This is a genomic window from Oceanobacillus arenosus (genome assembly GCF_003369575.1).
Taxonomy (GTDB): Bacteria; Bacillota; Bacilli; order Bacillales; family Amphibacillaceae; genus Oceanobacillus; species Oceanobacillus arenosus.
This window is the reverse complement of sequence record NZ_PIOC01000002.1, coordinates 57532-108927: the sequence shown is the minus strand read 5'-3', so window position 1 is coordinate 108927 and position 51396 is coordinate 57532. Positions and strand designations below refer to the sequence as shown.

At 37.8% G+C, this 51396-nt stretch carries 45 protein-coding genes (1 of these 45 only partly in view); 11 read left to right on the top strand and 34 right to left on the bottom strand.

Going from position 1 to position 51396, the window contains the following annotated elements; genetic code table 11:
• Window positions 1–865: 865 nt before the first annotated feature.
• Window positions 866–1087 (bottom strand): hypothetical protein, encoded by a 222-nt coding sequence (locus CWR48_RS02425; RefSeq protein WP_115771453.1) that lies wholly within the window; start codon window positions 1085–1087, stop codon window positions 866–868.
• 416 nt (window positions 1088–1503) lie between these two features.
• Between CWR48_RS02425 and pdaB the strand changes: the two genes are divergently transcribed.
• Complete coding sequence (gene pdaB, locus CWR48_RS02420) at window positions 1504–2262, top strand: polysaccharide deacetylase family sporulation protein PdaB (protein ID WP_115771452.1); 759 nt, start codon at window positions 1504–1506, stop codon at window positions 2260–2262.
• A gap of 156 nt (window positions 2263–2418) precedes the next feature.
• Here pdaB and CWR48_RS02415 read toward each other — a convergent pair whose 3' ends face one another.
• A complete protein-coding gene (locus CWR48_RS02415) occupies window positions 2419–3084 on the bottom strand; it encodes a KinB-signaling pathway activation protein (RefSeq protein WP_115771451.1) in 666 nt (221 codons plus the stop codon).
• A gap of 133 nt (window positions 3085–3217) precedes the next feature.
• On the opposite strand from CWR48_RS02415, the gene gerD reads away from it, so the two are divergent.
• On the top strand, window positions 3218–3877 hold the full coding sequence (gene gerD / locus CWR48_RS02410; protein ID WP_115771450.1) for a spore germination lipoprotein GerD: 660 nt from the start codon (window positions 3218–3220) through the stop codon (window positions 3875–3877).
• Window positions 3878–4012: 135 nt separating this feature from the next.
• Here the strand turns inward: gerD and CWR48_RS02405 are convergent, their stop codons facing one another.
• Together CWR48_RS02405 and cwlD are read right to left on the bottom strand one after the other, a co-directional pair.
• Complete coding sequence (locus CWR48_RS02405; RefSeq protein WP_115771449.1) at window positions 4013–5071, bottom strand: Mrp/NBP35 family ATP-binding protein; 1059 nt, start codon at window positions 5069–5071, stop codon at window positions 4013–4015.
• Window positions 5072–5152: 81 nt separating this feature from the next.
• Window positions 5153–5875: an N-acetylmuramoyl-L-alanine amidase CwlD gene (cwlD, locus tag CWR48_RS02400; RefSeq protein ID WP_115771448.1), complete on the bottom strand. Its 723-nt coding sequence runs from the start codon at window positions 5873–5875 to the stop codon at window positions 5153–5155.
• A gap of 172 nt (window positions 5876–6047) precedes the next feature.
• Here cwlD and CWR48_RS02395 point away from each other — a divergent pair, with 172 nt between their 5' ends.
• Window positions 6048–6464, top strand: a complete 417-nt coding sequence (locus CWR48_RS02395) for a DUF948 domain-containing protein (protein ID WP_115771447.1) — start codon at window positions 6048–6050, stop codon at window positions 6462–6464.
• Between the two features lie 198 nt (window positions 6465–6662).
• On the opposite strand, the gene CWR48_RS02390 is transcribed toward CWR48_RS02395, so the two are convergent.
• The 3 genes from CWR48_RS02390 to CWR48_RS02380 are packed head-to-tail and all read right to left on the bottom strand — an operon-like array spanning window position 6663 to window position 7818.
• The gene (locus tag CWR48_RS02390; RefSeq protein WP_115771446.1) at window positions 6663–6893 is read right to left on the bottom strand and encodes a hypothetical protein; all 231 of its coding nucleotides are present in this window, start codon (window positions 6891–6893) and stop codon (window positions 6663–6665) included.
• Window positions 6880–7335 carry a DUF948 domain-containing protein gene (locus CWR48_RS02385; protein ID WP_115771445.1) on the bottom strand — a complete coding sequence of 152 codons (456 nt, stop codon included), beginning with the start codon at window positions 7333–7335 and terminating at the stop codon, window positions 6880–6882. Before CWR48_RS02385 ends, CWR48_RS02390 begins: the two co-directional genes overlap by 14 nt.
• Window positions 7336–7818, bottom strand: coding sequence for a DUF948 domain-containing protein (locus CWR48_RS02380; RefSeq protein ID WP_115771444.1), 483 nt, complete (start codon window positions 7816–7818; stop codon window positions 7336–7338).
• Window positions 7819–7966: 148 nt separating this feature from the next.
• Here CWR48_RS02380 and CWR48_RS02375 point away from each other — a divergent pair, with 148 nt between their 5' ends.
• Window positions 7967–8827: a YihY/virulence factor BrkB family protein gene (locus CWR48_RS02375; protein WP_342772427.1), complete on the top strand. Its 861-nt coding sequence runs from the start codon at window positions 7967–7969 to the stop codon at window positions 8825–8827.
• A 17-nt stretch (window positions 8828–8844) separates the two neighbouring features.
• On the opposite strand, the gene CWR48_RS02370 is transcribed toward CWR48_RS02375, so the two are convergent.
• The 11 genes from CWR48_RS02370 to CWR48_RS02320 all read right to left on the bottom strand — a co-directional run bounded on the left by CWR48_RS02370 (window position 8845) and on the right by CWR48_RS02320 (window position 24726).
• Window positions 8845–10068, bottom strand: a complete 1224-nt coding sequence (locus tag CWR48_RS02370) for an efflux RND transporter periplasmic adaptor subunit (RefSeq protein ID WP_115771442.1) — start codon at window positions 10066–10068, stop codon at window positions 8845–8847.
• A complete protein-coding gene (locus CWR48_RS02365) occupies window positions 10068–10742 on the bottom strand; it encodes a hypothetical protein (RefSeq protein ID WP_115771441.1) in 675 nt (224 codons plus the stop codon). The genes CWR48_RS02370 and CWR48_RS02365 overlap by 1 nt, the downstream gene beginning before the upstream one ends.
• 223 nt (window positions 10743–10965) lie before the next feature.
• Window positions 10966–12336 (bottom strand): MFS transporter, encoded by a 1371-nt coding sequence (locus CWR48_RS02360; RefSeq protein ID WP_115771440.1) that lies wholly within the window; start codon window positions 12334–12336, stop codon window positions 10966–10968.
• Between the two features lie 628 nt (window positions 12337–12964).
• A complete protein-coding gene (locus CWR48_RS02355) occupies window positions 12965–14302 on the bottom strand; it encodes a gluconate:H+ symporter (protein ID WP_115771439.1) in 1338 nt (445 codons plus the stop codon).
• 390 nt (window positions 14303–14692) lie between these two features.
• Entirely contained in the window at window positions 14693–16180 is a 1488-nt protein-coding gene (locus CWR48_RS02350) for an MFS transporter (protein ID WP_115771438.1), read from the bottom strand.
• Window positions 16181–16544: 364 nt separating this feature from the next.
• Entirely contained in the window at window positions 16545–18023 is a 1479-nt protein-coding gene (locus CWR48_RS02345; RefSeq protein WP_115771437.1) for an MFS transporter, read from the bottom strand.
• Window positions 18024–18303: 280 nt separating this feature from the next.
• Window positions 18304–19668 (bottom strand): MFS transporter, encoded by a 1365-nt coding sequence (locus CWR48_RS02340; protein WP_211316675.1) that lies wholly within the window; start codon window positions 19666–19668, stop codon window positions 18304–18306.
• Window positions 19669–20276: 608 nt separating this feature from the next.
• Window positions 20277–21557: a TRAP transporter large permease gene (locus tag CWR48_RS02335; RefSeq protein ID WP_115771435.1), complete on the bottom strand. Its 1281-nt coding sequence runs from the start codon at window positions 21555–21557 to the stop codon at window positions 20277–20279.
• 4 nt (window positions 21558–21561) lie between these two features.
• The gene (locus CWR48_RS02330) at window positions 21562–22056 is read right to left on the bottom strand and encodes a TRAP transporter small permease (RefSeq protein WP_170140666.1); all 495 of its coding nucleotides are present in this window, start codon (window positions 22054–22056) and stop codon (window positions 21562–21564) included.
• A gap of 71 nt (window positions 22057–22127) precedes the next feature.
• Window positions 22128–23177 (bottom strand): TRAP transporter substrate-binding protein, encoded by a 1050-nt coding sequence (locus tag CWR48_RS02325; protein ID WP_115771433.1) that lies wholly within the window; start codon window positions 23175–23177, stop codon window positions 22128–22130.
• 178 nt (window positions 23178–23355) lie between these two features.
• On the bottom strand, window positions 23356–24726 hold the full coding sequence (locus CWR48_RS02320) for a hypothetical protein (RefSeq protein WP_115771432.1): 1371 nt from the start codon (window positions 24724–24726) through the stop codon (window positions 23356–23358).
• Window positions 24727–25153: 427 nt separating this feature from the next.
• Here CWR48_RS02320 and CWR48_RS02315 point away from each other — a divergent pair, with 427 nt between their 5' ends.
• The gene (locus tag CWR48_RS02315) at window positions 25154–27460 is read left to right on the top strand and encodes a glycoside hydrolase family 3 protein (protein WP_115771431.1); all 2307 of its coding nucleotides are present in this window, start codon (window positions 25154–25156) and stop codon (window positions 27458–27460) included.
• 225 nt (window positions 27461–27685) lie between these two features.
• Here CWR48_RS02315 and CWR48_RS02310 read toward each other — a convergent pair whose 3' ends face one another.
• The 9 genes from CWR48_RS02310 to mgsA form a co-directional block, all read right to left on the bottom strand.
• The gene (locus tag CWR48_RS02310; RefSeq protein WP_115771430.1) at window positions 27686–29161 is read right to left on the bottom strand and encodes a gluconokinase; all 1476 of its coding nucleotides are present in this window, start codon (window positions 29159–29161) and stop codon (window positions 27686–27688) included.
• Between the two features lie 82 nt (window positions 29162–29243).
• Entirely contained in the window at window positions 29244–30014 is a 771-nt protein-coding gene (locus tag CWR48_RS02305) for an SDR family oxidoreductase (RefSeq protein WP_115771429.1), read from the bottom strand.
• Window positions 30015–30062: 48 nt separating this feature from the next.
• Complete coding sequence (locus tag CWR48_RS02300) at window positions 30063–31325, bottom strand: nickel pincer cofactor-dependent isomerase, group 22 (protein ID WP_115771428.1); 1263 nt, start codon at window positions 31323–31325, stop codon at window positions 30063–30065.
• Between the two features lie 364 nt (window positions 31326–31689).
• On the bottom strand, window positions 31690–32766 hold the full coding sequence (locus tag CWR48_RS02295) for a Gfo/Idh/MocA family protein (RefSeq protein WP_115771427.1): 1077 nt from the start codon (window positions 32764–32766) through the stop codon (window positions 31690–31692).
• 259 nt (window positions 32767–33025) lie between these two features.
• Window positions 33026–33886, bottom strand: a complete 861-nt coding sequence (locus tag CWR48_RS02290) for a sugar phosphate isomerase/epimerase family protein (RefSeq protein ID WP_115771426.1) — start codon at window positions 33884–33886, stop codon at window positions 33026–33028.
• A complete protein-coding gene (locus CWR48_RS02285) occupies window positions 33883–34893 on the bottom strand; it encodes a Gfo/Idh/MocA family protein (protein ID WP_115771425.1) in 1011 nt (336 codons plus the stop codon). The genes CWR48_RS02290 and CWR48_RS02285 overlap by 4 nt, the downstream gene beginning before the upstream one ends.
• Window positions 34894–35036: 143 nt before the next feature.
• Complete coding sequence (locus CWR48_RS02280; protein ID WP_115771424.1) at window positions 35037–36200, bottom strand: Gfo/Idh/MocA family protein; 1164 nt, start codon at window positions 36198–36200, stop codon at window positions 35037–35039.
• A gap of 14 nt (window positions 36201–36214) precedes the next feature.
• Window positions 36215–37072, bottom strand: coding sequence for an AraC family transcriptional regulator (locus CWR48_RS02275; protein ID WP_115771423.1), 858 nt, complete (start codon window positions 37070–37072; stop codon window positions 36215–36217).
• A gap of 112 nt (window positions 37073–37184) precedes the next feature.
• Window positions 37185–37586 (bottom strand): methylglyoxal synthase, encoded by a 402-nt coding sequence (mgsA, locus tag CWR48_RS02270; RefSeq protein WP_115771422.1) that lies wholly within the window; start codon window positions 37584–37586, stop codon window positions 37185–37187.
• Window positions 37587–37852: 266 nt separating this feature from the next.
• Between mgsA and CWR48_RS02265 the strand changes: the two genes are divergently transcribed.
• Window positions 37853–39043, top strand: a complete 1191-nt coding sequence (locus CWR48_RS02265) for an ROK family transcriptional regulator (protein WP_115771421.1) — start codon at window positions 37853–37855, stop codon at window positions 39041–39043.
• Window positions 39044–39252: 209 nt separating this feature from the next.
• Here the strand turns inward: CWR48_RS02265 and gndA are convergent, their stop codons facing one another.
• Window positions 39253–40662: an NADP-dependent phosphogluconate dehydrogenase gene (gndA, locus tag CWR48_RS02260; RefSeq protein ID WP_115771420.1), complete on the bottom strand. Its 1410-nt coding sequence runs from the start codon at window positions 40660–40662 to the stop codon at window positions 39253–39255.
• Between the two features lie 139 nt (window positions 40663–40801).
• Window positions 40802–42199 carry a glucuronate isomerase gene (uxaC, locus tag CWR48_RS02255; protein WP_115771419.1) on the bottom strand — a complete coding sequence of 466 codons (1398 nt, stop codon included), beginning with the start codon at window positions 42197–42199 and terminating at the stop codon, window positions 40802–40804.
• A 258-nt stretch (window positions 42200–42457) separates the two neighbouring features.
• On the opposite strand from uxaC, the gene CWR48_RS02250 reads away from it, so the two are divergent.
• Window positions 42458–43642, top strand: coding sequence for an ROK family transcriptional regulator (locus CWR48_RS02250; protein ID WP_115771418.1), 1185 nt, complete (start codon window positions 42458–42460; stop codon window positions 43640–43642).
• A gap of 74 nt (window positions 43643–43716) precedes the next feature.
• Here the strand turns inward: CWR48_RS02250 and sspO are convergent, their stop codons facing one another.
• From sspO to CWR48_RS02235, 3 genes are all read right to left on the bottom strand, one after another.
• The gene (gene sspO, locus CWR48_RS02245) at window positions 43717–43872 is read right to left on the bottom strand and encodes a small acid-soluble spore protein O (RefSeq protein ID WP_115771417.1); all 156 of its coding nucleotides are present in this window, start codon (window positions 43870–43872) and stop codon (window positions 43717–43719) included.
• 315 nt (window positions 43873–44187) lie between these two features.
• Window positions 44188–44349: a hypothetical protein gene (locus tag CWR48_RS20270; protein WP_170140665.1), complete on the bottom strand. Its 162-nt coding sequence runs from the start codon at window positions 44347–44349 to the stop codon at window positions 44188–44190.
• Window positions 44350–44414: 65 nt separating this feature from the next.
• A complete protein-coding gene (locus CWR48_RS02235; protein WP_115771415.1) occupies window positions 44415–44732 on the bottom strand; it encodes a hypothetical protein in 318 nt (105 codons plus the stop codon).
• 270 nt (window positions 44733–45002) lie between these two features.
• On the opposite strand from CWR48_RS02235, the gene CWR48_RS02230 reads away from it, so the two are divergent.
• Window positions 45003–46010 (top strand): AI-2E family transporter, encoded by a 1008-nt coding sequence (locus tag CWR48_RS02230; RefSeq protein ID WP_115771414.1) that lies wholly within the window; start codon window positions 45003–45005, stop codon window positions 46008–46010.
• 436 nt (window positions 46011–46446) lie between these two features.
• Here CWR48_RS02230 and CWR48_RS02225 read toward each other — a convergent pair whose 3' ends face one another.
• Complete coding sequence (locus CWR48_RS02225; RefSeq protein ID WP_245976683.1) at window positions 46447–47745, bottom strand: DUF4179 domain-containing protein; 1299 nt, start codon at window positions 47743–47745, stop codon at window positions 46447–46449.
• Window positions 47732–48277, bottom strand: coding sequence for a sigma-70 family RNA polymerase sigma factor (locus tag CWR48_RS02220; RefSeq protein WP_115771412.1), 546 nt, complete (start codon window positions 48275–48277; stop codon window positions 47732–47734). Before CWR48_RS02220 ends, CWR48_RS02225 begins: the two co-directional genes overlap by 14 nt.
• Window positions 48278–48528: 251 nt before the next feature.
• On the opposite strand from CWR48_RS02220, the gene CWR48_RS02215 reads away from it, so the two are divergent.
• The 3 genes in view from CWR48_RS02215 to CWR48_RS02205 are tightly spaced (at most 29 nt apart) and all read left to right on the top strand, a layout consistent with a single transcriptional unit that may run on beyond the window.
• Complete coding sequence (locus CWR48_RS02215; RefSeq protein WP_115771411.1) at window positions 48529–50151, top strand: response regulator; 1623 nt, start codon at window positions 48529–48531, stop codon at window positions 50149–50151.
• A 29-nt stretch (window positions 50152–50180) separates the two neighbouring features.
• Window positions 50181–50552, top strand: coding sequence for a response regulator transcription factor (locus CWR48_RS02210; protein WP_115771410.1), 372 nt, complete (start codon window positions 50181–50183; stop codon window positions 50550–50552).
• A protein-coding gene (locus CWR48_RS02205) for an ATP-binding protein (protein ID WP_115771409.1) crosses the window boundary here: on the top strand, window positions 50539–51396 show its 5' portion. 2010 nt of this gene lie beyond the right edge of the window; the window shows 858 of its 2868 coding nt (coding positions 1–858); it begins with the start codon at window positions 50539–50541; its stop codon lies beyond the right edge, outside the window. The genes CWR48_RS02210 and CWR48_RS02205 overlap by 14 nt, the downstream gene beginning before the upstream one ends.

Below are 51396 nucleotides of genomic sequence, written 5' to 3'. Positions count from 1 at the left end.
CGCCAGCGTTCGTCCTGAGCCAAGATCAAACTCTCCAATAAAGTGTTTGAAATGAAATTGACACCAATCAATTCCATATAATGTCTTAGCTTTAAGAAGTGTTACCTTCTTGTTTTGTCGAAAAGAAAACATGTTTCTTTTCGTTGACATACTGGTTGTTTCGTTCAGTTTTCAAAGATCAATTATTTCGTTTGTCGTTTTCAGCGACGTATTCAAATTTAACATATCTTACGTTTGCTGTCAACATCTTTTTTGTAAATCTTCTTGTAAGAAAAATTTATATTTCGTAAACGTGACAACAGAAATTAATATACCATAGATAAAATACAAGTTCAATAGCAAAAAATAAAGAGCAATAATTAAAATTAATCTCTATTTTGCAAACAATCGATTAGCAGCTCCATGTGGAACTTCATATTTGAGAGCGACAGTTATGCCCCAGCCCTTCAGTTTAAGTCAGAGGACTAGCCTTGTTGCACTTTCACAGTAGGAATTTCGTATCTGTACTAACGGTTTTCCTTTTAACCTCAATAATTATTGTTGAAACTAATCCCCCTATTACTAGTAGTTCATCGCACCACATTTATTCACCAAAATACATTACCATCAACCGTGGTTAGAAAACTCAAGTTTAGCCAGACCTATCGATGAATACATTAAATACACTTAAGTAATAAGAAAGCTTCTATCGAAAGAGACACCTTCAACAACATACAAAATTTCAATATACATTAATACCCTGTCCAAGCAATTAACTTCTCTACACATATTATCCCAACGCAACTCATTTCAGATTAGAATGACACTTAGGGAAAAATAAAAGCCTCTATTATGAATAGCATTCATCTAGAGGCTCCAACCCGTACTACCAATTTTTCGTTTGCTTCGGCATGTATTTCATACATTCTTGTTCACTCACGACTCTTCTAAGTAATTGAAATAATTTATGATATCGTTCACGCATTGCCGCTTTCACTGTTTGATCAATTCGAGAATCCTCTAAATCAAAAAGTAATTCCTCTAATTCACGTTTCAATAGATATTCAATTTCCTTTTGCTCCATTTCATTAATTAACAGGCCCAACATTCACTACACCTCTAGCTTTCTATACACATCCGATAATTTTCTAAATGAGAAATATCACATTGTTTCCCACTTTTCTTCTTGCCACTAATACTATTCGTGATAAATGGCGACTTTTGCCGGTTATTATTTGGAGAATTGCGTTTAGTCACCTACATTTATCAACCAACGCCTATACTATTCCCCAAATTTCAAGCAATTCATCCTTCTTTTTGCAAATATTTTTCTTCTTATAAATTCGTTCATTCAGTTAGCAACCGGCCTTAAACGATAGCCTTCGTTGTACTAATAAAGTTAGATGCTTTAAAAGCCCTTATATCTGCTAAATAAAACTACTTCTATCGCGGGGGCTTGTTCATATTTAGCTTTTTCCCTTCATAGACTTTATAAAAGCGCGATGTTGAACTGGAGGAAAAAAGATGAATCATTTCTACGTATGGAAATTCAATCGATGGAAACGTTGGCTGCTACTTCCCAGCATTGCATTGCTTACCGCTATCCTTCTTTGGGTGAATGAAAATGGTAGCTTTTCGGTTTTTTCCAAAGAAGAATCGGTTGCACTCACAAAAGGGAGTGAAGAGGAACCAAATATTGGTCTTACCTTTAATATAAGCTGGGGGGAAGAACGTGTATTGGATATTTTGGAACAGTTAAGCGAGCATCAAGTACAAGCCACCTTCTTCGTTAGTGGGGAGTGGGCAGAGCGGCACCCAGATATATTGAAGAAGATTTCAGAAGGGAAGCACGATCTAGGAATGCTCGGCTACCGATATAAAAGCTACCTTGATCAAGAGCTTGAACAAGTAAGAAAGGATTTATATTATGCAAAAGAGGTCTTCAAAAAGCTTGGATATAAGGATGTCACGCTTCTCCGAACACCGAGTGGTCAGTTTAATAAGGAAATATTGGAGCTTGCGGAAGGACTTGGTTTCCAGGTCATCCATTGGAATATCAATCCAAATGACTGGGAAAATCCTGGAACACAAGTAATCGTCGATGCGGTTATGAAGCAAACAGCAAATGGTGACATTCTGTTACTCCATGCATCTGACTCCGCAAAACAAACAGCAGGCGCACTGAAAACGATTCTACCTGGGTTAAAAAACAAAGGATTGGAGTTCGTATCGATAACGGAATTAATCAACCAAGCACACGCAGAGTCTGAACTTGTGGAATAAAATTCATCTCAAAGCAGCAACCGTTCAATTGAAAGAGCAGACTAAAATCGACTGGTTCCATAACGAATCTTGCCTGAATAACAATTTAGAGAGGTAGGCTTACCGCTGTTAAAATGGAAAAAAGATACCCCTAATCATTCTTAGAGGTATCTTCCATTATGCTTTACTCGCCCCTACTTTTTTAGCAGAAGTAGGGGTCTTTTTCTTCTTCGTACTTTCCATCTTCTTCTTTTCATCCACTTTCGTCACGCGGTGTAATGCGAGCAATTGATAGGTATTACATGCGAGTAACGGCGCAATCATCAGCCAGGCATAATCCAAACCATCCGTTTGCAGTCCAGGAACCCATTCAATCGCGGTCATCACAACCATTAAAAACAGAGCAGGAATGAAGGCTCGTTTGTTCGTTTCCTTCGCTTTAATCCGTGCAATAATTAAACCGTATACAAAAAGAATCGCAGCCATCAAAACAAACCAAATAATGGAGGTATTCCCATCCGCAGCTTGATACGGGAAATAGATCAAGTCAAATAGAATAAAGGCGATTAATAATACTTGCACCGCCGGCCAGAAGGAACGAAAGAAGCTGAAACCAAATCGATTAATAAATAAATAAGCAAAAAATCCAGTCATACTAAGTGCACTAAAGGTAAATCCTAAACCAATGTTGAATATTATTAGGCCAATAATTTCCATAAAGTTAAATGGACTTAAATTTACTGCATAGACATCTGCCTCCACAAAGAAACTGATGGCTAATCCAGCAATTCCGCCAATGATCAGCGTTTTAAATAAAAAATTCACCAGTTTGCGACTGTTCAATCGTAATCCTCCTAATTCCATTTGATCGTTATATTACATGTATTTTATCATGAAGGGATACTTTTTTCCTCAAAGAAGTGAATAGTTTATTATTTAGTCACTCATATTAAGGATATGGAAGGAGGAATTCCGAATGAAACGCAACATGGTTATTACCATAATAGGATTATGCCTTATCATATTAGCTGCTTGTTCTGGCGGCCAAGGTTCCTCTAACAGTGAAGGTGACTACGAGAAAACAAAGAAAATGGTTGTCGATATATTACAAACAGAGGAAGGGAAAAAGGCGCTTGGTGAAACGTTGGCAGATGAGAAGATGAAGCAAGAGCTTGTCATTCAATCTGACGTCGTGAAGAAGGCGATTAATGAAACCCTCGTTTCAGATAAAGGTGCCGAAATGTGGGCTACCTTGTTTAAGGATCCAAAATTTGTCGAGGGATATGCGAAATCAATGGAAGAAGAGCAAAAGAAGCTCATGAAAAGTTTGATGAGTGATGCTGAATATCAAAAACTCATGCTAGAGCTATTACAAAATCCAGAAATAACAGAACAAAACTTAACACTTCTGAAAAGCCAACAATTCCGTTCCCATCTCGAAGAAACGATCCAGCAGACATTAGAAACACCACTATTCCAAGCAAAGATTCAAGAAATCTTACTAAAAGCAGCGGAAGAGCAAGCGAAAGGAAAACAAAAAAGCGGTAGTGGACAGTCTAGCGAAAGTGGCGGTAGTAATCAAGGTGGTGGTGGATCAGGTGGTGGTTCAAGTGGCGGTAGTAGTGGTGGGCAATAGTCTTGGCACCACTCTGCTGGGACTTGACTTTTGTCGAATATCGGCGTGGTCACTGATTATATCTCCGTCTTTTCAAATATATCGGTATTTCCCAGCCGTTCAGCAAATAAAGAGCGCCCAACGGACGCTCTTTTCCTATTCTTCCATCTTTGCAATAACTTTAGCAGCTATTTTATGATATTCTTTTCCATTTGGATGATCTTCTTGGTATACAGAAGGTGCAAAGACTTCCTCTTCCATATATGGCTGCTGTAACTGCAATTGGCCAAGCACTTTCGTTTCAAGCACATCTGCTAGCTTCTTGCCGCCACCCTCTCCAAAAACATGTTCTTTTTCGCCAGTTTTTTTGCTGACAAAATAGGACATATTTTCCACAACACCTAGGATCTCATGATTCGTCTTCATTGCCATTTGACCTGCACGTGCTGCAACAAATGCTGCTGTAGGATGTGGAGTTGTAACGATAATTTCCTTACAAGAAGGAAGCAACTCATGTACGTCCATTGCAATATCCCCTGTGCCTGGTGGCAAATCAAGTAGAAGATAATCTAAATCGCCCCATTCTACTTCGGAGAAAAAGCTATTCAGCATCTTCCCAAGCATTGGTCCGCGCCAAATGATTGGTGAGTTATCTTCAACAAAGAAGCCCATGGAAATAACTTGCACGCCAAAACGTTCGACAGGAATGATTTTCTTCCCACGAACTGCAGGACGATTTTCAATTCCCATCATGTCCGGAATACTAAATCCATAAATGTCAGCGTCGATAATTCCTACCTTTTTACCAAGTCGCATTAAAGCCATCGCCAAATTTACAGTTACCGTTGATTTCCCAACGCCACCTTTACCACTAGCTATCGCAATGAATTTCGTTTTCGTGTTACCTCCAACTAGGGAAGCTTCCTTTGCCTGTTCCGCTGCTGGCTGGAATTTACGAATGACCTCGTCCGGTAATTGTTCAAAACGCAAACCAACCGTAGTTGCGCCATTTTTCTTCAAAATAGCAACTATTTCTTGCTGTAATTGCATTTGTTCTGCTGTATTTATTTTAGCAATCGCGATTTTTACACTAATATGCTTCTTTTCTTCTTTAATCGTGATTTGCTTAATGCCTTCTGTTTCTTTAAGCGTTATATGTAAAAACGGGTCGTTTACCGTGTTCAGTAGTTGAACAACTTCTTCTTTCATTAGCATAATAACCGATCCTCCCTATCAACGTTATACATTGTAAGTATAACATAAAATAGGGAATTCTTTAGAAATATGAATCCCTTTTCATTCCTCTTTTTTGATGTTCTCGGTAGCATACCGTAATATTCCCTCGTAAATGCTGGCAGCCATCTGTTCCTGATAGCTGGTGAGCTTCAATAATTCCCGTTCTTCCTCGTTCGACAGAAAGCCGATTTCCACCAATGCACCTGGAACCTCCGCATGCTTCAACAAATAAATCCCATCAATCTTCAGTGGTACACGGGTTGTATTTTCCAAATTACGAATGATTTCCTCTTGAACCATCGTTGCCAAATGTTTATTTTCGTCCTGGCTTGGATAATAGAAGGTTTGTGCACCCCGCCAGCGTTTCGATGGTAATGCATTTAAATGAATCGTTAAAAATAAATCCGCTTCCTTATTTTGAATAAATTGGAGTCGATTGCGAATATCTTCCGCCTTTCTGCGAGAAAGACCTTTCGTACCTTCCGCAGCTAGATCCTTGTCTTCTTCCCTCGTCAAATAGACAATGGCACCTGACTGCTGCAAATAATTCTGGAGTTTTTTTGAAACCTTTAGTGCAATATCGTCTTCTATCGTCCCATCCGCACCAACTGCACCACCATCTGCCCCGCCATGGCCAGGATCAAGAACAATCACTTTCCCTGAAAGTGGCAAAGCGAAATTGGAATTCGAAGCCGAATTATCTTTTTCAATCGGAAAGAAAATGAGAAATGCTAATAATAGAACACCAAGTACCCATAAAACAGGTATATTCATTCGTCTCATATCAATCACCCCTTACTCATGCTCCATTATTTTATGGGACAAGTTCGGCATTTATGACTAAATAAAGAAGACATTCCGCTATTTTTAACGAGAAAAGTTTACTATAATTAAAATAATGGGTAGAATAATACTAATAGAGGTTGTTTACACATAATGGAAAGGGGCCAGCAAAATGACTTGGTTAGGAATTGGCGTACTTGTTATCGGCATTGCACTTTTAATACTTGTTATCGTGTTAATAAAACCACTGCTTAACTTAGCAGGTGTACTTACAAGCGTACAAAAGACGACGGATCAGCTACCACAAACCGTTGCAGATTTAACTTCAAAAACAACAGAGGTAATGGGAACTAGTGTGGAAACATTAAATCAAGTGAACACACGGATTAAGGAATTAAGCCCACTCTTTTACACTGTCGGAAATATTGGTAGGGCAACAAACCGCCTTAGCTCATTGGTAGTCAATGTCGCTGATGAAACAAAGGTAAAAACGGAATCTGCCAATGAATTCACCACAGGCAAGAATCTAGAGGGACTGTACGGTGTATTGACCCTTGGATATTTCTTATTTAAAAGTGGCAAAAAATAATTAGAAAACTAAGGTTTAACCAAGCCTTTCGGTGACAGCCTTAGTTACACTTATTCGTTCAGAAAGTCGTTATACTTTCTTAACTACTTAAAAATAGGATGCTCCCAGTTATCTCCAAGGGACATCCTATTTTTTATAAAAAAATTTATCCTGCATGTAAGAGGGGTCAGTAAAGCCTCTGCTGAATGAATCTTTATTTTATCGTATAATTGTTTGCTCAACTTCCAGCTTTATCTCCTCAATCAGATTTGCACGCTCCATACCATCCAAATAAAGTTGATTTTCCGCCTGCTTTAACCGTTCCATAATCGAAGGTTTTTCTACCTTTAATCGACCGGTTGCTTTATGATCGACCAATGCAAGGGCCGCACCGCCTAGTACACCCGCTAATACTGCCGGTATTGCGAGCACCGAATTACTTGTATTCATTCGAAAATGCCCCTTCTTCCCGCTTCGACTGCTTACGTTTCTTAAACCAGTAGTATCCTAATGCAAATGTGCCGTAAATGCCACCAAGCTTCTTCTTCTCCGTTATTTCATTTCCTTCTTCAGTCTTGGTTTTAATCGAATTGGTAACATCTACTAATGAAGAAGAGAACTTTCTCGTTACATTTCCAACATCACCCATAACATAGAATAAGGGACTTAATTGTTTTAACTTGTCATTTACGTCGACCAATGTATGGTTGCTCTCACTAATCATATTGCCTGTTTCTTTAAAAATGCCATCTAGCTGCTTTGGTAGCTGCTGCACCGTTTTATCCATTCCTTGAAGTACACCCGCTAAATTATTTAATACATGGCCAATAAAAATTGCTAACACAATAAATGCAATCCCAATAAGTAATACACCTATTCCAACTAATGTCATCTAATATCCCTCATTCCCTGTATTTACTGGTACGATATCTGCTTTTTTTCGAATCATCACTTCATTTTTATTAGAAGGTTGTTTCTTCCATTTTGAAAATACTTGAGAAACGACTTCACTCCACTTCAGCATCTCAACGATCGGTTTCAGGCTTTGCTGAAATTGTTCATCATTTAACTTCGCCGTACTTGTCTTATATGCTTCTGTCAGCGTATAAATGGATTTCCCAACATTATCAATCGAATCAAAGATGCTATCGGTTGCTTTCATCTTCTCACCGGTGTCATCTACTAGCTTCGCCGTTTCTTTAATTGAGATACTTAATTGTGGGGTAATCGTTTGAAGCTGTTGCTCTACTTCTTTCAAGGTCGTTCCTAACGTTTTCGTCACATCGGCCACTCGTTTTAAGACAAAGGAAATATAAATAGCTGCTATCGCAAATCCAATGGCACATAGAAGAATCGCTAAGTAAATTATTTCCATATGTAGATACCCTCCCTTATGAACACGCTCTTATAGTTAATATTATACCACTTGTCCCCATAAATAAAACGTTAACGCGCTTTAATTCGGTAGAAAGATTCAATGAAGTGATTTTCGGGTATAGAGATAGCAAATAGCTTTGAGGGGGATGATGATGTCAACGTTGAAATACTATGCTACTGGTTTAATGAAGAAATTTAAAGAAGGAAATGTGCCACTCCTTGCTGCGGCGCAAGCTTATTATTATCTTTTAGCGGTATTTCCGCTGCTAATCGTTTGCTTTGCCATTATTCCTTACTTTAATATCGATGCGCGTGAGGTGGTACAGTTTATTCAATCCTTTGTACCAGTGGAAGTTACTTCGATGTTTGAAGAAAGTATTATCCGTTTTATCGAAACACCACGCGGCGGTCTCTTAACAGTCGGTATAATTGGGGCGATTTGGTCTGCATCGAATGGTGTCAATGCTTTCATTAAATCGTTGAGCGAAGCCTATGATGTGGAGGAGACGCGCTCCTTTATTGTCGTAAGACTGATTGCATTCGGATTAACGATCGGTATGATACTCGCACTTATCGTCGCAATCCTATTACCCGTTTTTGGAAATATTATTGTCGAGTATCTCGGCTCTTATTCAGGAATCACAAACGAGACGACATTGTTATTACAGGTCGGCAGATGGGTGGTTAGTATTATCGTATTATCTGCCTTCTTACTTTGTCTTTATCGTTTTGCACCAAACAAGAAAATGCCGTTTAAACATATTATACTTGGAGCAGTCTCTGCTAGTGTCCTATGGCAACTACTAACAGTCGGCTTTTCCTTTTATGTAAGTAACTTCGGAAACTACTCTGCTACATACGGAAGTATTGGCGGAATTATCGTCTTAATGATCTGGTTCTTCTTAACAGGAATTGTTTTAATGGTCGGGGCATTGCTCAACGTGCTATACCATGAAAGACAGCTGCTTGAAGAAGCTGTCATATACAAAGAGGAGTCGGCACGGTAGCCAACTCCTCCATTATTCTATCTCGATAATATTCCAGTCACAAGACTCTCGGCCCAGTCCGTCTTTAATGATTCTCTCGTAAGCGGAGCTGTTTTTAGTGGCGTGATAAATGTAGCATTCTCTCGAAATTGTCTCGCAGGTTCTTTCGCAATCCATTCACCGGTACTAATACCAGAGGTGATTTCTACCATGTCGTCCATATGAATACCTGTTCCAACCGTTTGTTTCACCAAACTGCCTTCTTCTGACATCTTCCAAACAGAATCGGTAAAAATTTCATCCTGGAAGAGTGTTGTTACTCCTAACGCTTCTTCCATCGTAATCGCTAAATCCGCATGGAAACCAGGAAGTAGGTCTTCAACTTCTGCGTCCTCGTCAAGGGTAACATCGAATGGATAAATACTTTCTCCCTCGATTTCTAACTTCCTCGGAGCTTCACTCACCGTTTCGACTGTACCGGTAATTACAGCAGCATCACTTTCACTTAGCATCACTTCGACAGCTAAGCCCTGTTCGATTTTCATACGTTCACTTTCTGTCAGCTCACCAACCGCATGTAGATCAGCACTTTCAATCGTGATGATTGGATCCTCTAAAGTTGTTGCAATCGACTTAATTCTTCCCTCATAAGGACTCTCAACAGTTATCGTATCTCCAGTTGCTTGCAGTTCTGATAATTGATTCTCAATACTCGTCAATTCCGCATTTTTCTGTGCCAATTCTTTTTCCTTTTCGACGATGAATTGTCCCTTGATTAGCGTTGCGTCAACAGTACTTTCTGGAAATTCAACCTTTAGCTCCTCTTCAGTCAGTGTAAAAGCGCTTGGGGCATTTTGCGCAGTACTAGGAATTTCATAACTTTCCATTTCCTCCATTGCTTGCTCAATCGCAGATACTTCTTCCTCTAATTTACTTTGCTCATTCAACAAACCTGCTTCTGATTTATAATAATTATGCACTTCGTATGTATATAAAGGTGTTCCTGCTGAAACAACTTCTCCTTCACCAATTAAAAAGTCCTTAAAGCTGCCTAGATTTTTGTCGAAGTACAGCTGGCTCTCACTAACCGAAGCTAAAACTCCTGGAGTGTACAGCTTATCCGCTAAATCCGCTGCAAAGCTTTGGGTCCAATCATTAATATATGCCGTTCGCTCGACTTTTCCTTCCTTATCCATATACACGAGCAGGAAGTTTACACCAATAAATAAAATGACGAGTAGCTGTATTATTCTTTTTCGCATCAATTAAACCACCTACTTATCATGTATGAATCGGTAAAGGCAATAACCGCAGCAAGGCACCAACCGATTAGATGTAATAAAATGACGGTTATCCAAATAACGCTTTTCCTTGTTTCCGATAGCTTTCCTAAGTATTTCACCTGCAACCAAATAATACTGAGTTGAAATAGAGAAATTGCTCCTAAGAAATAAATGATCAAAGGTGTTTCCGTTAAATAGGATGCAATGATTCCAAATGACAGTGGCGTGACATACCAATCAAGTCCAAGCAAAACCGCGAGTGGTATCCAGATCAGCCTTTCAATCAGCATGATTACAAGTACGATCTGCTGCAAAATCATAAGTTTCTGATACGGGATATCCGTTAATAAATAAAATAGAAAGCTTGGTAAAAATAGAATGATGATTGAAAATAATAAGCCATATGCTGCCCGACCAATGATAAACCAGAATTTACTTGATTCATATTGTGTCTCTGTCAGACTCACGGCATTTTCTGATATTAAATTCGTACCCATTCCTAAATAAGCCATCCATGCGTAAATCATTACACTACAGAAGAGAAGTAACCCAGTAACCTTCCATAGATGTTTAATCTTCTCCGCCTTTTGAATCCGAAATAAATGATCCTCCATGGATAAGAAGAACTTAAATAAATTTATCTGATAAGTCATTCGCTACATTCCTTTTCTCTATCCAGCTGTATTATTATCATTTTAACGTAGATTTCGATAAAATTCTATCCTTATAGCTGAGAAACATCTAGGTGCCTGGCACTCCCCGAGTTTTGTCTAAATTTGTCAATAATGAGCCAAATCTCACCGAAGCAAAGAAGACGATCATTATTCAACTCGAATAATAATCGTCTCCATAATCAATCGTTATACTAATTAAAAATTATTTCTCTTCATCGATCTTCGCTTGTCTCTTCTCAGCTAAATCTGCTGCAAGCTGAAGTGTACGTTGCTTCGATAATGGATAGCCAAATAATAGAATCAAGAATACGACAAGAAGAATGAGACCAGGAACAAGCGTTGCTAACATATAAATCCCATCAAGTGCTTCTCCTGTTTGTACATTTAATGCTTCGTTATAGCCAACCGCTGTTAGTGCAACACCACCAATACCACCAGCAATCGCTTGTCCAACCTTACGGGAAAATGAGTAAATAGAATAAACGGTACCATCTTCACGTAAGCCTGTTAAATATTCATGGTAATCAATTACATCCGTTACGAATGCCCATACAACTAAATTAAAGAAAGTATAAGCAAACATTGCAATAGTTAATAGAATAATAAATGGAACGAGCGTTAAATGTGGCATAAAGTAAAGTAACAAGTAAACCGCTGCCGCTATCAACATTCCAGCAGATGCTAATTCCTTCTTACCAAATTTAGCTACTAATGGTTTCACCAATGGCATTGCAATAAATGTTGTCACTGATTGCAGTACTCCCACAATACTTAGTGCTGCTGCATTACTAAAGTAATCTTTAAATAGATAGACGTTAACAGCACCAATCAACATTAATCCAATCATAAAAGTTAAGGATGTTATTAGAAGCGCGATTAACGGTCTGTTTTTCACAAGTCCTTTGACTGTTTTGCCCATACCTTTATTTTCTTTACTATTTTCAGGTGCAACAACTCGTTCTGTTGTCATCGAGACACATGCCATATAACAAGCAATTGAGAGTACCCCGAAGATAATAGCCGCTAATAGAAAACGGCTTGCAACCGCCTGATTATCAACAAATACGATTAACGGTGCAACCGCATTAACAATAATTCCCGCTAAAGCCGCTCCTAACCCTCGGAAGCTTGATAATGATGTACGTTCAACTGGATCACTTGAGATTACTGACGCCATCGAACCATATGGGATATTTACTGTAGAATACAGTGTCCCCCATAAGATGTAAGTTACGAACGCATATGCCAAATAAAACCCATCCGACATACCCGGAATATGAACAAACATTAACACTCCAGAGATAACAAGCGGGAATGACATTCTGAAGATCCACGGTCTAAATTTCCCATGCTTTCCAGCTTTCCTCGTATCAATGAATCGGCCCCAGGTGACATCGGCAACAGCATCCCATAATCTTGCAATTAGGAATAGCCCTCCAACGACGGCAGCACTAATTCCAAAAACATCTGTATAGTAAACCATTAAAAGTGAGCTTACTAGAATAAAGAAGAAATCGTTTCCAAAATCACCAAACATATAACCAATCTTATCTCTCATACCGAACTTGCGCATTTTATTCCCCTCCAACATTTTCATGATGTAAAATCCTTTGTTTGTTTACCCAATAAACTAATATTTGATAACGTGTTCATTTGACTTACTAGACTATAACTATAGCAGTTATCCTGCCCCACATATGAATCAATTCATTTATATTCAGCTTCATCACATGGAAACCTTGGTCGTCACACAGCTTTCAATTGACAGCCTTAGTTGCACTTATTCGTTAAGAAAGTATTTATGCTTTCTTACCTACTAAATTGAGCGTTAGCCACTTCTCGATAATCGATTTTACATTTGCTAAAGCATCATCTCATAAAGTTGTGATAACGCATTCAATTGAACAAAGGTGAATATCACTTGATTTCTGCTGATCCCCCTCTATTTGCTCTTTTATTCTAGTTCGCTTTTCAATAGCTTAATTAATTTGTTGGTCGAACAAATTAACTGTACATTAATAATATTCGAAAGCAGTTAATAAAGCAAGCGTTTTCTTTAAATTTTTTAATAAGATATTAGAAGACTTGGTTGCACTTATGTAGTAAGAAAGTCGTTATACTTTCTTAACTACAAAAAAACAGAGCATATACAAATCATACATACTCTGTCTGAATTTCACACCATGCACTCACAAATGCCATTATATAAATATATCTAGAATCAAGACGACACATATACCAACAACAGAAGTCGTTAAGAGTAGAAGCCCCCAAGTCTTGAATGTGTCTTTAATCGTTAGACCAAAGTATTCCTTAAACAACCAGAACGACGCATCGTTTACATGTGTAATTGTGTTACTACCAACTGCTGTCGCAAGCACCATCAAGACAGGGCTTACATCGAATGTGTCAATTAATGGACCTACAATTCCTGCTGCTGTTATAGCAGACACAACACCTTGACCTGTTGCAATTCGAATCAATGCTGTAATAAACCATGCCATAATTAATGGTGAAACGGTTGTATTTTGCATCATGTCGGCAATATAATCACCAACACCTGCTTCAAGAATAATTTCTTTGAAGGCTCCACCAGCACCGACAATGAAGATAATTAATGCAATCCCTTTAATTGCATCGCCGAATGTGTCCATTACTTGAGACATATTACGACCAACTCGAAGTCCAAATACATAAATTCCAATTAATACAGCAATTAATAAACTAACCTCTGCACTTCCAAGGAAGTTTACTAGTTGATGAAGCAACGTACCTTCATCGATGAATAAATTCATGATTGTTGCTGCTGTAATCATGATTGCTGGAATCAATGGAACTAATAGACTAATACCAAATCCAGGCATTTCTTCATCTGTAAATTCTTTTGGTTTTTCCATTAATTCTGGAACTTCATGATCAAGATTCTTTAACAATCTCGGTAAAATAATCCCAGCCGCAATAACCGCAGGAATAAATACGATAATACCTAAGATATAAACCATACCCATATCCGCACCATATGCTGCTACCAGCGCAGTTGGCCCTGCCTGTGGTGGGAAGATACTATGTGCGAGCGTTGTCGCCGCAACCATTGTAATCCCTAAACGTAAATATGGTACTTTAGCTTCTATTGCAATACTAATTACGAGTGGAGCTAGAATCATAAAGGCAACCTCATAAAAGACAGAGATTCCAAATACTGCACCAATAATAATTAACGCCCATTCTACCTTCTTCACACCGAATTTCTCTAGTAGCGTTGATGCGATTCGCTGTGCTGCTCCCGAATCAACCATTAATTTACCTAAAATTGCACCAAATCCGATGATTAGAGCTAAACTTCCAAGCGTACTTCCAAATCCAGCCTTAATCGTTGCCAAGACTTCTGTCAACTGCATTCCATTTAAGATCCCTACGAAAATCGCAGAAATTAATAGCGCGATAAAACTATTAAGCTTCAATCGCATGTTTAAGTATAGAAGCAGTGCTACACCAATTACCACCGAAATAATCGGCATATTGTCAATAATCCAATCCATGCTTATTCCTCCTAGTTCCTCCAAACTTGTTATCGCTTTCCGAAATGGCAAAAAGTAAATAACAACACGATAATGAAGAGTTACTTATGCAGTAATGATACTAAACCTGCAATAAATCCCCATATGTTAATTAAGCTATTAAGCTACTTACAGATCTTCTTCGTTTGATTTGTTTAATAACCAAACTAAATAAATTTACTATTATCATACAAGAAAGCGTTTTTCTTTTCAATGCCGCTGTCACATTTCTTATTTTTAAAATTAATAAGAAGATTCAGTTAGGGATAATAATGAGTTGTAGAAGTGGATTTTTATGAAGATTGGCTCATCTATAATAAACGAAAAAAGCTATACCGATGAAAACAATCGATATAGCTCTTAATTTACCTATTATACAGCAGTTTCATTAGGAGTCTTAGGTGATGGCGAATTCCCTCTCGCTTTTGAAATTTTATCTTGAACGTCTTCCATTGTCTTTCTGTCAAGTTTATAGAAATGCATTGTAATTGCAGCAATCAACAAACATGCTGCTGGTATTATAAATGCCAAGACTATCAATCCTGTAAGTAGTGATGGTGTTAACGTATCCGTTACTGTTGGGTAAGCCTCTCCAAAACCTATAGCCGCTACAACGAAACCAACAATGATTGGTGCAAGTGATGATACTAATTGATCAATGAAGGAAAAGATTGTTCCAAACATACCCGCTACATAACGACCAGATTTAGCAGTTTCATAGTCTGAAACGTCAGCAATCATTGGAACCACAAGCGTTGTTGGAGCACCACCAAATCCTTGGGCAAATGTACGTAATAAGATAAATAAGATTGTTGCAAATCCGATACTTTCAAGTGAAATAACTGTCGGATCGTCTAAAATCAGGAAAAATGGAATAAAAGCTAAATACGATAGTAAACCAATCCATGCAGCTATAAGATACGTCTTTCGAAGTCCTGACTTTCTTGCAAGCCATGTCACAAAGAAGGTTATTAACAGTCCTGGTATCACCGTAATTAATCCAATTGTACCACTTAGACCGTAATTTCCTAGTAGGATACCAAATAACATAACTGTTACTACAGCATCCCTGCCAAGCGTATTGCCTAATTTGTCCATTGAAGCCGATATTGTAAGCAATTGCAATTGGCGATTTCCTTTTATTACGCGCCAATAATCACGTAAAGATTTCGTTTCTACTGTTTCTTCACCTAAGCCGTAGTATTCCTTTTTATCTTTACTTGAAATACCAATAACAGCAAGGATAGTAAATATTGTTGAAAGTATTACAGCTGTAGCAACCAATTCAATAAACAAACTCATTGTAAAATTGCCATATTTCGCGACTAAATAGTTAGCAACATAAAATTGCCCGACTGTAAAAACAAAAATATTATAAACGCCGTCAAATGCCATATAAAGCGGACGTTGCTTCGGATCATTTGTTAAAACGGTTTGTCCAGCTTTTGTTGCAGAGGTTTGTAACGAATAGCCAATTTTATGGACGACTAATGCAAATATTATAAATATTAAACGAAAACCTTCTGGTAATAAATGTGTTGTAAAAATCAATACGACAGAAAGGATGGTAATGATATTTCCAATGACAATGATAGGTCTAAATTTGCCAAATTTTGTTTCTGTTTTATCAATGATATAACCTATCGTTGGGTCAATTAGACCATCAAATAACCTTGCAGCCCCTAAAAGGGTACTAACTAGTACTACTGCTAATCCAGCAATACCAGCAGCATAATAGGATAAGAACCCGATTAAAAATAAATAGATATTTGTTGCTGTGTTATTCAATGTAAAAAATCCAATCCGCCATAACTTCGTCCTGTTATACCTTTGCTCATTTTCCATTACTGTACTTGACATATAATATTCCCCCTTTTGTTTAATAAACCGCTTTCATTTACTTGATTATTATAAAAATTTATACTGCAAATTCCCAAATCTATTGATCTACTGCCCAGATCAACATTACTCTAGTTTTATAGTTTGTTTTGCAAACCAACTAACTATAAATTATATAATATATGTAAGCGCTTGAAAAATCAATACCTTTTTTATCTTTTTGGGAAGCACTTTTCAAATCAGTACCCTTTTTATATTTCTTATTGTTAAAATTAAAGGGTAAATTCAGTTGCTTAGTCAAAGCTAATGAGGATATGAATAGAATATCATAAGGGAAAAAACTGTACCGATTAATGACTATCGATACAGTTCCTTTATAAAGATATTACATTGCAACTCCGCCGTCCTTGTTAGACTTCTCTTTCATTTCTGCAATGGTAGCCTGAATTTCTTCCATTTTCTTATCATCTAATTTATAGAATTTCATCATGGTAAGTGACACAACTAATAATATTGCTGGAATTCCAAATGCTAAAATGATTGTCATTGCAAATAGAGGTGTCGTTAATGCGTCATCAACCGTCGGAAATTCGTTGCTAAATCCTATCATCGCAACTGCAATCCCTACAATTGCAGGTGCTAAAGATGTCACGAGCTTATCAATAAATGAAAATAGTGTTCCTAACATTCCAGGTATATAGCGACCCGATTTTGATGTTTCATAGTCCGAGACATCAGCGATCATTGGATTAACAAGTGTTGATGGAACGCCACCGAACCCAAGAGCGAGCGTATACAAGATAATGAATAGAATCATGCTGATACCAATATTTGAAAGTGACATTGATGTTGGATCGTTTACCAGTAAGAATAAAGCAACGAGACCAACTAAGGATAAGAAGGCTATCCAGGTTGAAATGATATAGGCCTTTCTCATACCAGATTTCCTTGAGATTGCAACCGCTACAAAAGTTATTAATAAAATTGGGATAACTGTAATAGCGGAAATGGTACCACTTAATCCATAATCACCCAATAAGATTCCGAACAACATAACCATTACTACGGAATATCTTAATAGAGAGAAGCCAAGCTTGTCCATAGTCGTAGCAATACTTAGCAGTTGCAATGGTCTGTTTCCCTTTAAGATTGTCCAATAATCACGGAACCTTGTGTTTGTTGTATCTTCTGCTAATCCATAAAACTCTTTACGGTCCTTCTGTGAGATTGCAATGGCTGCTAGAATTGTAAAGACTGCGGAAGCAATGATTGCAATCGTATTCAACTCTGTAAATAATCCCATTGTAAAGCCACCATACTTTACCATCAGATAAGAAGCAACAAAAATCTGACCTCCTGTAAATAAAAGTGTATTGTAAACACCATCAAATACAGCGTAAAGCGGTCGTTGCTTTGGATCATTCGTTAATACCGTTTGAGCTGCCTTTGTAATCGTTGTTTGGAATGTATAACCAATGATATATATAGCATATATCAGTACAAAGAAGATCAATTGCATTGACTCCGGTAATAAATGTGTGACATTATATATGATTAGTACCGATGTTGCTAAGATAACATTTCCTATAATCATTAACGGTCGGAATTTACCGAATCTAGTCTCCAACTTATCAACGATAAAGCCTACAATTGGGTCTGTAATACCGTCAAAAATTCGACTTGCTGTTATAATAGTACTTACAACTACAACCGCCAGACCGGCAATTCCTGTAGCATAATAGGCAACAAACGCCAGGATAAACGCATAAAGATTTGTTGCAGTATTATTTAATGCAAAAAGACCAATTTGCCACATCTTCGCTCTGTTATACCTTTGCCCACCATCCACTACTGTACCCGACATATTATTATCCCCCTTTTGTTAAATCAACCGTTTCCATTTTATTGACTATTACAAAAATTAATGTTGCAAATTCCATAATCTATTGATCTACTGCCCTGATCAATATTAACATAGTTTCATAGTTTGTTTTGCAAACCAACTAACTATAAATTTATAATATATGTAAGCGCTTAAAAAAGCAATACTTTTTTTCTTTTTTTTGATTAAATATAAAACACCCATTTACTACTGTCCTCAGACGATAGTAAATGGGTGTTACAATTGATTCATCGAGTAATCTTTATTTTTTTCCCATTTCTCTCTTCTCTGCCAAATCCGATGAAAGCTTACTTACACGCTGTTTAGTTAATGGATAGAAAAATACTAGAATTAAGAATACTACTAAAAAGATAATGGATGGCACTAGTGTTGCAAGGCTATAGATTCCATCAAGGGTTGCTTGTGTTTGTACTTTAAGAGCAGAATCATAACCTACCCCAGTTATTGCCACACCACCTAATCCACCAGCAATTGCTTGTCCAACTTTACGGGCGAATGAGTAAATCGAATAGACGGTTCCATCTTCACGTAATCCAGTGATAAGCTCATGATAATCGATTACATCTGTTACAAATGCCCAAACCACGAGGTTGAAGAACGAAAAGCCGAACATTCCAAACGCTGCAATGATAATGAACCCGGTCGTTGTTACATTTGGTAATAAATATAAAACACCATATATAACAGCGGAAAGCAGCATTCCTGCCGATACTAATTCCTTTTTACCAAACCAAGCAACTGAAGGTTTAACTAACGGCATTGCTACAATCATTGCAATGGTTTGAATCACACCAACAATACTTAACGCTGCCGCATTACCAAAGTAATTTTTAAACAAATACACATTTACAGAACCTATCAACAAAGAACTTACCATGAAAACAAGTGATGCTAGTAAAATAGCAATTAATGGCTTATTTTTCACGAGTCCTTTAGCTGTTGCACGTAAGCTAACCTTTTCACCATCATTCTCTTGCGCTACAACCCGTTCTGTTGTTAATCCCACACAAGCCATGTAACATGCAAGTGCAAGAATTCCAAAGATGATTGCTGCTGTTAAGAAACCACCTGCATCGGCCACATTGTTTTTAAATACGATTAGTGGTGCAACTGCATTTACAATGATACCTGCAAATGCTGCCCCCAAACCACGATATGAAGATAATGAAGTACGATCTAAAGCGTTTTCAGAGATAACCGACGCCATTGAACCATAAGGGATATTTACTGTAGAATACAATGTTCCCCATAAGATGTAAGTCACAAACGCATATGCCAAGTAAAATCCATCCGACATACCCGGAATATGCACAAACATTAACACCCCAGAAATAACAAGCGGGAATGACATTCTGAAGATCCACGGTCTGAATTTCCCATGTTTTCCAGATTTTCTCGTATCAATAAATCTACCCCACACAACATCAGCTACCGCATCCCATAATCGTGCAACTGCAAAAAGTCCCCCAACAACTGCAGCACTAATGCCAAAAACATCTGTATAGTAAACCATTAAGAATGAACTTACTAGAATAAAGAAGAAATCGTTTCCAAAATCACCAAATAAATAACCAAGTTTATCACGCATACCGAATGGACGCATCATGTTCCCTCCCAAGAAGTCAAAATCACTAAAGCTATATATCCGCTTACATTTTGTAATGTTTACGCATTTAATTTGCTAATTAACGTCGAAATTTTCTTTTCCATTTCACCTTCAATATTAATAAACCGCTATCATTTATTAGATTTTTCCCACAAAATCATATCTTGTATCTTCAATAAAAATTAATAGAATATATCGTTTGTTTAGTAAACAAACTAATTTCATAATCTTATTTTATATGTAAGCGTTACGAAAATCAACCCTTTTCGACAATTTTTTTATAAATTTAAATTTGCTTATCGTTTTTATGAACAAAAGCGTAAGTGCCCGTTTAGCGATGTTCTACCAGGCCTTTTGCCGTAGGAGATAAAGGAAACTCTTTGAGAGCGTAAGCAGTTGACTTAGATTGTCATAAGGTGAGGAAAGTCTCGATAGGAGTATAGCGTACGAGCTGGACGTGGCTTCTCTTGTTACGGGAATTAAAACAGGGGAATTTTTTACTTTCCTATCCTAAAACAAAAAACGAAGCCCCAATAAAGTAACGGGCTTCATTTTTTATTAGGAAATACGCTTTATTTAAATAACATCCCTCTAAAAGCTTCCAGTTTCTAAAGCCCTAGTATATTAGGCAAGAATAGGACAATTTGTGGGATATATGCAACCATTAGCAATAGAATAATCATCACTGCATAAAAAGGCAGCATTGCCTTCGATGCCTTTTCTATCGACATCTTCCCTATTGCCGATCCGACAAAGAGCACCGATCCTACCGGTGGGGTTACTAAGCCAATACCTAGAGTCAGAATTAATACAACTCCAAAATGAACCGGATCCATTCCCGCACTTATTGCAACAGGTAATAAAATGGGTGTCGTAATTAGGATTAGTGGAGCCATATCCATAACCATTCCCAATAATAATAAGATGACTAAGATAATAAGAATCGTTACTGCATTATTTGGTGAGACGGTTAGTAATGCCTCTGATACCATTGCTGGTACTTTTAATAATGCTAGGAGCCAGCCAAATGCAGATGATGCACCAATTAAGAATAGCACCATTGCTAATGTTCTAAATGTCCGTTCTAAAATAATCCCCATTCTGGAAATTGAGATCTCCCGATACACAAAGAAAGTGATAATAAACGCATAAAGCGCTCCAATAGCCGCAGACTCTGTTGCTGTAAAAAGTCCACTTAAAATACCACCAATAATAATGACGATTGTAAGTAACCCAAGTATACCTTCACGAACGATCTTCGGAATTTGCTCTTTACTAACATGCTCCCCTTTAGGATAGTTTCGCTTAACCGCAAGTGCATAGGTTATAATCATTAATACTATACCAAGCAATATACCTGGAACCAAACCGCCCATAAATAGAGCACCAATTGATACCCCACCAGCGGCTGTTGAGTAGATAATCATATTATGACTCGGAGGAATCAAAACCGCCTGTGTTGAACTTGAAATGGTTACAGCAACAGCATAATCTGCATCATATTTTTGCTTTTTCATCATCGGGATCAATACAGATCCTAAGGAAGAGGTATCTGCAATCGCCGAACCAGAAATACCACCGAAGAAGGTACTCGCTAAGACGTTAACCATTGCAAGTCCGCCTCGAATTCTCCCAATAATAACATTTGCAAGGTTGATTAATCGATTAGAAATACCGCCTTCATTCATAATTTCCCCTGCAAGGATAAAGAACGGAATAGCTAATAAGGCGAAGGAATCTAGCCCACCAACCATTCGCTGTACAAGAGCAGCTGGATCAATTCCCATGTAGATACCTGTAAATAAGGATGAAATGATAAGTGTAAGTGCAATTGGAACTCTAAATATCAAGAGTAATATAAAACTACCAAATAAAATAAGTACCTCCATCATTTCACCCCTCACTCACATCATATTCCTGATGCATGCCTTTCTTAAATAATAATTCTATCCCATATAGCGTCACATAAAATCCTGATATTGGTATAACTATATATAATGCACTGGACGGTAATCCTGTCCCAGGCATAATATTATTTGACATCAGCGTGGTAAAATTCCAGCCGTAATAAATCATAATGACACCAAAGAATATTACTAAAGCCTTCGCAAAGTAGTCAAAGATATCTTGAACCTTTTTCGGTAACATATTTACAAAAAGTCCTAATGCAATATGTAACTTCTCCTTGAAACCGTAAGCAATCCCAAGAAAGCTAACCCATACAAATAACAATCGGGATAATTCCTCTGACCAGGATGGTGTTGAGCTAAAAAACTGACGAGAGAAGACCTGATAAATAATGACGATAAGCATTGCTGCAAGCGCGATTAATGCTAATAATAATAATAACCGATCAAGGATCATTTTCGTTGTTTTTAAAACCTTCATAGCAATCCCCCTAGTATGTAAAGTAAGGAAGGGGAAGATAATCATTCGCTCCCCCTTATTTGTTCAAGAAATTATTCAGTTAATTTATCAATCCATTCACCATATTGATCACCATACTCATCATAGACTGGTTGTACAGCATCTCTCCATGCAGACAGGTCATCAACCTCGATTAGCTCACTTCCTGCTTCGACAACAGCATCTCTTGCTTCTTCCGTTAATTTAGCCCAAGCCTCTCGTTGTACATCTACTGATTCTAATGCTGCTTCTTTAAATAATTCTTTATCTTCATCACTTATTTTATCCCATGTACTTTGTGAGGCAATTAGTACCTCTGGTGTACCTTGATACCCATTAGTCGTAAAATACTTCGCTACGTCATAATGATTCGACGTATAGTAGCTTGGAAAGTTATTTTCTGCCCCTTCAATAACCCCTGTTTGTAAGGCAGAGTAAACCTCACCATATTCCATTGGTGTAGCTGAAGCGCCTAATGCCTCTACAATGCTAATCGCCAATTCAGAGTTTTGCACTCGAATTTTAAGCCCTTTCATATCTTCTGGAGAAGTTATTGGACGTTCCGTATTGTAGAAGCTTCTTTCACCAGAATCATAGAATGCTAGTCCTACTAGATTCGACCCTTCTAATGTACCTAAAAGCTCTTGACCGACATCGCCATTTAACTTCTCCCATTTAGCCTCTTCATCATCAAATAAATAAGGCATTGATAACACACCGATATCATTAGAGAACTGTGTTAACGGAATAGCATTAACTCTAGTTAATTCGATTGTACCTAATTGTACTTGCTCCAGTACATCCGATTCTTCCCCTAATTGTCCACCTGAATATACCTCTATCTTATAACGGCCGTCTGTTTTCTCTTCAACTAATCTAGCAAATTCTTTATCACCAATGGTAGTTGGATAATCCTCTGGATGGTTTTCAGCTAGGCGCAAAGTAACGGTTTCTTCGCTACCTTCTGATGACTCTGTATCATTTGAACTGCTATCTTCAGATCCACCTGTATCGTTTGAACTAGCGTCTTCCGAATCCCCACCACAAGCTACTAAGAAAAGTACAATTAAAGCCATCAATAATAATCCTAATTTCTTTTTCATCTTAAATCCCCCTTTAAATTATGATGAAACAGCTAGCCAAAGTTTCCCCCCATCGATATTATTTGTTCGTTAAACAAACTATCTTAATATTATTATAATTGTAAGCGTTTAACATTTCAAGCGTTTTATTAAATAAAGAGTAAAAACTCAAATGAATTTTCCCTCTCTATTTCCAGTACTATAAAAGAAGATAAGCAATAATAGAGCCAATCCCGCCAAATACTAGCGCATATGGCAAGTTATTTAAAGTGATTTTATACGGATTTTGTCCAATATTCATCGAGGTTAATTGAACGACCAATCCATAGGACCCTACCGTTAATGTAGCAATTGCGCTAGTTACTAACACAATAGCTAGACTAATTGGATTCATCGTTTCCAGTAATGTAGCAATAATTCCGCTTAGAATTCCAATTGTAGCAATTGGATGTACGCCGAACATGCTCATAAAAATAAAGATCAACTGAATGATAACAAAAATAATGATCGGATAATCGATGAAAGCGAGAACTGGTTGTTGAATAAAATCTAAAAATGCTGTTCCACTTATACTATTTGCAAAAAAGGCTAGAGAGATAAATAATACAGTAAAATTTTGCATTGAATTCGTTTTGTTTTTCCATGTTGGCCAGCCAATTGCCCAGAAGCTACGCCCTCGCTTCATTATGAGCGCCCAAATCAGAGAGAAAGGTAAAATTAAAATGGTCACTGTAAAGATAAAATCAAGCTGAAATAGATTTCCTAAAGAAATAACAAAGGTTAAAAATAAAATGAGTGCTAGCATCAGATGGATAATCTTCTTTGTTACGCCTTTCATGTCCGTGTTACCACTAGGTTTTGATACATTCTCATATGTATATTTCTTGTAATATATTCGTCCCCAAATGGAATCTAGTAGAAAAGTAATGACAGCAATCAAAAGTAACCATGGTAATAAGGAAACATAACTGACCCCAGTAGTAAATATGGACACAGCTAATAATATCTCCAACGGACTCCATAATAATGCTAATGTATAGCCCCTGAGTGTAGCTGTGCTTATAAATGAATTACGTACCTTTTTACTTACTGACTTCAAATTTTCCTTTAGCACGTCTTGTGAGATGGATGCTGCTGATAGATTTAAGAATGCCGCTAATGTAAGCGTCGTAATAGAACTGCGGGGATAGAGCTTACCCAAATCAGAAACATTTGCATTCAGTAGTTTATTCATACTACGATCAAATCTACCACTCTTAACGACACTATTCATCCATGGTAACATTGCTAGAAGCGTTAATAAGGACATGTTGGATGTAACGATACCAGGAATATTTACCAGTAATTGGCCTGAAGTAATGAATACAATACCACCAACGATAATAAATGCACCACCTAGAATCCTAAAAAGATTCGATGCTCCAATAAACGAGATTGCTAGCATCACAATGGCAAAAATCCCAATGATGTAGTTTAAACGATCACTTTCTATGAATACATTCGTAATGCTAAGTAAAAAAACAAAAGAATAATAGATATAAAGATAACGAAAGATAGGATGTTGTTTCATTTATTCCTCCCGAAGTAATAGCTTTGTGAAATATGAAAAAAGTTTGTAAGCTAAACAAATTATCAGATAAGTTTATCATATATGTAAGTGTTGTCATTTTCAAGCCAAATTATCGAAAGTAGCTGTTTATAGTTGTGCGGCTAATTCAAAACAGAATCTATTTAAATACCAATTATGACCATCGAACCATTATGGACATTTTCTTTTCAGTAACCAGTTCTTTATTCTCATTTTTCAAAATATAGCGAATAATACTTGATTTGTAAAGCGCTTACAAATACAATGGGGAGCAAATAGTTTGTTTGCTGTCTATATTAACTAGTCATTATTTGCACATAATCTTATCCAAAATCGAAGAAAGGGGCATAAGCAAATAAACTATCGGTTAATGTCCAAGCTCTATATCAAAAAGTAAAGGAGAAAACACATGTACCTAAAATGGAAAAACTTAACAAAAGTAGGTGTACTGTCATTAGCCGCACTAATTGCTTTCACTCCTGCTGTCCCTACTATTGGAGCTACTGGTGCGAAAGCTGAAAGTCCGAATGTAGAAACGAGGGTAAAAGAAGTCCTTACCCTGGATGGGGAGTCCTTTAGAGACCTAAATGCCAATGGAGAAGTTGATACTTATGAAGACTGGAGATTGCCGGTGGAGGAACGAGTGGACAACCTTATTTCCCAAATGACTGTGGAGGAGAAAGCGGGATTAATGCTTATTTCCTCTTTCAATAACCAATCAAGTCGTGTCAAACTTCAGGATGATCATTTACGTTATTTCATTATCCGTGATGATCCGGAGCCAAGAGATCTCGCAACTCGAAACAATGAATTCCAAGAACTTGGAGAGGCTTCTCGTCTTGGTATTCCGGTTGTAATGACTTCCAATCCGCGAAATCATGTCAACCCAAATCAGACATACGGTCATGCTGAAGCTGGCGGTCAGTTATCGACCTGGCCAGGTGAACTCGGACTTGCTGCAACACAGGATCCAGAGTTAGTAAAGGAATTCGCTGAAACAGCGGCAACTGAATGGCGAGCTACAGGAATCCACAAGCTTTATGGATATATGGCTGATTTGCTAACAGAGCCTCGCTGGACAAGAACTGATGGTACTTTCGGGGAAGATCCAGAGCTTGTATCAGAAATGATCACATCAATTGTGGAAGGGTTCCAGGGAGAGGAACTGGGTGAAAACAGTGTTTCCCTGACAATTAAGCACTTTGCAGGTGGAGGCCCGCGTGTGGAAGGTACCGACCCGCACCATGAATGGGGAAGTACGAATGAATATCCAACAGAAGGAAGTCTGTACAATTACCATCTTCCACCGTTTATGGCAGCGATAGCAGCAGGACCTACATCGATCATGCCGTATTACGCAAAGCCAGTGAATGATGGAAGTGCAATTCAATTGCCAAAACATCTCTGGTACAACGAGGAACAGCAATTTGAAGAAGTAGCTTTTGCCTACAATGAAAGGATGCTACAGGGACTATTGCGTAATGAACTAGGTTTTGATGGCTATGTTAACTCAGATACTAGCATTATTGAAGACGGTGCACGTATATGGGGCGTTGAGCGTCTAACTGAAGCCGAACGCTATGCTAAGGCAATTGGAGCAGGAACAAACATGTTCTCTGGAGGTACTAATGTAGAACCGCTTCTAGAAGCAATCAACACTGGTCTTGTCGAAGAAACTGCAATTAATCATTCCGTTTCATTCCTACTAACGGAAATGTTCGATCTCGGGTTATTTGAGAATCCATATGTGGATCCAGAACATGCACAGGAAATTGCTGATGATGTAGGTTCTCAAGCACTAGCAGATGAAGCACATCGCAAGTCCATTGTTCTTTTGAGAAACGGAAATGCGGAGACTGGACAAGTATTGCCAATATCAGATAAAGAAGTACAAGAAGTGAAGCTTTATGTAGAAATATTTATGAGAGATCAAAAAAAGGCGGACGAAGCTAGTATAGGCCTAAGAGAATCGTTTAAACTCGCGGACCCATCATTACAACTCGTAAATACACCAGAAGAAGCAACCCATGCATATCTGTCTGTTATGCCTACTTTGAGCTGGAGTACGGATGATACGGAGAACGATCCACCATCCATTGAATTGAAAAAGAATGCCGATACTGGCATTGATTCAGAGCGTATTCTAAAACTACAGAATGAAGTGGCAACAACCATCCTTGGCGTCAATATGACAAATCCATGGTTGATTAATGAAATCGAACCGGGCGCAGATGCAGTACTTGCAACATTTAATACAACGCCTGATGCTATCGTTGACATTATTCGCGGTAACTATAATCCAACTGGGAAAATGCCATTCACTGTCCCTGCTGACATTGAGGCTGTGGAGAATAATGCTTCTGACGTACCAGGCTACGCAGAAACATTCGACTATGCCTATACGAATGCAAATGGTGACGATTATGCTTTGAACTTCGGGCTTTCCTATAAGAAAGAAGCATCCGACATTATTGAAACTGTTGACCAATTCGCCGATAAAGGTGCATTTGCCAATAATGGAACCGTAAACTCTCTGAAGGCAATGTTAAGCCCAGTGGAAAACTTTGAGAAAAAAGGTGATGCAGATAAGGTTATCCACCATGTAGAAAAATTCATTATGAAACTGGAACAGTACAAGAAGAAAAATGCCGTGTCTGAAGAAGCATATATCCAACTGAAGGGAGATGCAACGGAATTAATCAACGCTTGGCAGTAACTGTATAATATTATTATGAGAGGACCCCTTTCCAGCTGGTACGGCTTCTCTCACTGTACTGATTAACCTTTGTATCGACACGGAACATTTTAGGATTTGAAAAAGCTTTATCATTGCACTTAAGCGGCGATAAAGCTTTTATCCTTATTTAATACAAAAAAGAAACGAAGCCAACTTAATATCGGTTTCGTTTCTTTTAAAAATCTATTATTATTATCTACTAGCTTAATCGAAGTATACTGCCAAATCCCTCGCAAGTCTTTCATATTTCTCATATACTTGCAAATACAATTCGTGATTTTCCATATTCGGATGGACTACCTTTTCAGCAGGTAGATTTTCTTTTATCGCTTCGAAGGACTCTGCTTTACCAATCCCGACAAGCCCTGTCCACACTGCTCCCCATGCCGCATTATGATGTGTATCCGAGATATGAATATCTTGTCCGAATACATCGGCCATGATTTGTACCCAGAGCCCAGATTTCGACAGACCACCATTGACACTAATTTTCTTCGGTTTCCCAGCAATCTTTTCTAATGACTTACCAATCTGATAAATATTAAAAGTGATTCCTTCCAAAACAGCACGAGCTAAGTGATCCTTATGATGCCCAATACTCAGACCATAGAAGTTCCCTTTTGCACGTCCATTCCAAATTGGAGCCCGTTCCCCGTTAACATAAGGTAAGAAAATAATTCCTTCTGAACCAGCTTCGACCTCTTCCGCACCTGCAAGTAATTCATCATGTGAACCGTTAAATCCAATCAAGTCCTTAAACCACTGCAAGGCAATCCCACCATTATTCGTAGGTCCACCAATGATTGATGTATCATCTGTAAAAGCATACGTAAAGGTTTCCATGTGTTCATTAACAGGCGCACCTTCAATAAATTGGCGAATTGCACCACTTGTGCCAACAGATACATTTACTTCACCGGGTAAAATTGCGCCGCTACCAAGGTTCGCTAATTGTCCATCAGCCGCACCGATTACAAATGGCATTTCTGATGAGATGCCCATTTCCTTTGCAACTGCTTCATCGATATTCGTCAATATCTCTGTTGGTGGAACAATCTTAGAAAGTTGCTCCTTGCTAATTCCAGCAATTGCTAATGTTTCTTCGTCCCACTCGAGATTCTTAACATTTAGTAATCCTGTTGCAGAAGCCATTGAATAATCAACAACACGTTTACCAAACCATTTTTGTAACAAATATTCCTTCATCGACATGAAATATGCTGCTTTTTGATAGGGCTCATAATTGGTTTCTTTCATCCAGATCAATTTAAGCAGTGGTGACATCGGGTGGATCGGTGTACCTGTTCGAGCAAAGATATCCAATCCTTCATTTTGCAACAGCTTCTCCGCTTGCTCACTGCTTCTTGCGTCAGACCAAATAAGCATCTGTGATAATGGCTCACCTTGCTCATCCATGCAAATAATAGAATGCATTGCACATGAAATTCCAACGGTTAGTAATTCATCAGCATCTGCCTTTGCATTTTCAACTACTTCCTTCATCACCTTTACAGATGCTTTCTCCACTTCCTTAGGATCCTGTTCCGTCCAATCAGGATTAGGATAGGTTGTTGTTACCATTTCTTCTGCCTCTGCAACTAAATTCCCCGTTAAATCAAATATTACCGCCTTGACACTTGTTGTGCCGATATCAAGTCCGATTGCTAATTCTCTAGCCATAGCTACCTCTTCCTTTGCCACGATTCTTTAGAAAAGGCTTTGGAGCTTACTCCAAAGCCTTTCATATTCTCTATTATACTATTTAGATTGTCATACTTCCATATCCACCATCTACACGTACGAACGAACCTGTAACGAAACCAGATGCTTTATCAGAAGCAAGGTAAATTGCAGCACCTTGTAATTCTTCCGGTTCACCGAAACGTTCCATTGGTGTATGCTTCATGATTGATTCAATTCTTGCATCATCAAGAATTTTACGGTTTTGCTCTGCAGGGAAGAATCCTGGAATAATCGCATTCACACGAATACCATGTGGAGCAAATTCTTTAGCCAAATATTGTGTAACACTGTTCACGCCTGCTTTAGATGCAGAGTAAGTAAATACTCTTGATAATGGCGGGTTAGAAGAAACAGAAGAAATATTAATAATGCTTCCTTTTCTTTCTTGTTCAATCATACGTTTTGCAAAAATTTGTGTTGAGAAAACTAACCCTTTTAAGTTAACATCCATGATGTCATCCCATTCATCTGTTTCCAATTCCAAGAATGGTGTAGAACTGTTTTTACCTGGTGCGTTTAGGACGATATCCCAGCCGCCTGCCCATGCTTCAATTTCTTTTGCAGCACGTTCAACAGATGGAAGATCACTAACGTCTGCTTGGAATGATTTTGCTTCGCCACCAGCTTCAATGATTTCCTTCGTTACTACTTCTGCTTTTTCTAAATTACGACCAACAATTGCAACTTTTGCGCCTTGTCCTGCAAGTCCTTTTGCCATTGAAGCACCTAGTGTACTGTTTCCACCAATTGCAACTGCTACTTTACCAGTTAAATCAAATAAATTTGTCATGGATATTTCCCCCTGCTTTTTAATAATTATCATGTTGAAATGATTTGATTAGAATAAATTTCCTTCATCATCAAAACCGAATTCATATGGTTCGGAAATTTGCTCAATGTTCTTATTTTCCTTTACATAATCAAGGAATGTTTCTGATACTTCGATTTCACTTAGCTTAAGTGTGTTCTTAATCCGAACAACCTTCGCCTTTGTAAAGTCTAAAATATTGCATGTTTTGATTGCTGCTTGAATCGCTTGTTTATCTGTAGGTAATGTTGTCGAAATATGTGTTGGTCCTACTACTGTCGATGTTAGACCATTTGCATATGTCGCTTCTTTGTCCATTTTGTCAACAAGTCGTTGCGTTGTAAAATCTGCTGTTCCAATGCCATTAGCATTACCTTCTGCTTCTGGTGTTAAATCAAGTACAACCATTTTCGTTACATCTGGTCCACCATGTGCATATGGTGTTGGATATCTTCCCGTAATATTCGGGTCCATTCCATCCCCACTAATATTTTTACCGATTTCATCAATCACAAGTACGTCAATTTGGTCGAATAAAAGCTTCGGTAATAAATTTTTTGCTAGCTTCAATAATTCTGTTTCTCTTTCTTCTACTTCTTCTGGTTTAAGAACTTCTATTTTAGCAACTTTGTCGAATGCATTTTCTACCGTTGCAACACCAAATAAAATGGGCATTTTCTCCATCGCTAATTTAGCCATTGCCGGAACATGCTCTGCCATATGTTTAAACCCTAATTGATGGCATGCTTCCGCTCCTTTTTGTTTCCCTAAACCAATACTGATCATCTTCATAATTCCACTTTCCACATGGCCACGGAAGGCAGTATGTGGTTTTACGCGGTTAATGACAACAATTCCATCTGCTTCAGAAGCGAATTTATCAATATAAACCGGTAGGCCATTTGGTAATTCACCAAGCTTGATTACTTCCATTGACGAACGGATTTCTGCGCCAACACTTTCTTCCGACACTCCAAGATGCTCAAGAACCGCCTTTTGCCCTGGTCCAGTCGCGCCACCGTGACTTCCCATACTTGGTACAATAAATGGCTTCGCACCTAAATCTTTAAGAAATTGAACCGTGATTGCTGTAATCTCAACGATTCGATCGACACCTCTACTTCCAACCGCAATTGCGATCTCCATTCCAGGCTCAATCGTATCTTTTACCTTCTCTAACTCGGCTTTTAAAGTACCGCTAACATCTTCTACTTGTGATTTATCGAAGGTTTGCTTCACCTTTACCATTTTTGGAACTGGAATGTCTTGCAATAGTTCTTGTAGAACGCCCATAGCTTATGCCCACTCCTTTTTTAATAAATATCATTTATATCTCTATTATATCTATATTTCCCATTGAAAAGATAGTTTACCCTTTCTTAAAGCAAAACTTTCTTTTGTTGTTGGATGCACAGGGAAGAATACGATTTCACGAATGCTTTTTCTTAATAGATCTTTTAATTTGTTTAATAAACAAATTAATAATTTAAGATTATCATCTGTACCGCACTTCGTCAAGAGAAAGCGTTATCTTTTTTAGAAATAATGCTGTTTGAAGGAGATAAAAATGGTGGTAGTAGGTGCATTATTTAGATTCTTAGATACAAACAGATAGCCCCGAAATGACAGCCAAACCATTTCAGGGCAGCATTGCTTATTATTTTGTTACTACAACAGCTTCATCCTGTGCTACTAAACAAAGCTCAGCCGCCTTAAATGCATGCTCCTGTGTCATTGCATTCTCTGTACGATTGATACAATCTTTAATAAATTCACCAAAGAACGGGAAGCCTACTTCACCTGACAATGCATAATGCTTCTCGCCTTCTTTGTTCACTAGGTACAGATGATCCCCTGTTTCCTCGCGGGCTACATCGACATATTTGCGAATTTCAATCGTTCCTTCCGTTCCTGTAATAAACGTACGACCATCGCCCCAAGTGCTTAATCCGTCCGGTGTAAACCAGTCCACTTTAAAGTAGAAAGTTGCACCGTTCTCACCAACTAATGTAGCATCTCCATAATCCTCTAATTCTGGGTGCTCTGGATTATTATAATTTCCTACTTTACTGTTCAGGAGCTTTGCATCTTCATTCCCTGTGTAGTATAAAAACTGTTCTATTTGGTGACTACCAATATCACATAAAATACCACCATATTGTTCCTTATTGAAGAACCAGTCTGGTCGAGTATCTGCGTTTAAACGATGTGGACCAAATCCTGTTACTTGTATTACACGGCCAATTGCACCGTCTCTAATTAATTGTCCTGCAAATACAGCACCTTCTACATGAAGTCGCTCACTGAAATATACCATATACTTCTGTCCAGTACGCTCTACTACCCGCTTTGTCTCCTCTAATTGAGCAAGTGTTGTGAATGGAGTTTTGTCTGTGAAGTAATCTTTGCCAGCTTCCATTACTTTATTGCCTAGCGCACTTCTTTCGGAAGGGATCGCTGCCGCTGCAACTAGTTTAATTGAGTCATCATTTAAAATTTGCTCGAGAGATTCGGCAACCTCTACTCCAGGAAATTGTTCAACAAAAGCCTTCACTTTTTCTGGATCTGGGTCATATACCCATTTTAATGTTGCACCTGCTTCAACTAGTCCATTACACATTCCGTTAATATGCCCATGGTCTAATGCTGCGGCTGCAATTGGGAATTCTCCCTCTTTTACAACTGGATTCGGCTTCCCTTTAGGAGCATAATTCATTCCATCTTTATTACTCATTTTATCAACACTCCTTCAGTATCATTTTTCACATGGAAATAGAAATCGGTATCTGACCGATTTCTATTACACTGCTTATTTTTTCTACCCCTATTTATACGCCTCAACAAAGGGGCAACGCTGTCTACTCCTATGTCGATAGGTTTCGCACATACCCAGCGTAGTGTATTTTCGGAGCGACTGGCCCGAGAGCACTTGTTATCAACTGCTAACCATCATCCTTCACTCTGAAGATAAGAAAGTATCTCGCAATTATTTTTTAGAACCAGTCAGCATATCCCAATTCGCGTAAATTATTTGCTGATGTTTCTAGGCAATCGAATGGGTCTCTTCCGTATGTGTCGTCTTGTTCGATTAGGAAGTATTGTGCACCACTTTCAAGGCCTGCTTCGATTACACCTTTAATATCAAGGTTTCCTTCGCCTACTTCAGCGAACTCTATTAAGTTTGTAAACTTGTTGAAGAATTTACCCATGTCCTTAAGGTCTTCCTCGTTGACTTCTAATTTGCCGATACGATAGTCCTTCAAGTGCAATAGCGCGATACGTCCTTTATATTGTTGTACGAATGTAATTGGATTTACACCTGCACGTTGAATCCAGTGAACATCTAATTCGAAACCAAGTTTCGATGTGTTGTTTTTCATAATGTCTAATAAAAATTCACCATCAAATTTTTGGAACTCGATATGATGCGTATGGTAATATAATTCAATTCCGTGTTCTGCAAGTCTTTCTGCCATTGCTTCCGCACGTTCGATAAACGCTAGGATTTGATCTTTATCACCCATTACGTTTAACGGAAGCATACCAATGCGAATAAAGTTACAGTTTAATGTTTTACAATCGTTCACAATCTTATCAAAGTCATTGCTTAATGTTTCCCCTGGTGCACCTGGTAGCATTGGTTCTAATCCAGCTGAAAGAGCTGCAATCTTAATGTCAAATTCTTCACTTGCTCGTTTTAATTCTGCAACGTTTTCTTCTGTCATTGGAATTTGGGATACTTCAACAGCACCGAAGCCAAGTTCATGTAGCTTCTTCATTGTTTCATATGCACCAATTTCTTCTACTTTACCTTTAAGCATCATCATTTGTACGCCGATTTTACCTTTAGTCATTTGTATACCTCCATTTTGATTGGTTGTTTTATTTCCGATGATCTGCGAATAGCACTAATCATTTCCATCGATATTTGTGCGTCTCGCGCATGAATATAATCCTGTGAATCTTCTTCAATGCAAGTATAGAAATGGTTGATTAATTTAGAATGGCTTGCCCCATAATAGAATTTCGCACCGGGAAGCTTCGCGTCTTCAATCACCTTTTCCTTTTTACCTTCAGCATTTGTCTTTGTTAGTACGCTATCTTTGATTGTTAATTTCCCTTTTTCAAGCACAACTTGAAATTCGACAGACGAATTAATGGCATTTGTGATTGTTGCAAAGAACAATCCTGTTGCACCATTTTTGAATTGAATATTTGCGGTTGCTGTATCTTCTACTTCATAACCATAATCAACGAGGTTGTCGATTGAACCTCTAATCGCATCCACTTCTCCGCCGATTAATTGCATTTGATCCAGTGTATGGATTGCTTGATTAATCATCACGCCACCACCGGCCTGTCTCATAATGCCACGCCATGGCTTCACATCGTAATACTCCTTTGGTCTATACCATGTTACAAGTCCTTTAAGGCCGGTTACTTTGCCATATTCGCCACTTTCTATCATCTCTTGCATTTTTTCAAACGTTTCATTCAAGCGATTTTGGAAAGACACACAGATCTTTACATCCTTATGCTGTTCTTCAAGGTCAACAATGAACATTCCTTCTTCAGCACTTCTTGCAAGTGGTTTCTCTTGGAATACATGAACGCCATGCTCGACACATGCTTTCGTTGCTGGATAATGCTGATCATGTGGTAAACAAATATGGACACAGTCTAACTGTTCCTTTTCCAGCATTTCATGATAATCCGTATAAAAGTTTACCCCCGGAACCGTATCTCTTAATGTTTCATCAATATCACATACAGCGATCAAGGTTACATTTTGGTTTTCCTGAATAACTGGTAAATGGATTTTTGAAATATCACCAAGACCAATAACTGCTACGTTTAGCATTGAGTCGACCTCCTTTTAAAGTTAACCTATATCCAATATGGACATAGGTTAACAACTATCGTTATCTCTCACTTATTTTAGAAAGATGAAGGCTTGGTAGTGAAACATCTTTTGCAGACACCACCACACCGCTCAACCATCCCTTAACCTTTTTTAATTGGGTTACGTTTTTCTTCTTCAATTTTCTTCTGTAATTCAGCGAAGTACAAGTCTTCATCTACTGGTAGCTCTACTTCTTTACCTAACCAGCTTGAAAGGTGGATTGCGTTTGCGAGTGCAACGCCATTAATTCCATCGCTTCCAGGCGCAAGTAATGGTGTACCATCTAGAATATTCGCTGCGAAGTTTTCCATAACAGATGAATGCTGTGCACCCCATACGCTTTCATATTCAATAACTTCTTCTTCATAGATATCTCCAGTGTCGCCACCCATGAAGATTCCCATGACATCTTGCATGCTCATTGTCGCACTCATCTCAGATTCTGGCTTACGAAGGCGTTTAATCGTTACTTTCTTACTATCATCAACGACGATCTTTCCATTATCGCCATGAATTTCAAAACGGTCAGTTCCCATAATGTCATGCGTAGCAGTGATGAAGACACCTGTTGCGCCGTTACCATAGTCAAACATTGCTGTTACTTCATCTTCTACTGCGATATTTCTTTGGTAGCCGTATTTCACATTTGAATATACTTTCTTCGGCATACCAGCGATCCATTGAAGTAGATCAAGTTGGTGTGGTGCTTGGTTTACAAGAACCCCGCCGCCTTCACCTTCCCAAGTTGCTCTCCATGCACTTTGGTCATAATAACCTTGTGGTCTCCACCATGTTGTAATAATCCAGTTTGTACGGCGGATTTTTCCAATTTCACCATTATCGACTATTTCTTTAACTTTCTGATACAGTTCATTCGTTCTTTGATTAAACATGATACCGAATGTTAATTCTGGTTTTGTTGCTGCAAATTCGTTTAATTCTCGAACTTGTTTTGTATATACGCCAGCTGGCTTCTCTACTAATGCATGAATATCTCTTTTCAGTGCTTCAATTCCCATTTCTGGATGTAAATAATGTGGCACACAAGTAACAACCGCGTCAACATCTCCACTTTCTAACATTTCGATGTAGTTATCATAGAATGGAACATCTGGATACTTCTCAGCAGCAACTGCTTTTTTTTCTGGATCTGTGTCACATATTGCACCAATCTCCATGTTTGGAACTTTACCCTCTGTAATAAAACCAGCATATGCTCCGCCTTGTGCGCCTAAACCAATAATACCTAATCTTACTTTTTTCATTTCTCATTCTCCTCTTAATATATTTTTAGACGTTTACTACGATACTCTCTCGCCGTTACGCCTACCTTCTCTCGAAAATAACGGCTAAAATGCGATACGCTTTCAAAACCACATTCATTTGCGATATCCTTTAATGCTTTATCCGGCTCCATCTCAAGTAAAAATTTCACCTGGGTTAGACGGTAGCCCATGACATATTCCATTACTGTAAACCCTGTCATTTCCTTAAAAACATGGGATACATAAGACTTACTTAAGCTTAAAGCATCAGAAATGGAGTCAATCGTTAATTTATACATATAATTTGTTTGGATAAAAGAAACAATGTCTTCTGCATGCTTCATTTTATCGATTTTGCTACTTTGTAACTTCATTGAATCAACTTGTCCAAGTTGATTTACCATAATCAATACTTGTAATAACAGCGCCTTCATTTCTAATTCTGCAAAGCTATTAGATGATCGCTTCACATCTGACATACGCTGGATAACCTTTTCCAAAGCCTTAGATTCCTCGTTCTCCTTTGTTCGGATTAAACAATGATGCAGCTTTTTAAATACATCTAATAAATGCATACCGCCTATTTCTTGAAGCATTCCTTGAATCCATTGTGGTGAAAAGTGAATCGTACTACGAACATATTCACTATTTTGAGGAACGTTTGGTTTATGGAGTGTCATTCCATCCATTAATAGGATATCCCCCGGTTCCAAATCATAAATTTGATTCCGGATCAAATACCTGCAAGAGCCACCATGGAAAAAGTAGATTTCATATTCCTGATGTGAATGATAGTCGCCCATATCCGCCCATTTCCCGTGAACACGATAGTTTATAAGCAATGTTTCATCCAAATAGACCATTCCTTTCATTTAGGAACTATCTTTAGTTTATACCAAAGAATCAGAAAAGTCATTGCTTCATACTGTCTAAATTCACCAAGTAATTATCTGTGAGTGCTTTATTAAAAGCACATTAAGATAATTACTTCTCATGAACAATGTCACGCCAATCGAGATCTCCTCGATCCAATGAACGAATAAATAACTCTGCAGACCCCATATTCGTTGCTAGTGGTATTTCATATACATCACTTAATCGCATTAATGCTGATACATCTGGTTCATGCGGTTGTGCCGTTAACGGATCCCGAAAGAAGATAATCATATCCATGTTATTCTCTGCGACCATCGCACCAATTTGTTGGTCCCCACCTAGTGGACCAGATTGAAATCGTTTCACACTTAATCCTGTGCTTTCAGAAATTCTTAGTCCCGTTGTTCCTGTAGCAAATAGTTCATGCTTTTCTAGAACAAATTTATATGCTTCTGTAAATCGAACCATATTATCCTTTTTTTTATCATGTGCAATCAACGCAATTTTCATTTTTCTACCTCCTAGAATAATTATTATGTAAAAATAAAGAATTTTCCCCTAAATTTCTATCTTTTGCTATAATATAGTTATATGGAGTACCGAGGGCATTAGAAAGTATACGTTTTTAGGAATTTCAGCATTGCTTTGTTATTCATTTTATGTAAACCCTTTCAATGGGGTTTGATGAATTACTTTGTATAACAAACAAATATAAACAAACGTACTGAGATTCTTTCTTTCTACTACTCCAATTATAAACATAGGGGGATCTAACGATGGTAACAGGTGATGGTGCATATATTAAAAAAATAAATAGAAGTCTCATCTTAAAAAACATCATTAAACATGGCCTAATTTCAAGGGCAGACTTATCAAAAACCATTGGTCTTAACAAAGCAACGATTTCTGTTCAAGTTGCAGATCTATTAAAAGAAGAATTAATTAATGAAACGCAGCATGAACATAATACAGTCGGCAGAAGACCAATTATGCTTTCCATTAATAATAAAGCTGGGTACGTATTAGGTATCGATCTTGACTTCAGGCGTATACAATTCACCATTTCCGGATTAAACGGACAACCGATTCAATCAGATACAATTTATCCAGAGACCAATGATTATCATGAAATTGTTACCTTGCTAATTATTCATATTAAACACTATGTTAGCCTATATTCCAATAATCACTGTGGGTTAGTCGGTATCATGATTGGCGTCCATGGAACCGTCAATAATGATGAAAGTATTCTTTTTGTTCCTAAATATCAATGGAGCCATAAGAATTTAAAATCCGATCTTAAAAGGGAATTAATGGACCTCAATATCTACATTGAAAATAATGCAAACCTATCGGCATATGCTGAGAAGGTATACAAATATCATCATAGCGACAACTTACTTACCGTCATCTTAACTTCTGGAATTGGTGCTGGAATTATGATTGATGGTAAGCTTCATAAAGGATACCACGGATACGCAGGCGAAATGGGGCATATGATTATTGCTCCAGATGGTAAGCCATGTAAATGTGGAAACCACGGCTGCTGGGAGGGATACTCCTCAGAAACAAGCCTATTAGAAGCTTTGGCACTAGAGTATAACAAGAAAAGCTTAACGATTAACGACATGAAAACTTTGCTTAAAAATCAAGATCCTATTGCATTAGAAAAGATGAGACAATTCAACAAAAACTTGGCTATTGGCTTAAACAATATCATTAACTTATATAATCCAGAAACAATCGTCATTAACAGCCAAATCTTAGCGCTATATCCGAACGCAGTTGTGGAAATAACAAGTCACTTAAAGTCATCTGTAAGCACCTATCGGGAAATTGTATTATCCGATCTGAGTGATAACGCTTGTGTCCTTGGTGCTTGTGCACTACTAATCCAGCGCTTTCTGGAAGTTCCAGAGCTAACCTTCACACTGCATGAAGAACCTTTAGCTAAAAACCTTGCGTAAAATAGAATTAATTAATGGGAACGCTACTTTAATTAGCAAGTAGCGTTCTTATTAATTTAGTCCAGCTCCAGCACCCAGCGACTAGCGAGACTTCCCTCACCTCCGTACGATAAGTCAACATCGATTCGCTTACGCTCACCGTGTTTCCTTTATCTCCTACGGCTCAGTCCAGTCCGTACGTCGCTAAACGGGTGCTTGCACTTTTGGTTTTAGAACCAGTTCGTGTGGAATACGCCTTCTTTGTCTTTACGTTCGTAAGTGTGTGCACCGAAGTAGTCACGTTGTGCTTGAATTAAGTTAGCTGATAAATCTTCAGAACGATAGCTATCATAGTATGCAATTGCACTTGCAAATGTTGGTACAGCAATACCATGTTTAATTGCTACAGAAACAACTTCACGTAATGCTGATTGATATCCTTCAACAATTTCCTTGAAGTAAGGATCTAGCATCAAGTTAGCTAAAGCAGGTTCACGATCATATGCATCTTTAATTTTTTGCAGGAAGTTAGCACGGATAATACATCCACCACGCCAGATCATAGCAATGTCACCGAATTGAAGATCCCAGTTGTTTTCTTCTGAAGCTGCACGCATTTGTGCAAATCCTTGTGCGTAAGATACAATTTTACTCATATATAATGCTTTACGGATTGCTTCTACAAGCTCTTCACGGTTACCTTCATGTTTTGTTACACTTGGTCCGCTTAATACTTTACTTGCTGCAACACGTTCGTCCTTCAATGAAGAGATGAAGCGAGCAAATACAGATTCCGTAATCAATGGAAGTGGAACACCTAAATCTAATGCGTTTTTACTTGTCCATTTACCAGTACCTTTTTGACCAGCTTTATCCATGATTACATCAACAAGCGGTTTGCCTGTTTCGTCATCTTTTTTAGTAAAGATGTCAGCTGTGATTTCAATTAGGTAACTGTCTAGTTCGCCTTTATTCCATTCTGTAAATACTTCATGAAGCTCTGGTGCTTCCATGCCAAGAACATTCTTCAAGATGAAGTATGCTTCAGAAATCAATTGCATATCGCCATATTCGATACCATTGTGCACCATTTTAACGAAATGTCCTGCACCGTTTGGTCCGATATATGTCACACATGGTTCACCATCAACCTTAGCTGAAATAGCTTCGAAGATTGGTGCCACAAGTTCATATGCTTCTTTTTGTCCACCAGGCATCATAGAAGGTCCGTTAAGTGCGCCCTCTTCTCCACCTGAAACCCCTGTTCCAATGAAGTGAATACCAGTTTCATCTAACATTTTATTACGACGGATTGTATCTTCGAATAATGTATTACCACCATCGATTAGGATATCGCCTTTTTCAAGGTATGGTTGTAATGATTCAATCGTTGCATCCGTTGCCGCACCAGCTTTAACCATCAACAAAATTTTACGAGGTTTTTCTAAAGAATTAACAAATTCTTCAATAGTCTTACCACCAACAAAGTTCTTTCCTTTTGCTTCGTTAGCAAGGAATGCTTCTGTTTTATCGTATGAGCGGTTAAATACTGCTACAGAATATCCTCTGCTCTCAATGTTTAACGCTAAGTTTTTTCCCATTACTGCTAAACCAATAACACCAATTTGTTGTTCTGCCATTGTTTAATTCATCCTTTGCTTAGTAACTTTATTTAAGACTAGCTAATTTTATTATACCTAAAATCGACTAGAAGTTAAAACTTCCTACAATTTTTTACTATCTTTTTAGAAAACTAAGGCTACTGTACTTTCTTAACTACTAAATTGAGAAGAAACGTTTTGCATTGTCGTAGCAAATATTTCTTACATATGTTTCCAATAATTCCATATCCTTCGGTGCTTTTCCTTGTTCAACCCATGAACCTAATAAATTACAAAGAATTCTTCGGAAATACTCATGTCTTGGGAAGGAAAGGAAGCTTCTGGAGTCTGTTAGCATTCCGACAAAGTTGCTTATAAGTCCCATATTCGCTAACGTCTTCATTTGGTCTTCCATACCGTCGATTGTATCATTAAACCACCATGCTGTTCCAAATTGGACTTTACCAGGAATTTCATCTGTTTGGAAATTACCAGCCATTGCAGCAAGAATATCATTATCTCTTGCATTTAAGCTGTAAAGAATCGTTTTTGGAAGCTTATCATTAATATCCATTGCATCTAAAAGACTTGAAAGCTTACTTGCAAGTAAATTATCGCCAATGGAGTCAAAGCCAGCATCTGGGCCAATTTTTCTGAACATACGTGTACTGTTATTACGTAATGGATTGATGTGGAACTGCATTACCCAGCCTTTATCTGCATACAATTCGCCAAGCGTTACCATTGTATAGGTTTTAAATTGTTCAATTTCCTTCGCAGATAATGCTTCATTGTTTAGACGTTTTTGGAAAATAGCAGATACTTCTTCCTTCGATGCTGCTTCATAGAAAATAACATTGATTCCATGATCCGAGCTGCGGCAGCCATGCTCATCAAAGTAGTCCACACGGCTTGCTAATCCATTAAGGAATGCTTCATAGCTCTTAACAGAAGTATTTGTTGCTTGTTCAAGCTTCTCAACCCAGGCTAGAAAATCATCATTTTCGATTGCTAAACCTTTGTCCGGACGGAATGAAGGAGAAACAGTGATAGAGAAATCTTCCTTAGCCAATGCTTTATGTCCTTCTAAATCATCTGTTGGGTCATCGGTTGTGCCGACAAATTCAACATTTTTATTTTTTAATAATGCTCTTGTTGATAATTCGGGTGTTGCTAACTTCGCATTTGCCGCTTCCCAAATTGCTGGAGCTGACTTCTCATTTAGAAGCTCATCGATATCGAAATAACGAAGCAATTCTAAGTGTGTCCAATGATATAATGGATTTCCCAGCGTGTTAGGAACTGTCTTAGCCCATGCAAGGAATTTCTCGTAATCACTCTTATTTCCGGTAATATAATCCTCGCTAATTCCATTTGCTCTCATGCCGCGCCATTTATAATGGTCTCCACCTAGCCATACTTCCGCTAAATTCGAATAGTTCTTATCCTCTAAGATCTCATATTGATTCAAATGATTATGATAATCTAAAATCGGTAATTTCTTTGCTGTGTTGTGAAAGAGTTCTTTTGCTGTTTCATTGTAAAGTAGAAAATCGTCTGTAATAAAAGTTTTCACTTTAATCAACCTCTCCCTATTTAATATGAAATAATTTGTTCACAAACTATATTATCCCATATAATGCATTCATTATGAAATTAATTATTTGTTTACTAAACAAACTATTTACTGTATAGTAATATCATATATGTAAACGTTTTATTTTTCAAGAGGAAATCGTACTTTTTTCAATTTTTTTTGTAGATAAGTGCGACTAAGGCTTTTGCCCAAGGTTTAGGTTAAACCGAAGTTTTCTAAAAATTGTGAGGGATATTTATGAACACTGGCGATGCAAACTATATAAAACAATTGAATCGAAGGATATTGATAGAGGAAATTATTAAAAGCAGATCCTTATCTAGAAGTGATTTAGCCCGGATTACTGGATTGAATAAGGCGACCGTTTCTGCCCAAGTAAGTGAGCTAATTGCAGAGAAAATAGTCATAGAGAAAAAAGAGGGTGAATCTGTTACTCGTGGAAGAAAGCCGATTCTTCTTGAGTTGAATGCAAATGGGGCATTCAGTATTGGGATTGATATCGTCGAGGACTATATCAATATTATCTTTATGGATTTAAAGGGCGAGGCATTTCACAGTGTACGTGTAGCGCTTGAAGATGCTGACCTAGAGTGTGCCGTCGATCAATTAATTGAAACGGTCACACCATTGATTAAGAAATTCGCGAAGAACTATCAGCCGAATGGGCTTGCTGGTATATGCGTAGGAATCCATGGCATTGTTAACGCTAAAGAGGAAATTATTTTCACACCAAAACAGAGATGGTCCAATATTAACATTAAGGATCGACTTGAAGCGGCATTACAGACAACCGTCTATGTTGATAACAATGCAAACTTAAGTGTTTTCGCGGAGCAAGTATTTGATGAAGCAATCCCAGATCTATTTTGTATTACATTATATTCAGGGATTGGTCTCGGCATCATGAATGAGAATAAAATCTATCGCGGCTATCAAGGATTTGCTGGTGAAATAGGGCATATGGTCGTTGAATCCAAAGGCTTGCCATGTTCCTGTGGTAATACAGGGTGCTGGGAATTATATGCCTCTGAGCGGGCACTGATGAATGCTCTGGAAAAGGACCGTCCAGCCGCTTCCGAGCAAGAGATCCTGGACGCATTGCATGACGGAGAAGGCGCAGCACAAATAATCGATTCCTACCTTGATTACCTTGCAGTTGGCATCAATAATATCATCAATATCTTTAACCCAGAAAAGATCATTCTTAATGGTACCATCATCAATGGAAACTCACCGTTCATTACAGAAATTGAACATAAGCTGAAATCAAAAATTAATAATTATCGAGATATTAGAGCATCACGACTAGGGGAATACTCCTGTGCATTAGGTGGAGCTGCTTTTGTGATTAAGAATTTCTTCGATGTAAATAAAATCGATTATACTGGATATGAGTATTTCCTTTCGATTTATGATGTATGAGGCACTTTATTTTAATTATCACTTAGAAATACATATCCCCCATCAACATTGTTAATGGGGGATAGTTAATAGGCTCACTGTCGCTTCTTTGTTTTTTTATTATTATATCGCTCTTCAGGTGTTAATGGTTCATTTGCAAATTCATGATCAAATTCCTTTGATAAATTCTTTCGTACCGCTTGCTTATCACTAACATTCCCAGTTACTTTATTCTTAGCATCCTCAGCCATTAGATACACCTCCATGGGCCTTAGTCTGCCACGTATTTTCTGGAGTATGTATTGAACTAAAGGTGCTTAACTTATTTTCTCATTGCTTTTTCTTAGATTCTTTAATCTCTACCAATAATTCAATCATATGCGCTCATTTTGTTTGATGATGGACTTTAAGCTTTTTTCTATCATACTCGTTGAAATGAAAATAACGATAAAGTGATACTTCATGAAGTGGGGGTCTTACAGACAGTTAATTCGGGATAAATATTGTAATCCAAATTAGAAAATCCATTTATATCCACCTGCATTTTCATAGAAACATTCCGTTGCCTACTTCCTATTTCGAAGATTTAAATACTCAATTTTGCTATTTGCTCTCTCTAGAACGGCTTTAATCTCCATAATTTCCCGTTCTCTTTTTAACATTTCTTCGTATTTTTTCGAAAACATGTCTTTTAATTCCATTAAACGGTTCAACGCTTCCTTATTCAATTTTTGATCCTTCTCGACATTTTCCGCAAGATGAAACATTCGCCTATTTTCATCTTATCACCACTTTACTTAATAAATAGAAGGACCATTACTATGATTATTATATGGACAATAAATCTTACAATATGATGACTATATGCTAGCTCCCCATTCATTACAAACCCTTCGATAATCGCAACGATGTGCATACCGATGAATATAATGATCAATCCAATGATCATTAACTGCTTATCGTGAATAAACAGCGAAGCAAGCATCATAATGGATAGGACAATAAAGATGAAATGATTCACGTGGAACGTTTTTGCAATCAATTGACTGACACCTGCAATAATTGTTAATAACGCATACATAGCAATAATAACATAAACAACTAATACCAACTTCTTCACCCCTGTCTTTTTATTGCCTTAACAATAAACGATGGAGTTAACTCTAGGTCAATACTTTTTCAACGGAACTGCATTGGAAAAGGATAATGGTCATTTGGTTCGAATAACTTCCAATCAATTAGACCGAAAATTTAATGCTATTTATAGGATGATTACCTTTCATTCCAGCTTGTATTTTCCCTATTTTAAGTAGATACTAAAAATACTAGGTAATTTTATCCATGCATTTACATACTTATAGTAAGAGGGGAATTATTTTACATGGAATCGATAGCAGGGTTTTTCCGGAAAACAGGCGTAAAACGAATTATTATTTTTGGCCTCATTGTTTTAATTCTCTTTAGTGTTAGAAGTATGATGAATCTCATTCTCCTAACCTTTATTTTCTCATTTTTAATGAATGGTCTCGTAGAATTTACAACCAAACGTATGAAGTTCAATCGCAAATTACTTGTATTATTGCTATACGCGCTCATTGTTAGTCTGTTAACGGTTGGGATTGTGAAGTACTTACCAGTTATTACAACAGAGATTAGTCAATTGATCAGGCAAATTTCAAATTTCTCAATGGAAACCTATGACAATGCGATCGTCAACTTCATTGAATCGATTATTACAAGCGATCAAATTACCGGTTATTTGGAAAATGGATTTTCATTTCTATTGAAATCCTTCTCAGATATTAGTAAGACGAGTGTCCAAGTGTTGCTTGCATTATTACTTAGCTTATTTTTCCTTCTTGAAAAACCACGCTTAATCGAGTTCACAAACAAGTTTAAACATAGCAAGATTGCCCCGTTCTATCGGGAAATAGAGTACTTTGGTAAAAAATTCTCACGTACCTTTGGCAAAGTAATCGAGGCACAATTCATTATCGCGCTCATCAATACGTTCCTATCAGTGATTGTTTTAATGATTCTCGGATTCCCACAAATCGGCGGATTGTCCATTATGATTTTCTTCCTAGGACTCATTCCTGTCGCTGGTGTGATTATTTCACTTATTCCACTTTCATTGATTGCTTTTACAATCGGTGGATTCTTGACTGTCGTGTACGTATTCGTAGCAATTATGATTATCCATGCAATTGAAGCATATATATTAAATCCAAAATTAATGTCATCCAAAACGGATTTACCTGTATTTTATACGTTTATCGTCCTGATCTTCTCGCAGCATTTCTTTGGTGTCTGGGGATTGATTATCGGAATTCCAGTTTTCGTGTTCTTACTTGATATATTGGATGTTACCGATACACAGCGAGAATAATGGAACAAAAGCGCAAGCGCCCGTTTGAGCTGTGTACGGACTGCGCCCCACGGACGTGAGGTGGTTCGACGTTGCCACAGGACGTGGCGAACTTAGTCGAACTTCTCCTTGCCTTTTGAGATAAAGGAAACATGCCCCTTCACTTTAGGGGTATGCCGACGTTGGCGAAGCCTGTTTTTCGTCGGCCTTCCTTAAGTACCGGAATCGATATTGACTTATCGTACGAAAGTGGGGGAAGTCTCGCTGGGCGCTGGAAGTGGCTTTTCTCGGTAATTAAGTTATCCACAGCATCCAATTTTATAGTATCCTAAGCTGTTAAAAAACAACATGAACTCTATTCAAGCTTCACGTTGTTTTGCATTCTTCCATTTTATATTACCCCCTGAGTGCCTTGCTAGCAGACACTCCAAGGGGGTCTGTAGAATATTCTACCTCTTTAATCAATAGGTATTTCGATGACTTCATTGTATTGCTTCGTAACATGCATCCCCTGGATATGAAGATATTCCGGTTTTTCACTTGTATCGAATACCAATGTACGTTCCTTCATTATCTCTCCATTTTCTTGCTTTGCATCGATTTGACCAATCGTTGTACTTAAAGGGGTCATCCCATCTTTTGATCCGATTGAGACCCCATCCAGAAGTACGTCATAACCGCTGGCAATCGTTATTTCAATGCCATCCGAGGTTTCTGAAACAGCTTTGATCCATAATTCTTTATCATCAAGCATAAAGGCTTTATCTCCCAGCGAGGTAAGCGGGAGGTTTTCATTTAACGTTTGATAGCCGACAAACGCTTTGATCACTAATTCTAATGATTCCAGCTGCTTAGGAAGTGCATCATAGCGAATATCGAAATTCCGCCCGAGAAGTCCAGAGCGACTGCCACTACCTATGATGTCTACCCTTTTTCCATTAGCAATTAATTCGATGCCGTCTAGCCCTAATTGGGTCCGATCGAAGTTATCAACATTCAGCTTTCCTTCAATGACTGTGAGCATCGGGGAAGCCGTAATCCAGTTAAATGTAATCTTGCCTTGATCGGCTGTGAAGGTTTGCTTAATCGCCTGTTTAATTTCAGTCTTTATTGCCTTATTCGGATCATAGGTAAAAGAAATACGTTGTTCTAACTCAAGCATTTGACCACCCTCTAACCCTTGCCAAAAATGCAAGGTTAATTCCTTTGAAAATGGACTTACAGGCTCAAAGGTCAACACTCCTTTTAACTCTGTCTGATCGTCATTCAGTAATGACGTGCCACTTTCAAGATGGGAATTCGTTAGGAAACCGGTGATGTTAAATGGCCGAAACATTTCCGTATCATAATCCCCTACCCCATTTGGATTGGTCAATGTATAATACATGATCAATTGATTCGCATCCGTCATGATGCCATCAATAGTAAGCTCTGTCCCATTTTCAAATGTTGTCCGTTCATCTACAATTTGCCCCATCCCTTCATTATTAAGTTCCCTTATTGTACCAGAAATCACCTCATCAAATCCGAGTAATTTCTTACCATAGTAAGCAAATGCATTGTATTGATAGCTAATGATGACGATCATAACTAAGGCGACTGCTGCCAGCTTCCACATTGATGGCATGCGTTTCCTTCGATTTGGCGTCGTGTTTAGCTTATTTCTCAATCTTGCTTCCAATTCTTCTGGTGCATGAATCAAGTCCAGACGCTTCTTCTCTTCAGCTAACCGCTTCCGAGCATTATTCATCATCATCACTCCTATATTGATCCCCTAGCCTCTTCAACCCTTCAGAGATCCTTGATTTGACCGTCCCAATTGGCGCCTTTGTTATATTAGCAATGGTTTGGTAATCGAGATCATGAAAGTATTTTAATTGGATTGCCTCTCTTTGATGGGGATTTAGATATAATAACAATGCATCAATGTCAATTTTGATTTCCCTACTATTATAAGGATCACTCGTTATCGTAGAACTAAATTCCTCCTCCATCATCGTATTCCAATTATCCAATAAGACCAGTTTCTTTTGCTTACGTAATACGCTTTTACACTGATTCACCAAGATTGTTTTACTCCAGCTGTAAAAAGCCTCTTCCTTTTTGAGTTGATAGACCTTTTCATATAAGGTAACAATCATGTCCTCCATCACATCCATGGCATCATGTGAATTGCCTAGATAAGTGAGAGCTAATCTAAAATAATTATCCTTTTCAGCCATAATCAATTGAAGTAATGCTTCCTTGCTTCCCCTCTTTGCCTTTTTCACCAGCCGATCGACATTCATGCATTCACCTCTCTCCCTTATAGGAGTAATCGTAGCCCCAGAAAGTTCATTTTGTAGAAAAAATAAGTATGTACTAGTGTATCGACTATTTCTACTGTAAAATAGGTCATAGGAAGACTTCTTTTCCATGGATGAGTTGTGGTGACTTTATTCTACCATTAGAGGATCTTCCTTTTTCACTGTTTTATTTACGTCAAACATTCTACACTATCAATCGCGCGGAAAAACTCTATAGGACGGGTGGCATATAAATGGATCTACAAAAATATAAAAATCATCTTTTACAAACAATTAAAGATAACCTGTCAAAATGGTTAATACTTGAGGAAGGTGGAAAGGTCGCAAACGCTGAAATATATCGGTTTTTGCATTCTATTAAAGGAACTTCGGGAACACTCCAGATTGAAAAACTCCTTGAGATCTCTGAAAATCTACTAGAAAAAGTTGATGAGGATAATGATTCCATGTGGGATGTTATTGAATTAAAAAGGTTTCTATCGCCGCTGATTGAATTTACGTATGAGTATGAGAACTTTAATGAACTAACCATACCGGATGAACCCATTCCTCAATCAAATGCACCGTTAATCCAAATCATAGATGATGACCCTTCCATGCTTATCATGTTAAAAGAGGCGCTAGAAGAAAATAATTGGATGGTTATGGCCTGTACAGATCCAGAACAAGCCGTTAAGCAGTATTTCGAAATGAAGCCAGATTGCCTCATTCTTGATGTCCATTTGCCACATAAAAATGGCTTTGAAGTGCTACAAGAGATTCAGGAATATAATGAAAAATACTTTATTCCTACAATAATGATTAGCATCGAGGATAGTAAGCAAACTCGAATAAAAGCATATCAAAATGGTGCGGATGACTTTATACAAAAGCCGATTGATTTGGAAGAATTTGTAGTAAGAGTTAAGCATCATTTACAAAGGAAGAAGATGTTTGATCAATCTGTATTAATTGATGAACTGACACAGGTTTATAACAGAAGATTCCTAGTGCAAAGTTTACCCCGCTTCTTCCAGGATTTTAAACGGACAAAAGATCCATTCTCAATTTGTATTGTTGATATTGACTATTTTAAGAAAATAAACGATACATACGGGCATCTCATGGGCGATAAAGTGCTCCAAGATTTTGCCCAGTATTTGAAACAGAACATTCGAAGTTTAGATGTTATTTACCGTTATGGTGGAGAAGAATTTGTTATTGTATTTCCAAAAACCACGAGTGAAGAGGCAAAAAATCGCTTAACTGAATTAAATGATGGCTTTTCAAGCCTCGTTTTTACCCATCAAGATATTAACTTCACCGTTACATTTTCTGCTGGAGTCTTTATGGTGGAAGATGAAACTGTTACAATAGATCAGGCACTCAAAATGGCAGATAGTTCATTATATGAAGCAAAAAACAATGGCCGGGCACAAGTCGTGTGTTCAATAGCAGATAGTGTTAGTGAAAATCAAAAGGGGTATCTGAATATTTCCGTTGTCGATGATAACTTCATAATACGGACCCTATTAGCCAATGAATTGGAGTCTTTATCCATCAATCGTTTCGAGCTAAACATCAAGGTTTTTGAGAATGGACCAGCCTTTTTAAATTCAAAACATGCAAAGGAAGATGTCAATCATCTACTAATCTTGGATGGTGTTATGCCTAAGATGGATGGAATAGAAGTTCTTCAGCAAGTAAAGCAGTGGCAAAAGGCCAAACAATATAAGGTAATTATGCTCACTGGGAGAAGTAATAAGAGTGACGTAAAACGTGCTTTGATGCTTGGTGCCGATGATTACATAATAAAACCATTTGAGATAAGTGATCTACAAGCTAGAATTGAAAGACTACTAAATAGTATGAAATAGTTAATATAAATATAGAAAGGTGATCATTAATGAAGAGAATTTTATTGGCAGAAGATGAAGAAGTGCTGCGCATGCTCATTGTAGATACATTAGAAGATGAAGGATATATGATTGATGAAGCTGCTGACGGTGGTGAAGCAATCGGCTTTTTACAAAACAATCGCTATGATTTGGTTATTTTAGATTATATGATGCCTGTTTATACGGGAATGGAAATTATTGAAAAAATGAGGAGCAAGGAAAAAGAAGAGCATACCAAAATCCTAATGCTTTCTGCAAAAAGTCAGGCATATGAACAAGCACGCATATTTAAAGCGGGAGCTGATTATTTTATGGCAAAGCCATTTAGCCCGTTGAAACTTTTGGAATTAGTTGAGGAAATTCTAAATGAGGATCGTTAATTATTTCAATAAGTCTTTATCTCGGCAGATTTTATTACTAATGGGGATATGTTTCCTGTTTTTCATTATTGGAACAGGGTTATTATTTTATTTTCAGCATAAATCGCATGCTGAATATATTCAGCAAAGAGAGAAAATTGAGGACAAACAACTGATTACAGATGATATTTATGAACAGCTTAGTTCGCGAATGTTAATAATGGATGATACATTATCTATAATAGTACCTGAAAGTAGCGAAGCAGCACCAAATATAGAAACTGAAATACAGCAACAGATTATTGAGCTGGAACAATTGATAGATAATGAAGAAGAAAAATCCTTTATCAGTGGTATTGGCAATTTTTCATCGTTCTATTTCTCCGAATTGCTCCCTTTTGTCAGGAATGAATACGAAGGAAATCAGGAGCGGAGTGTTGACCTTTATGACCGTTCTGTCATTCAAAGGGCGGATGAATTTGTAAATCAAACAAAGCTTTATAGCGCATTGCTCCATGAACAAATTGAAAAGAACGCTGAAAAACTTAGCGAAAATCAATTACACATCCAAAACAGTGTAGTTATATTAAGCATATTCCTTCTAATTCTCTTGCTCTTCATTATTCGAATGTTTTTCAAAAAGATTGGGGAACCTATTGCTGAGTTTACCTTTTCAGCTAATGAAATCGCTGCTGGCAGAGATGCTATCATCGAGGTCGGTTCAACAAGAAAAGATGAATTAGGTACATTATCCGTTGCATTCAAGAAGATGGTAGAGAGTATTCAGGATAAAGAACAAGACTTACTTGCCCAAAACGAAGAGCTCTCTGCACAGCAAGAAGAACTCCAGGCCCAGCAGCAAGAA

Bases quoted from the DNA above. Each gene is read 5' to 3' on its own strand.
- CWR48_RS02345 (WP_115771437.1), bottom strand. From the start codon at position 18,023: ATGTCGGGTACAGTAGTGGATGGTGGGCAAAGGTATAACAGAGCGAAG.
- CWR48_RS02355 (WP_115771439.1), bottom strand. From the start codon at position 14,302: ATGGATTGGATTATTGACAATATGCCGATTATTTCGGTGGTAATTGGT.
- CWR48_RS02225 (WP_245976683.1), bottom strand. From the start codon at position 47,745: ATGATGATGAATAATGCTCGGAAGCGGTTAGCTGAAGAGAAGAAGCGT.
- mgsA (WP_115771422.1), bottom strand. From the start codon at position 37,586: ATGAAAATTGCGTTGATTGCACATGATAAAAAAAAGGATAATATGGTT.
- CWR48_RS02290 (WP_115771426.1), bottom strand. From the start codon at position 33,886: ATGACTAAAGGTAAAATCGGCGTACAAATGATGATGCTTAAAGGTAAA.
- CWR48_RS02405 (WP_115771449.1), bottom strand. From the start codon at position 5,071: ATGCTAATGAAAGAAGAAGTTGTTCAACTACTGAACACGGTAAACGAC.
- CWR48_RS02220 (WP_115771412.1), bottom strand. From the start codon at position 48,277: ATGAATGTCGATCGGCTGGTGAAAAAGGCAAAGAGGGGAAGCAAGGAA.
- CWR48_RS02300 (WP_115771428.1), bottom strand. From the start codon at position 31,325: ATGGGCGTTCTACAAGAACTATTGCAAGACATTCCAGTTCCAAAAATG.
- sspO (WP_115771417.1), bottom strand. From the start codon at position 43,872: ATGGCTGAGGATGCTAAGAATAAAGTAACTGGGAATGTTAGTGATAAG.
- CWR48_RS02325 (WP_115771433.1), bottom strand. From the start codon at position 23,177: ATGAAAAAGAAATTAGGATTATTATTGATGGCTTTAATTGTACTTTTC.
- CWR48_RS02375 (WP_342772427.1), top strand. From the start codon at position 7,967: ATGATGATGTCAACGTTGAAATACTATGCTACTGGTTTAATGAAGAAA.
- CWR48_RS02380 (WP_115771444.1), bottom strand. From the start codon at position 7,818: ATGGAAATAATTTACTTAGCGATTCTTCTATGTGCCATTGGATTTGCG.
- CWR48_RS02320 (WP_115771432.1), bottom strand. From the start codon at position 24,726: ATGAAACAACATCCTATCTTTCGTTATCTTTATATCTATTATTCTTTT.
- CWR48_RS02350 (WP_115771438.1), bottom strand. From the start codon at position 16,180: ATGTCAAGTACAGTAATGGAAAATGAGCAAAGGTATAACAGGACGAAG.
- gndA (WP_115771420.1), bottom strand. From the start codon at position 40,662: ATGGCAGAACAACAAATTGGTGTTATTGGTTTAGCAGTAATGGGAAAA.
- gerD (WP_115771450.1), top strand. From the start codon at position 3,218: ATGAAACGCAACATGGTTATTACCATAATAGGATTATGCCTTATCATA.
- CWR48_RS02295 (WP_115771427.1), bottom strand. From the start codon at position 32,766: ATGAGTAATAAAGATGGAATGAATTATGCTCCTAAAGGGAAGCCGAAT.
- CWR48_RS02330 (WP_170140666.1), bottom strand. From the start codon at position 22,056: ATGAAGGTTTTAAAAACAACGAAAATGATCCTTGATCGGTTATTATTA.
- CWR48_RS02210 (WP_115771410.1), top strand. From the start codon at position 50,181: ATGAAGAGAATTTTATTGGCAGAAGATGAAGAAGTGCTGCGCATGCTC.
- pdaB (WP_115771452.1), top strand. From the start codon at position 1,504: ATGAATCATTTCTACGTATGGAAATTCAATCGATGGAAACGTTGGCTG.
- CWR48_RS02385 (WP_115771445.1), bottom strand. From the start codon at position 7,335: ATGACATTAGTTGGAATAGGTGTATTACTTATTGGGATTGCATTTATT.
- CWR48_RS02340 (WP_211316675.1), bottom strand. From the start codon at position 19,668: ATGATGCGTCCATTCGGTATGCGTGATAAACTTGGTTATTTATTTGGT.
- CWR48_RS02275 (WP_115771423.1), bottom strand. From the start codon at position 37,072: ATGAAAGGAATGGTCTATTTGGATGAAACATTGCTTATAAACTATCGT.
- CWR48_RS02370 (WP_115771442.1), bottom strand. From the start codon at position 10,068: ATGCGAAAAAGAATAATACAGCTACTCGTCATTTTATTTATTGGTGTA.
- CWR48_RS02305 (WP_115771429.1), bottom strand. From the start codon at position 30,014: ATGACAAATTTATTTGATTTAACTGGTAAAGTAGCAGTTGCAATTGGT.
- CWR48_RS02310 (WP_115771430.1), bottom strand. From the start codon at position 29,161: ATGGCTAGAGAATTAGCAATCGGACTTGATATCGGCACAACAAGTGTC.
- CWR48_RS02280 (WP_115771424.1), bottom strand. From the start codon at position 36,200: ATGAAAAAAGTAAGATTAGGTATTATTGGTTTAGGCGCACAAGGCGGA.
- cwlD (WP_115771448.1), bottom strand. From the start codon at position 5,875: ATGAGACGAATGAATATACCTGTTTTATGGGTACTTGGTGTTCTATTA.
- CWR48_RS02265 (WP_115771421.1), top strand. From the start codon at position 37,853: ATGGTAACAGGTGATGGTGCATATATTAAAAAAATAAATAGAAGTCTC.
- CWR48_RS02215 (WP_115771411.1), top strand. From the start codon at position 48,529: ATGGATCTACAAAAATATAAAAATCATCTTTTACAAACAATTAAAGAT.
- CWR48_RS02425 (WP_115771453.1), bottom strand. From the start codon at position 1,087: ATGTTGGGCCTGTTAATTAATGAAATGGAGCAAAAGGAAATTGAATAT.
- CWR48_RS02360 (WP_115771440.1), bottom strand. From the start codon at position 12,336: ATGCGCAAGTTCGGTATGAGAGATAAGATTGGTTATATGTTTGGTGAT.
- CWR48_RS02365 (WP_115771441.1), bottom strand. From the start codon at position 10,742: ATGACTTATCAGATAAATTTATTTAAGTTCTTCTTATCCATGGAGGAT.
- CWR48_RS02315 (WP_115771431.1), top strand. From the start codon at position 25,154: ATGTACCTAAAATGGAAAAACTTAACAAAAGTAGGTGTACTGTCATTA.
- CWR48_RS02250 (WP_115771418.1), top strand. From the start codon at position 42,458: ATGAACACTGGCGATGCAAACTATATAAAACAATTGAATCGAAGGATA.
- CWR48_RS02395 (WP_115771447.1), top strand. From the start codon at position 6,048: ATGACTTGGTTAGGAATTGGCGTACTTGTTATCGGCATTGCACTTTTA.
- CWR48_RS02230 (WP_115771414.1), top strand. From the start codon at position 45,003: ATGGAATCGATAGCAGGGTTTTTCCGGAAAACAGGCGTAAAACGAATT.
- CWR48_RS02390 (WP_115771446.1), bottom strand. From the start codon at position 6,893: ATGAATACAAGTAATTCGGTGCTCGCAATACCGGCAGTATTAGCGGGT.
- CWR48_RS02285 (WP_115771425.1), bottom strand. From the start codon at position 34,893: ATGCTAAACGTAGCAGTTATTGGTCTTGGTGATATTTCAAAAATCCAT.
- CWR48_RS02335 (WP_115771435.1), bottom strand. From the start codon at position 21,557: ATGGAGGTACTTATTTTATTTGGTAGTTTTATATTACTCTTGATATTT.